Here is a 55,367-nt window from a genome sequence, read left to right on the forward strand (position 1 = left end):
GTCTAGACGACTGAACCATCCGCCGACTTTACTGCGAAACGGTTTGACTACCGTCCCCAAATGATCGGGACGCCTGTCCGGGTCACTACCTCGGATCACTTCAAAATCTACCGGATTGGCCGTATCGCCTGATGCCTGCATGATCACTTTGGCGTGCTGATCATCGACGACAACCTTCTTCTGCTCGAGCATGATGCCGTCTGTCCAGAGTGTCGGCGCAGAACTGCGAGAGTCGGAGCCGCAGCCACACAACCCCAAAAATAGAACCATCGTGACTATTGTCTTCACTGCGCTTCCTGCGTTGAACTGCCGATGACCTTCCAGGCAAGTAGAGTTTCCAGAGGGCGATAACAAAACGCCACTATCGCGCAGAAACATAACCAAAGGGAACTGCCGATACGCGGGAATTTCACCCACATTCATTGGAAACTCAAAAGCCGAGCACGCTTTTTACTCAGCGAAATAGAGCGCAGTCCCATGCTGGTCCCATATCGCCCTTTTTCCAGACGCCAAAAACCACAAACCCCCGACTTTCTCTAGGAAAATCAGGGGTTTGTGTTTACTGAATGTGGCGGTGAAGGAGAGATTCGAACTCTCGATACAGTTTCCTGTATACACACTTTCCAGGCGTGCTCCTTAAGCCACTCGGACACTTCACCGTATCTCTTCAAACATGTTCTGTCTGTCGAGGCGCGCTAATGTAGTCGAAAGCTTTTCTGATGGCAAACTTTTTTTCAGAATTTTCATGCGGTTAAGAGAAAAAGTCGTTTCTGCTATCGATGGGCCATGGCGATCCGGCCAATCTCGGGTGGGCGCGGCCCTTCTATATAGGCGTAGAGGCGTTTGCCGTGGGGCGCGTTGTGGTGCATCAGCCGGTCGAGGGTGACCGGCGGGTCAGTCACAGTGCTTTACCTGACCGGCGACGGTGGGTAACGTCTGCCCATCTTTCTTATAAGGAATTGCGCCATGAGCGACCTGATTGCCTACCACCTCGAAGACGGTATCGCGACTCTTACCCTGAGCAACGGCAAGGTCAATGCCATTTCCCCAGACGTGATCGCGGCCTTCAACGCGGCGCTGGATCAGGCGGTGGCGGATCGCGCCATTGTGATCATTACTGGCCAGCCGGGCATTCTCTCCGGCGGCTACGACTTGAAGGTGATGACCGCCGGCCCTAAAGAAGCCGTGTCGCTGGTGACCGCCGGTTCGACTCTGGCTCGTCGTCTGCTGTCGCACCCGTTCCCGGTGATCGTTGCCTGCCCGGGTCATGCCGTGGCCAAAGGCGCGTTCATTCTGTTGTCCGCCGATTACCGGATCGGCGTCGACGGTCCGTTCAGCATTGGTCTGAACGAAGTGCAGATCGGCATGACCATGCACCACGCCGGCATCGAGCTGGCCCGTGATCGCCTGCGCCGCTCGGCCTTCCATCGCTCGGTGATCAACGGCGAAATGTTCGATCCGCAAAGCGCTGTGGATGCCGGTTTCCTCGACAAGGTGGTTTCTGCCGAAGAGCTGCAAGGTGCCGCCCTCGCCGCTGCGCGTCAGTTGAAGAAGATCAACATGACCGCGCATAAGAACACCAAGTTGAAAGTGCGCAAAGCGCTGCTGGAAACCCTGGACAACGCGATCATTCAGGATCAGGAACACCTGGGCTGAACCCGCTTCGCTCCTTTATAGAAAAGCCCGACCGTCGTGTCGGGCTTTTTCTTGCACGCACGTTTCAAAACTCCGCAGCTGCTCTAGGACGCCTCTGACCGACAAGTCGGAAACATGCGCTTAAACATCGCCCATCTCCTGACTCTATAGCGGCAATTGCCGAAAACAGTGCACATCCGTACACTGCGCCACCTTTTGTCCCGGTGGGGCCTGAAAATGCTGTTTGTGTTTCGTATGTTATTGATGGGCCTGCACTTTATTCTGGCGGGTGTGCTCGGAGTGATCCTCGGGCTGTGCCGGCCATTCAATCCGGACAACAGTCGTCTGTGCGCCCGACTGTACGCACTGCCGGCCATGTGCATCCTGCGCCTGCGAGTGAAGGCCGACGTCGGTCAGCTGATGAACAAGCCTGACAGCTGCGTGATCATCGCCAACCATCAGTCCAACTACGACCTGTTCGTGTTCGGCAATGTGGTGCCGCGACGGACCGTGTGCATTGGCAAAAAGAGTCTGAAATGGGTGCCGTTGTTCGGGCAGTTGTTCTGGCTGGCGGGCAACGTGTTGATCGATCGTGGGAACGCGCACAAGGCGCGCCAGTCGATGCTGACGACCACCGACACCTTGCAGCACAAAGACACCTCGATCTGGGTCTTCCCGGAAGGCACGCGCAACCTGGGTGAAGAACTGCTGCCGTTCAAGAAAGGCGCGTTCCAGATGGCCATCGCCGCCGGTGTGCCGATCGTTCCAGTGTGTGTCAGCAGCTACATCAAGCACATGCGCTTGAACCGCTGGCGCAGCGGGAAAATTCTCATCCGTTCGCTGCCGGCAATTCCTACCGCCGGCCTGACCATGGACGACATGCCCATGCTCATCACCCAGTGCCGCGAGCAGATGCGCGAATGCATCGATGCAATGGATCGGCAACTTCAAGCTGCGTGAAAAAGAAACCCGCCCTGTGCGGGTTTTCTTTTGCCCGGTGAACTGTGCAGATTTCACTGACTCTCAAGCAGCGACACGGCTAAGCTGAAGCCATGTCTCCTCTGCCATCTGCCAATAAGAAGTGAACCACCACCATGGGTCGAGTTGTTGCTGCTGCGGTTTACAGCGCTGGTAAGAAAGTCACCAATATTTCCCTCGACGAAGGCGCCGCCTGGGCCGCCAAGACCGGGCACTTCGTCTGGATCGGCCTCGAAGAGCCGAATGCCCAGGAGCTGGCCAACCTGCAACGCCAGTTCAACCTGCACGAACTGGCCATCGAAGACGCCCTGGAAAAACACAGCCGCCCAAAACTGGAAACCTTCGGCGACGCCCTGTTCATCGTCACCTACTCCCCCGTGCGCGAGCACGGCATTCTGCAGTTCATCGAAACCCACATCTTCGCCGGCAAGGGCTACATCATTACTGCCCGCAACGGCCATTCGGCGTCCTACGCCCACGTCCGTCAACGCTGTGAGGCGCGGCCGCTGTTGCTGGAGCACGGGGAAGATTTCGTACTGTATGCGTTGCTGGATTTCGTGATCGAAAACTATCAGCCGGTGGGTGAAGCAATCCACGCCGAGATCGATGAACTGGAGCGCAACGTGTTGTGTAGCGCGCTGAACGAGCACGACATCCAGAAGCTTCATGGCCTGCGCCGCGATGTGCTGCGCTTGCGTCGTTACGCGGCGCCGATGGTGGAAATCGGCGAAGAGTTGCAGAAGCTGAGCTTCCCCTTCATCGACAAGAACATGCGTCCTTACTTCAGGGATGTGCAGATCCATGTCACGCGGCAGATGGAAGACCTGACCACCCTGGCCGACATTGCGAGCCAGACCATCGAGATCGGTGTGTTGCTGGAGGCGTCACGCCAAAGCGTGGTGCAGCGCAAGTTTGCGGCATGGGCAGCGATTCTGGCGTTCCCGACGGCGGTCGCCGGGATCTACGGGATGAACTTCCAGAACATGCCGGAGCTGAGCTGGCACTACGGCTATTTCGCCGTACTGAGCTTTATCACGGTGGGCTGCGTGGGACTGTGGGCGAGCTTCAAGAAATCGGGCTGGCTGTAGGTTAAAAAAACACCCCCGTGTACGGCACGGGGGCGTTTGGGTTCAAGCGGCGTTCGGTTTGTGCGCCACGAAACGCATCATCCATTCGGCCACCGTAGCGCCGTGGTGATCGTTTTCAAGGCTGGCCACACCCTTGCTGTAGATCTGCTCGCCCAACGCTTCCTGGCGAAGTTCCAGCAGTGCCCGCGAGTAATCGTGAATGAATTCCGGATGCCCCTGGAAGCACAGCACCTGATCGTTGATGTGGTACGCGGCGAACGGGCAGAAATCGCTGGAGGCGATCACCGTGGCGTTCTCTGGCAGCGCCGTGACCTGATCCTGATGGCTGATCAGCAGTGTCAGCTCTTCACGCACCGGGTTCATCCAAGGTGCCTTGGCCGCCAGTTTGTAGTTGTGAATGCCGACGCCCCAACCCTGGGTCGCGCGCTCGCTCTTGCCGCCCAGCAGCAGCGCCAGCAGTTGATGGCCGAAGCACACGCCGAGCAGTTTGTCGCCACGCTCATAGCGGGTCAGCAGGTACTGCTTGAGGGTCTGGATCCACGGGTCGGTGCCGAACGAGTCGGCCTTGCTGCCAGTGACCAGGTACGCATCGAACGTCAGGTCATCACTCGGATAGTCGCCCTGCATCACGTTGTATACCGTGAACTCGGCGGCGATCGGCTGTTGCGAGAACAGGCGCTGGAACATCTGCCCGTAACCCTGATATTGATCGACCAGTTCCGGACGCAGGATGTCGGTTTCCAGAATGCAGATGCGTAGCGACATAAAAAATACCTGACACGTGATGGGAATAATGCACACCCCAGAGCCTGCCTTGAAACCACCCGGCAAGGCAAGCCCCGAAATGCGTCCCCGCCCGTTAGAACAACTCGCCCTTCGCAGCCTTTTCCAGCAGCAGCGCTGGCGGCGCGAAACGTTCGCCGTATTGCTCAGCCAGGTACTGGGCCCGCGCGACAAAGTCCTTCACGCCATATTGATTGATGAACTGTAACGCGCCGCCCGTCCATGCCGCGAAACCGATGCCGAAGATCGAGCCGACGTTGGCGTCCGCCGTCGAGGTCAACACGCCCTCCTCAACACAGCGCACGGTTTCGATGGCCTGTACAAACAGCAACCGGTCACGCACATCCTTCGGCGAAATCTGCCCGTCGGCTGTCTCGAAACGGGATTTCAGCTCGGGCCACAGGTGTTTCTGGCCTCCCGCCGGGTACTCGTAAAAACCGCCTCCCGCCGCCTTGCCCGGCCGCTTGTATTCGTTGAGCAGCAAGTCAATCACGGCGAACGCGGGGTGCTCAATCAGCGGTTTCCCTTCCGCTTGCAGGTCTTTGGCCGTTTGCTGACGGATATGGCTCATCAGGCTGAGGGAAACTTCGTCAGAGATCGCCAGAGGCCCGATGGGCATGCCGGCCTTGCGTGCTTCGGTTTCGATCATCGGCGCACTGACGCCTTCGCCGAGCATGGCAATGCCTTCGTTGGTGAAGGTGCCAAACACCCGCGAGGTGAAGAAGCCGCGACTGTCGTTGACCACGATCGGCGTTTTCTTGATTTGCAGGACGAAATCGAACCCGCGGGCGAGGGTTTCATCGCTGGTTTGCGCGCCTTTGATGATTTCTACCAACGGCATTTTTTCCACCGGACTGAAGAAGTGCAGGCCGATGAACTTGCTCTGATCCGGCACCGCAGCCGCTAGGCCGGTGATGGGCAAGGTCGAAGTATTGGAGGCAATCACCGCGTCGGCACCGACCACCTGTTGCGCCGCTGCCGAGACTTTGGCCTTGAGCTGACGGTCCTCGAACACCGCTTCGATGATCAGATCGCAACCCGCCAGATCGGTATCGCTTTCAGTGGTCTGGATCCGCGCCAGCACCGCTTCACGCTGCTGCGCAGACATTTGCCCGCGAGCGACTTTCTTGTCCAGCAGCGCCGCCGAATGCGCCTTGCCCTTTTCGGCGGCAGCGAGGTTGATGTCCTTGAGCACCACCTCGATCCCGGCCGAGGCGCTGACATAGGCGATGCCGGCGCCCATCATGCCCGCCCCGAGGACGCCCACGCGTTTCGTCACGTAAGGTGCAAAGCCCTGCGGACGCGAACCGCCGGCATTGATTTCATTGAGCTGGAACCAGAAGGTGCCGATCAGGTTTTTCGAGATCTGGCCGGTGGTCAGTTCGGTGAAGTAGCGGGTCTCGATCAGGTGTGCGGTATCGAAATCCACCTGCGCGCCTTCCACCGCTGCGCAGAGAATCTTCTCCGGCGCCGGCAACGTGCCCTGGGTTTTGCTGCGCAGGATCGACGGCGCAATCGCCAGCATCTGCGCGACTTTCGGGTTCGACGGCGTGCCGCCGGGGATCTGATAGCCCTTCACATCCCAACGCTGCACGGCCGCAGGGTTGGCCAGAATCCAGGCCCGGGCCTTGGCCAGCAGCTCATCGCGATCCGCCGCCAGTTCATCGATCAAACCGGCCTGCAACGCCTGCTGCGGACGGACTTTCTTGCCTTCGAGCAGATACGGCAGGGCTTTTTCGATGCCGAGCATGCGCACCATGCGCACCACTCCGCCGCCGCCCGGCAACAGGCCGAGGGTCACTTCCGGCAGGCCGAGCTGCACCGAAGCATCGTCCAGCGCCACGCGGTGGTGGCAGGCCAGGCAGATTTCCCAGCCTCCGCCGAGCGCCGCGCCGTTGATCGCCGCGACCACCGGTTTGCCGAGGGTTTCCAGGGTGCGCAATTGGCCCTTGAGGGTCAGCACCATGTCGTAGAAAGCCTTGGCTTCAGGCTTGCCGACCTTGATCAGTTCATTCAGGTCGCCGCCGGCGAAGAAGGTCTTTTTGGCCGAAGTGATGATCACCCCGACGATGTCATCTTTTTCCGCGAGCAGTCGGGCGACGCTGTCGGCCATGGCCTCGCGGTACACCGCGTTCATGGTGTTGGCGCTCTGGCCCGGCATGTCGATGGTCAGGAGGACGATGCCGTCCTGGCCTTTTTCGTAACGAATGGCTTGGGTCATGACAAGATTCCTTGGGGTCAGAGGCGTTCGATGATGGTGGCGATGCCCATGCCGCCGCCGACGCACAGCGTCGCCAGGCCATAGCGCAGGCGCCGAGCTTCCAGTTCATCGAGCAAGGTGCCGAGAATCGCGCAACCGGTGGCGCCCAGCGGATGGCCCATCGCAATCGAGCCGCCATTGACGTTGACCTTGTCCGGGTCGACGGCCATGTCCTTGATGAATTTCAGCACCACCGAGGCGAACGCCTCGTTGACTTCAAACAGGTCGATGTCTTCCACCCGCAGCCCGGCCTTGGCCAGCGCCTTGCGTGTGGCCGGCGCCGGGCCGGTGAGCATGATGGTCGGGTCGGTGCTGGTGACCGCCGTGGCGACAATCCGCGCCCGAGGTTGCAGACCGAGCGCCCGGCCCTTGGCCTCGGAACCGATCAGCATCAGCGCCGCGCCGTCGACGATCCCCGAGCTGTTGCCCGGCGTGTGCACATGGTTGATGCGCTCGACATGGCTGTAGACCCGCAGCGCCGTGGCGTCGAAGCCCATCTGGCCGATCATTTCGAAACTCGGCTTAAGCTTACCCAAGCCTTCGAGGGTCGACTCGGCGCGAATGAACTCATCGTGATCGAGCAGAATGATGCCGTTCTGGTCCTGCACCGGCACCAACGACTTGTTGAACGAACCGTCGGCCCGAGCCCGGGCGGCTTTTTGTTGCGAGTGCAGCGCGTAAGCATCGACGTCCTGACGACTGAAGCCTTCAAGCGTGGCGATCAGGTCGGCGCCGACGCCTTGAGGGGTGAAATGGCTGTGCAGGTTGGTCTGCGGGTCCAGCGCCCAGGCACCGCCATCACTGCCCATCGGTACGCGGGACATGGATTCGACACCGCCAACCACCACCAGGTCTTCGAACCCGGAGCGCACTTTCATCGCCCCCAGGTTCACCGCTTCCAGGCCCGAGGCGCAGAACCGGTTGATCTGCACGCCGGCAACGCTGACGTCCCAATCGGCCACCTGCACGGCGGTTTTCGCGATGTCCGAGCCTTGATCGCCAATCGGCGTGACGCAACCGAGCACCACGTCATCGACCTGGCTGGTGTCCAGCGAAGTGCGCGCCTGCAAAGCGGTCAGCAGCCCGGCCACCAGGTTCACCGGTTTGACGCTGTGCAGCGAACCGTCGGCCTTGCCTCGGCCACGGGGCGTGCGTAACGCGTCGAAAATCAAAGCTTGGGTCATGGCGTTCTCGAACCTGTGCGGTGAGTGAAATTCGTGCCTCCACTCTTGGCCGGGACGGTCACGGATTCAATGACCACAGCGCTCAATGACGTTGACGCGCACGCTCAGACGGACGGTCATTCCCGACCAGGTTAACCGGTTCAGGTCAGCGAGCTGTCTAGCAAAAGGGCGGCAAAGAAGCTGGCAATGGGCCTCATGCCTTTTTAATCGCGTTCAGCAGCAAATACATATGAAATGGATCTAAGCCAAGCGTGACGCGGGCCCTAAGGTGAACATGTACGTCGTTGTCGTCGGGTTTTGCCGAGGCAGGCGTTCTTCAACAGGAAGTGCAGCGCTTGCCATCATGGATATGCAGGCAGGCATCAGGAAATAACAAAAAAGGCGGTCAAGCCATGTTCAAACAACCGAAAGTTCGTCAAGCAGGGCTCATTCTTTTCGCCACGACGCTGTTGTTGATTTTGCCGAATCTGACCAAGGTCATCGGCTGATTCAAGCGGCAGGTATTGCTCATCGCCACTGAAAATGTGACTGGCCCGCTACCCGGGCCAGCGTGGCTGTGCCAACCTTTGCGCACTTCCACGACATGGACGGCGATCAATTGAAAACGCTCATTCTGTTTGGGGCCATGCTGCTGAGCTTGCCCCTGTCTGCCGCACAGCTGAATCTGGAGCTGGGCGCGAACAGCCGCACCTGGCAGACCGAGGAATTGCTCAAGCATCCTCAGGTACAAACCCTCACGATCAAGAATGACGTGTCCTACAAGAAGGACATGACTTATCGCGCCGTGCCGGTGGCTGCATTGCTGACCGGAATCAAACCGGACGATCACCTGCAAGCCGTAGCACTGGATGGTTTTGCCGCCGAGCTGGCCGCTGCGCCGTTGCTGAACACCAAAGGTTCCCGCGCCTGGCTGGCCATCGAAGACCCGGCCCATCCTTGGCCGCCGCTGTCGGAAGGCAAGCACAGCGCCGGACCGTTCTATCTGGTGTGGACCGATCCGCAGGCCGGCCATATCAGCCCGGAACAATGGCCGTTCGAAGTGGCGAGCATCAAACGCATGGCGCCGGTGGCCGAGCGCTTCCCTGCCCTGTTGCCGGATCCTGCGTTGAAGGCCGATGACCCGGTGAATCAGGGTTTTGCGCTGTTCCAGAAGAACTGTCTGGCCTGCCATCGCCTGAATGGCGCGGGGGATGCGCAATTCGGACCGGACCTGAATATTCCCTACAGCCCGACCGAGTATTTCGGCGCGGACTTCCTCAAGCGCTACATCCGCGATCCGCAGAGTTTGCGCCAGTGGCCGCAAGCGAAGATGCCAGGGTTTTCCGCCGAGGTATTACCGGAGGCGGATCTGCAGAAACTGGTGGGATACTTACAGCACATGGCCGGGCGCAAGGTTGCGCCCGCCAAGTAACCCGACTACGTCGTTTACTGCTGTTGCACCGAGATGATTGGCGCTGGTGTCGGCGACACCAGCACTTTCGCGTGCATCTGCTCTGACCCACCGCCCCGACGCATGCCCCGCACCGGGCAGGCGTCGAGGTAATCCAGGCCCACCGCCAGTTTCAGGTGCCGCTCCGGCCGGGCCAGTTCATTGGTCACGTCAAAGCTGTACCAGGCGTCATCGATCCAGGCCTCGGCCCAGGCGTGACTGGCCAGATGCTCGCAATCCTCGCTGTACAGATAACCCGACACATACCGCGACGGCACACCGAGGCTGCGCGCGCAGGCCAGAAACGCGTGTGCGTGGTCCTGGCAAACACCCGCCCGCCCGGCAAACGCCTCGGCGGCGCTGGTGTCGACTTCGGTGGAGCCAGGCTTATAGGTCATGTGCTGATTCAGGCCATGCATCAGATCGATCAGTGCATTGCGGTCGCGTCGTTGCTTGCAGGACTTCTCGGCAAACGCCCGCAGCGCCTCGTCCGCCTCGGTGAGGCGGGTGAAGCGCAGGAATGGCAGCGCCGACTGGCTCTCGTGTTCCGCCTCGCGCAACTCGTCGATATCGACCTGCCCACGAGCACCGATGATGATCGCTTCGTGGGGTTCGTCCATCGTCAGCACGTGCAGAATGTTGCCGAACGGATCGAGCTGGGCGCGCACCGGGCGCGGCAGGTCGAGCTGCCAGCTCAGCACATGCTGACGCTCGCTGTCGTGAGGTGTCAGACGCAGGTACTGGATGCTCGCCCGCACCTGATCTTCGTAGTGATAGGTGGTCTCGTGGCTGATGGAAAGTCTCATGCGGCCTCCAGGTAGGAACTGTGAATGGCGTTGCCCAACTGGCGCACCAGCGGGATGAACTCGGTGAGCCAGGCGTGCAGCCCTTCCTCGAGGATTTCGTGGATGCCGGTGTAACGCAGGCGTGCGTCCATTTCCGCCGCCAGTCGTTGCGCAGGACGACCGTTGGCCCCCGGCAGTTGCGCGAGGATCTGGTCGATCTCCTCGGTGCAGGCCCGCAGCGAGCGCGGCACGTCGGCACGCAACAGCAGCAGCTCGGCGACATGCCGGGCGCCGGGCGCGTCGCGGTAGATTTCGGTGTAGGCCTCGAACGAGGACAAGGCCCGCAACAAGGCACTCCATTGGTAATAGGCGTGGGCGGTGCCATCGCTGACCGCTTCGGCCTGATCGCCGGCCATTTCATAGCGGGCGTCTAGCAGGCGCAAAGTGTTGTCGGCCCGCTCGATGAACGTGCCCAACCGGATGAAACGAAACGCATCGTTGCGCATGATGGTGCCGTAGGACGCCCCGCGGAACAGGTGCGAACGTTCCTTGATCCACTCACAGAAACGGCTCATGCCATAGCGGCTGAGGCCCTGGTTGGCGATCCCGCGGATCTCCAGCCAGGTGGCGTTGATGTTCTCCCACATGTCGGCGGTGATCCGACCGCGCACCGCGTGGGCACTGGCTCGCGCCGCGCCGAGGCAGCTATAGATGCTCGCCGGGTTGGCCGCGTCGAGCGCGAAGAAGTGCAGCAATCGCTCAGCATGCAACTCGCCGTGGCGTTCCAGGTAGTCGTCCAGCGTGCCGGTGATCAGCAGCGGCATCGCCAGTTCGTGCAGACCGTCGCCACGGCCGTCCTGCGGCATCAGCGACAGCGAATAGCTGACATCGAGCATGCGGGCGAGGTTTTCCGCCCGCTCCAGGTAACGCGACATCCAGTACAGATCCGAGGCAGTTCTACTTAACATGGCAGGCTTCCTTCAATCCTCGACCACCCAGGTGTCCTTGGTTCCGCCGCCCTGGGATGAATTCACCACCAGAGAGCCTTCACGCAGGGCGACACGGGTCAAACCGCCGGGCACAACCCGGGTTTCGCGGCCGGACAATACGAACGGGCGCAGGTCGATATGGCGCGGCGCAATGCCGTTTTCGACAAAGGTCGGACAGGTCGACAGCGACAGCGTCGGTTGCGCGATGTACGCGTGGGGCTTGGCCTTGATCCGCTCGCGGAACGCATCGATTTCCGCCGTTGTTGCCGCCGGCCCCACGAGCATTCCGTAGCCGCCGGAGCCCTGGGTTTCCTTGACCACCAGATCCGGAAGATTGGCCAGCACATGGGAAAGTTCAGACGGATTGCGGCATTGCCACGTCGGCACGTTCTTCAGGATCGGCTCTTCATCAAGGTAGAAACGGATCATCTCGGTGACGAACGGATACACCGACTTATCGTCCGCCACGCCGGTGCCGATCGCATTGGCCAGCACCACATTGCCGGAGCGATACGACGACAACAGTCCCGGCACGCCGAGCATCGAATCCGGGCGGAACGCCAACGGATCGAGGAAGGCGTCGTCGAGCCGGCGGTAGATCACGTCCACCGCTTTCGGGCCATCGGTGGTGCGCATGAAGACCTTGTCGTCGCGCACGAACAGATCGGCACCTTCGACCAGCTCGACGCCCATTTCCCGGGCCAGAAACGCATGCTCGAAAAACGCGCTGTTGAACCGCCCCGGTGTCAGCACCACCACACTCGGGTCGTCGATGGGGCTTGAGCTTTTCAGGGTGTCGAGCAGCAGGTTCGGGTAATGGTCGATCGGGGCGATGCGCTGGGCCGCGAACAGCTCGGGGAACAGGCGCATCATCATCTTGCGGTCTTCGAGCATGTAGCTCACGCCGCTGGGCGTGCGCAGGTTGTCCTCGAGCACGTAATACGTGCCGTCGCCGTCGCGCACCAGATCGACGCCAGAGATGTGCGAATAGATATCGCGGTGCAGATCCAGCCCCTGCATCGCCAACTGGTATTGCTCGTTGGCCAGCACCTGCTCGGCGGGAATGATCCCGGCCTTGATGATGCGCTGCTCGTGATAGAGGTCGGCGAGGAACATGTTCAACGCCTTGACGCGCTGGATGCAGCCGCGCTCGACGATCCGCCACTCGCTGGCGGGAATGCTGCGCGGAATGGTGTCGAAGGGAATCAGGCGTTCTGTCCCTTGCTCGTCCCCGTAGAGCGTGAAAGTGATCCCGGCACGATGGAACAGCAGATCGGCCTCGCGTCGCCGCTGGGCCAACAGCTCGTCAGGCGTATCGGCCAGCCAGCGGGCAAACTCCCGGTAATGCGGGCGGACCTGGCCGCCGGCATCGTACATTTCATCAAAATAGGTGCGGATCATGCCGTACTCCTTGTCACCCCGGACATACAGGCCTTCGCAAGGCCCGTGCCATCGGCATAAACGCTTTGATTTCAATCGGTTGGATATTCACGCCACAAACACCGCACCATTCCTGTGCGGCAAATGCCCCAACCTGATCGCCCCCGCCTCATTGCGACGCAGTGCAGTCGCCTATCACCAGCATAGTCAGAGTTGATTTCACTGCCCGGCGGCGCCTGCGGATAATCCGCACATCCGCTGCGAAACGTCCCTGACGAAGTGCGCAGCCCAACTGATCCGGCTTGCCCTGGCAGCCCTACCGGCCGTAACTCTGACCGGTTTCCTCTCCTTCCGGTCTTCCCTTTCAGCCACCTCTCCCGGTGGCTTTTTTTTGCGCCGGATTCTTGTTTCAGGGTTTTGCCGGGCGATGTTCAGGGTCCAGAAACGACAACGGCCGACCCGAAGGTCAGCCGTTGCTCGACGTGTTGCGAGGGTTATCAGTTCAAACGATGGCGGTTGCGCACCTCCTGCTTCACGCCCCAGCCTTCGATGATGCCGCCCAGTGGCTCGACCACCGCCGAAAAGCCCTGTTCGAAATCGCCAATGTCGTCGTAGGTTGCGTACATCACCTTGCTCAATTCCAGGGACCACGCGCCGTCGTCGCGCGCACTGACCTGGGCATTGATGGATTCACCGCGAAACTTGCCTGCCGCCCTGCGCGCCCGCTCCTCGTCCGGGAAAATGGCGTAGAACTCGATGGGATGGAACCGGGAAAAATCGAAACCGCCTTCTTTCATGCGGCGCAGCACGCTGCTGCTGATGTCTTCTTGATAGGCTGTGCTCATGAACGTCCCCCTCGCATAGATGGATAGACTTTCCGTATTCCCTGCACCTGGCCGAACGGCTCAAGCGCTACGACAACCGTGTTGCCGGCGGGAAACAAGCATGTAGCTGACAAGACCAGACCTTAGCGATCCGTTCGCTGATCTCGCTTGCAGAGTAGCCCCAAGATAGAGCCGCTGCCAAGGCCTGGTGCGTTACGGACAAGAAGATTTTCAGATGGGCGTGATGCTGCGGATTTCGATGCTGTTCTGGGTTTTCAGGCTTTTGGCGCCTGCATCGGAGGTGCGCCCTTCCAGATCGTTCAGATCCAGTGCGGCGACGACAGGAAGGAGTCGTTCCTTGATCAATCGAGCGGCCTCATCGTCGCTGGGGCATTCCGCGCGCTCGAAGATTTCATCGACAATTTCACCGTGATCATCCACGAAAGTGACTTTCCACTTTTGCATTGGTGCCTCCTCGAACAAACCCGCAAATGGGCTCATATCTATCTCGACTTTTGTCAGGATTGATCGTTCAAAAGCTTTACACCGATGAAACATGAAAAACATTTCATCTGCGGGAACGAAGCCGCTCGCTCCCGCAGTGATAACGGCTGAGTGATCAGTCGTTGCTTGGCTTGTTCACCGCTTGCAGCACGTATTGCGGCAGGGCGAAGGCGCCGATGTGGATTTCCGGGTTGTAGTAACGGGTGACGATGCCGCTGCCGATGAAGCGCTGTTGCAGGGTTTCACGGCTCAGTTTGCGGTAGGCCGGGTTGGTCGAGCCCCAGGCGAAGGTCATCGAACCGCCGATGTAGGTCGGCACGGCCGCCTGATAGAAGTGCCAGTCCGGGAACAGGCTGCGCAGGCGACCGGCGGTGGTTTTCACTTCTTCGATCTGCATGAACGGTGTGCCGTTCTGGGTCACGAGGATGCCGCCCTCGTTCAGGCAGCGGTGGCAGGCCTGGTAGAAGTTTTCCGAGAACAGCACTTCGCCCGGGCCGATCGGGTCGGTGGAGTCGGAAATGATCACGTCGAACTTTTCAGTGGTGGTTGCGACGAAGCGCATGCCGTCGTCGATCACCAGGTTCAGGCGTGGGTCGTCGTAGGCGCCCTTGGAGTGGTTCGGCAGGAATTCCTTGCACATGTCGACCACGGTGCCGTCGATTTCGACCATGGTGATGTGCTCGACGCTGGCGTGCTTGGTCACTTCGCGCAGCATGCCGCCGTCGCCGCCGCCGATGATCAGCACGCGCTTGGCGGTGCCGTGGGCGAGGATCGGCACGTGGGTGAGCATTTCGTGGTAGATGAATTCATCGGCTTCGGTGGTCTGGATCACGCCGTCCAGCGCCATCACCCGGCCCATGCGCGGGTTCTGGAAGATCACCAGGTGCTGGTGTTCGGTGCGCACTTCGTGCAGCAGTTTTTCCATGCGAAAACGCTGGCCGTAGCCTTCGTAGAGGGTTTCCAGGTATTCGCTGGTCTTGGTGACGGTCATGGTGAAGTGCTCCGATGAATGCGCGGGCGCCAATCGTCAGGTTCGATTGCCCGGGAAAGGCGCGCATTCTACGTTGCCGAAGATGACAGGTCGAACCTCACTTCATCGGCCCGGCACAATCCATTGGCGCGAACGGTCAGATCCGCACATTGCCCCGCGGCCCGGCAATCGCCCAGATGATCAGGCCCAGCACCGGCAGGAAGATGATCAACAGCACCCAGAGGATTTTCATCCCGGTCTCGGCACCGCTTTTCAGCACGTTGATGATCGCCCAGATGTCGAGGGCAAGAATGATCAGGCCGATCAGGCCGTTGAACGTGGAACCCATGGTGTCACTCCAGAATAGTGGCATGCACTTTTAGGATAGACGGTCGCGCGCAGGGTTCCCTTTTATTGCGCTCAGACGTGAACGGCGACCTTCAAGGCTTCCAGCGACGGCGCAGCGGCGATGCCGACTTCGGCACACAGTTCCAGCACGCGCGGCACGTCGTTGCCGTAGACCAGCACCACTTGCAGTTCGTCGTCGAGCAACTGGCTGAAGTTCATCAGCGTGTAGCCGCCGTTTTCCTTGTTCATGCTGCTCATCTGCACCTGGATGCGGTTGAGTGCGGTCAGCGCTTCGGTCTTGGCCAGTTGCTTGGGCTTGAGGTTGAACTCCACGCCCGGGCCGAACGAAGCCACGATCTGCGCGAACAGGTCAACGTAGGTGTCGGCCTGGAACAGAACGGTTTCCGGCAGACTGCCGACCACGACCCATTCGCCCAAAGGAATCGGGAAAGTGTCGTCGTAGTTGATGTCCGGATTGGCGGTCAGAAAAGCGTCGGCATCGGCGTAGGCCTGCGCCGCTTCATCAGCGACCTTCTGAATCTCGTCGTCGCCCATGCAGCCGGAGCTGATTTTGCTGATGAGTTCGGCGAGTGCGGCTTTCATGGGGGCGGATCCTGTGACGAAGAGAATTTTGAGGGCGCGAAGGATAGCGCATTCTCGCCTTCGCCACAGAGCGGGTTCCGGCCCGACGGTTCAGCCCAGCAGTTTTTCCAGCTGCGCGGTGGTGTCCACAGCGCCCATGGTGCGGGCCGCGTCCAGCGCGGTGATGCCGTTGGCGTCCTTGGCTTTCGGGTCCGCGCCCTGGTCGATCAGGAACTCGACAATTTCAACCCGGTTGAACATCGCCGCCATCATCAGCGCCGTGCGGCCGTCGAAGGAAGCGCCTTCAATCTGCGCCCCACCGGCCACCAATGCCTTGACCACGGCCAGGTCACCCTTGAACGCCGCGCCGGCAATCGGGCTCTGGCCGTTGCCGTTGCGTTGTTCCGGGTCGGCCTTGTGCTTGAGCAGCACTTGCACCGCATCTACGTGACCGTAGTAACTGGCGAGCATCAACAGGGTGTCGCCCTTGCTGTTGGTCAGGTTGACCGGCAGACCGGCAGTGATCAGGCGATCCAGCATCGCCGCATCGCCGTCGCGCGCCTTGTTGAATACCTGCTCGGTGAATTCGGCAGCTTCTTCGGGGGTCATCTGGCGGCTTTGGTCGGACATGGGGCAACTCCACTTTCGGTCAATCGGAAAGCCGATAGTTTCCCGAGCGCGGCGATAGCTGTCACCCCCTTTTTTCCAAGACAGTCGATAGCCAATATCAATAACGGAACTTGCCGGCGCGGATGTCCGCCAGGATTTCATCCGTGACCTGCACGTAGGTTTCAGTACCCGGCAGCCAGGCATAGATCGGGTCATCACCTGTCTGGCCGGGGTCGAAGCCTTCGTTTTTCAGGCGCGTCTTCTGGTATTTGAAGGTGCCGGTGGTTTCCATTTTCACTTTGACCCGCAGGAACAACGGCACCGCATAGGCCGGCATGCGCTGGCGGGCGAAGGCCAGCAGCTCGGTGAAGTCCAGCGTCGCCAGAGACTCGGCCGGCGTGATCGCCGCCATGCCGGCGCGACCGTTGGTGTTGGGAATTTCCACGCCATAGGCCACGGCTTCGGAAATGTGCGGATGCTGGAGCAACAGGTTCTCGACCTCGGTGGTCGAGACGTTTTCGCCCTTCCAGCGGTAGGTGTCGCCGAGGCGATCGACAAACTGCGCATGACCGAAACCGATGTTGCGCAGCAGATCGCCGGTGTTGAAGAAGCGGTCGCCCTTGGTGAATACGTCCTGCAGCACGACTTTCGCGGTTTTCTGCGGATCGGTGTAGCCATCCAGCGGCGCCTTGTCGTCGATCCGCGCCAGCAACAGGCCGCGCTCGCCCCGGTCGACCTTGCGCATGAACCCGTCAGCACCACGAATCGGTTCGCCGCTGTCCTGATCGTAGGCGACCAGTTCCCAGGCCATCAGCGAGAATCCGATGGTGTTGTCGAAGTTGAGGATATTGGTGAAGCCGATATTGCCGTCGCTCGCCGCGTACAGTTCGCAGATGTGATCCACCGCAAACCGGGTCTTGAATTCAGCCCAGGCACCGGGCCGCAAACCGTTGCCGATCATCTTGCGCACGTCATGGCGGCTGTCATCGCTGCTGACCGGCTGATCCACCAGATAACGGCACAATTCACCGACGTAGCCGATGGTGGTTGCGCGGTAGCGGCGTACGTCGCTCCAGAACTGCCGGGCGCTGAACTTGCGGCGAATCGCGAAACCCGAGGCGCCATTGACCGCCGATCCCCAGCACACGCAAAGCCCGGTGGCGTGATACAGCGGCAAGGTGCAATAGACGATGTCGTCCGGGCGCATGTCGAGGGCGATCATGCCGAAGCTCGCCGAGCTGCGCATCCAGCGTCCGTGCTTGAACACGCCGGCCTTGGGCAAACCGGTGGTGCCTGAGGTGTAGATGTAGAAGCACGGGTCATCGAAAAAAATCTGCCGGCTGCTGGCCGGGTTGTCGCTTGGCGCATCGGCGCTGGCGCTGATCAGATTGGTGTAACCCTCCGGGGCGATGCCCGGCTGGCTGAAGGTTTCCTGATCCGCCACGAACCAGGTGCGGGCCGGCGCAATCGTCACTTGCTCGCGCACCGCGGTGAAGGCTGGCAGCAATTCTTCACCGACGACAATCGCCACCGGCGCCACCAGATTGATGCTGTGAATCAGCGTGTCGCGGGTCTGCGAAGTGTTGAGCAGCGCGCTGACGGCGCCGACCTTGGCCAGCGCCAGAATCGTCACCAGCAGTTCCGGGCGGTTTTCGATGAACACCGCCACCACATCGCCCTTCCCGATGCCCTGCCCGATCAGGTAGTGGGCAATGCGGTTGGCCCACTGGTTGACCTGTGAATAACTCAGCACCACCTCACCCGACAGCAGCGCGGGGCCCTCGGGATTGCGCAGGGTCGCTTGCTCGAAGGTCCAGCCCAGGCCACAGGTTTGGGTCGGATCCTTGACGTTGGCCACCTTCATGCCTTTCACCACCCGAGGGATGGCTTTGGCAATCATCGGCAGTTTGCGGAGCATCATGCTCCAGGTAATCGTGTCGCTAGGCGCGTGGCTCATGGCAGCTCCCGTTCGACCTTGGCGTGCAGGCCGGATTTTTTATTGTCGGGCAATCGGGTAAGGCAACCGGCGCTTCTTGAGCGAGGGTCGAGGCCGAAAATACGTCAGGGCTTCTCGGGCTGTACACGCGGTTTTTGCAATGTTTTGTATCCGCCAACGCTACAAGGCGAAACGCGATTGCAGCCGGATGGAATGGTTCCATCGGATCGACAGCGATCCCGCAAAATGCAGGATGCACGATGGCCATTCATGCAGATTGCACGACGACTTGAATTTGCATAATTTCTAACTTGTTGATTTATAACGATTTTATAAAAACAGAATACTGGCACAATCACTGCAACTCCCTATGCATGCTTGCCATTCAAGTGCATACGGAGCTGAAAGACATGAGCCTGATCCAAGAAAAATTTACCTCCCTGTTCTCCAACTTCAACGTCACCACCCAACCGCGTCCCGATGGCGGGATCCTGCTGACGCTGAAGAGTGCCGACGGCAAAGTGTTCAAACGTGCGCTCACTTATCAGCAACTGCATGCCGGCGACCAATTGTCGTGGGCGATCAGCGCGATCCGTCGTGACCTGGCCGAACAAGCCAGCGAGCTGCCGCAAATCGGCATGCTGCAAAGCCAGCAGCGTTTTGCCCTGCCGACCTATCACTCGATGTAAACACCGCATAAACAAACAGGCCGTGGAGCTTTCGCTTCACGGCCTGTTTGTTTGCGCATCGATTGTGTGGAATCAGAACGCTTCCGGTTCGATCCCGGTAAAGCTGTCGACGGTCACATGGCCTTCCAGCTCTCCACCCTCACGGGCCAGGCCGCAGGTTTGCAGGCCGGCGGCCTGGGCGGCGTCGAGTTCCTGCACGATGTCGGACAGGAACAGGATTTCCTGCGGTTCGACCCCGATGGCCTGCTGAATAGTGCTGTAGGACTGCGCTTCGCGCTTCGGGCCCGACGTGGTGTCGAAATAGCCGCTGAACAGCGGTGTCAGATCCCCCGCCTCCGAGCAGCCGAAAATCAGCTTCTGCGCCTGAATCGAACCAGACGAATAAACAAACAGTTGATACCCGGCCTGATGCCAGCGCTGGAGCGCTTCGACGGCGTCCGGGTAAACATGACCCTTCAACTGCCCGGCCTGATAACCCTGCTCCCAGACCATGCCTTGTAATGCTTTCAGCGGCGTGGCTTTGCGGTCTTCGGCGATCCAGGCCAGCAGAATTTCTACCACTCGCTCAACGTCAGCCTGCAGCTCATTGCTGTCGCGGCGCACGGCGTCCAGTTGTTCGGCGACGTCGGTTCGCTGGGCGTTCTGGCGAACGAAGTCCGGCAGGTGTTTGGCGGCATACGGGAACAGCACGTCGAACACAAAACTCACCGCGCTGGTGGTGCCTTCGATGTCGGTGAGAATGACCTTGATCGACATCGGCTCAGTCCTCCAGGCGCGGGAAGCGGCCGGCGATGTCTTCGCCGGTGAAGTTGGCGACCCAGCCTTCAGGATTGTTGAACAGGCGGATCGCCACGAAATGCGGGTTCTCGCCCATGTCGAACCAGTGTTTGGTGCCGGCCGGTACCGAAATCAGGTCGTTCTTCTCGCACAGCACGGCGTAAACGTAATCGTCGATGTGCAGGGTAAACAGGCCACGGCCGGCGACGAAAAAGCGTACTTCGTCTTCGCCATGGCGATGTTCTTCGAGGAACTTGGCGCGGAATTCGGCTTTTTGCGGGTGATCGCTGTTGAGGCTGATCACATCGACGGTGATGTAACCACGCTCGGTCATCAGCTTGTCGATCTGCTCTTTGTAGGCGCCGATCACTTCTTCCTGGCTGGCACCGGGCTGAATCTTCGCGGCGGCTTGCCAGCGGTCGAAGCGCACGCCCTGCTCGGCCAGGGTCGAGGCAATGTCTTCGAAATGGGTCAGCACCTTGTTCGGAATTTCAGGGCTGGAAACGTGATAGACGGACAGGCTGCTCATGGGGGCAATTCCTCGGTATCGGCCTTGCCGTCCGGTTCTTCGAGACCGGTCGGGCACTGCATTCATCAGGCAAATGGGCTGGTTCTGGTGAAGTCAGCCTTGGCGGTTCATGACGCTGCGGGTCTTCAACTCGCATTCAAACAGAAATTCAAAGGCCTCGATCTGGCGCAACGCGTCGCTCATCTGCGCGCCCCAGGTATAGAGACCGTGACCGCGAATCAGATAACCGACGCAATCGGGATGGGCGTCGAGCCAAGGCTGCACCTTGGCGGCGAGGCGCGCAATGTCCTGATCGTTGTCGAAGATCGGCACCCGCACCCGGGATTCGTGGGTCGAAATACCGCTGAAGGCTTTTTGCAGTTCGTAGTCTTCGAACTCGATGAAATCTTCCGGCGTCAGGCGCGACAGCACCGTGGCGTTCACCGAGTGGGTGTGCAGCACCGCGCCGATTTCCGGGCGCCAGCTGTAGAGCTGGGTGTGCAGCAGGGTTTCGGCGGACGGTTTTTTGCCCGGTTCCAGGCTGTTGCCGGACAAGTCGGTGGCAAGCACGTCGTCCAGACCCAACTGGCCCTTGTGCTTGCCGGACACGGTCAGCAGCGCTTCGCTCGGCGACAGGCGCGTCGAGTAGTTGCTGCTGGTGGCCGGCGACCAGCCGCGACCGTAAAGAAAACGCCCGGCGTCGACGATTTGCTGGGCAAGCTGTTCACGCGTAAGGCTCATGGCCTGTCCTCTTGCATACGTGTGGCAATGATAACGGCAGCAGCGAGCGCCGCGAGACTGGCAATACTAAAGGTCAATGTCGCGCCGAGGGCATTCCAGCTGTAGCCGGAATACAACGCGCCCAGCGCACCGCCGGTGCCGGCCAGTGCGGCGTACAACGCCTGGCCCTGCCCTTGCTGACGCGCGCCGAAGCTACGTTGCACGAACTGGATGGCAGCGGCATGAAAGCTGCCGAACGTCGCGGCGTGCAGCACCTGGGCAAACAGCAGCACCCACAGGAATTCGGCGAACGAACCTAGCAGCAACCAGCGCAGCGCCGCCAGCTGAAAACTCGCCATCAGCACACGACGCAGGGAAAAACGCGCGAGGATCCGGCTCATGGCCATGAACATCAGCACTTCCGCCACCACGCCAACGGCCCAGAGCATGCCGATCACACCTCGGCTGTAACCCAGGCGTTCGAGGTGCAAGGTCAGAAACGTGTAATACGGCCCGTGGCTCATCTGCATCAGCGCCACGCAACCGTAGAACGCCAGGACCCCGGGATTGCGCAACTGCTTGAGAAAACCCTCGCCCGTCGGCCGGTTGCCCTGCGGCGGCTGCGCATTCGGCACCCACAGACTGCTGAGCACGATGCCGGCCATGATCAACACCAGCGCCGCCGGGTAGATGTCGAGGCTGAGCCATTCGAACAATCGCCCCAGTGCCACCACGGTGATGATGAAACCGATGGAACCCCACAACCGAATCTGGCTGTAGCGGGAGGTCTGGCCCTGCAGATGCGCGAGGGTAATGACTTCGAACTGCGGCAACACCGCGTGCCAGAAGAACGCATGCAACGCCATGACCATCGCCAGCCAGGCGTAGGTCTTGCTGACGAAAATCAACGAGAAGGTCACCAATGTGCACACCGCGCCAAAACGCACGATGGCCAGGCGTTTGCCGGTGTAGTCGCCGAGCCAGCCCCAGATGTTCGGCGCCACGCAGCGCATCAGCATCGGGATCGCCACCAACTCGCCGATGCGCGCCGCGCTGAATCCGAGGTGATCGAAGTACAGCGCCAGAAACGGCGCCGTCGAGCCGAGCAAGGCGAAATAGAACAGATAGAAACTGGACAGCCGCCAGTACGGGAGCGCCGCCACGGTCAGACCGCGGCGGCTGTGAGTTGACCCATCAGAGCTGACCCAGGACCGGCGTGCTGACACGCACGTCGGCGTTCTGACCACGGTGACGCAGCAGGTGATCCATCAGCACGATGGCCATCATCGCCTCGGCAATCGGCGTGGCGCGGATGCCGACGCATGGGTCGTGACGCCCCTTGGTGATCACTTCCGCTGGGTTGCCATGAATGTCGATCGAACGGCCCGGCGTGGTGATGCTCGACGTCGGCTTCAAGGCCAGGTGCGCGACGATCGGCTGACCGGACGAAATTCCGCCGAGGATGCCGCCGGCGTTGTTGCTGAGGAAACCTTCCGGGGTCATTTCATCGCGGTGCTCGGTGCCACGTTGGGCGACCGAGGCGAAACCGGCGCCGATTTCCACGCCTTTGACCGCGTTGATGCTCATCAGCGCGTGGGCCAGTTCGGCGTCGAGACGGTCGAAGATCGGCTCGCCCAGGCCCGGCATCACGCCTTCGGCGACCACGGTGATCTTGGCCCCGACCGAGTCCTGATCTCGGCGCAGCTGGTCCATGTAGGCTTCCAGTTCCGGCACCTTGTCCGGGTCCGGGCTGAAGAAGGCGTTCTGCTCGACCGATTCCCAGGTCTTGAACGGGATTTCGATCGGGCCGAGCTGGCTCATGTAGCCGCGAATGACGATGCCCTGCGTCGCCAGGTATTTCTTGGCAATCGCACCGGCCGCCACGCGCATCGCGGTTTCCCGCGCGGAGCTGCGACCGCCGCCGCGATAATCGCGCTCGCCGTATTTGTGGTGGTAGGTGTAGTCGGCGTGGGCCGGACGGAACAGATCCTTGATCGCCGAGTAGTCCTTGGACTTCTGGTCAGTGTTGCGGATCAGCAGGCCGATGGAGCAGCCGGTGGTGCGGCCCTCGAACACGCCGGAGAGGATTTCGACTTCGTCGGCCTCCTGACGCTGGGTGGTGTGGCGGCTGGTGCCCGGCTTGCGGCGATCGAGATCGCGTTGCAGGTCCTCAAGGGAAATCTCCAGGCCCGGCGGGCAGCCGTCGACAATGGCGACCAACGCCGGACCATGGCTTTCGCCCGCGGTGGTGACAGTGAACAGCTTGCCGTAGGTATTGCCGGACATGCAGGACGCTCCGTGAAATCAAACCCAAATTCATGATGCGCGCCAGTATACGCAGGCTAACCGAGTAGTTCATCCTCGAACCTTGGCGGTGTTGGTGAGTCCAACCGGCACCTTTGCAAATGATGGCGTGATGATGCTGCGAGTTTTGATCTTGAGCCTTACCCTGTTTACTGGTTTTGTCCAGGCGACCGTCCTGCAACGCCCGGTGACTTTGGACACCGGCAGCGGAGAACTTTTCGGCTCGCTGTTACTGCCAAAGTCTGACAATCCGGTGCCGGTTGTCCTCATTCTTTCTGGCTCGGGTCCTACGGATCGTGACGGAAACAACCCGGACGGCGGGCGCAACGACAGCCTCAAGCGACTGGCCTGGGTGCTGGCCAAGCACAACATCGCCAGCGTGCGTTTCGACAAACGCGGGGTGGCCACGAGCCTGGCCGCGACACCGGATGAGCGCAATCTGTCGGTGGATGCCTACGTCGCGGACGCCGTGGCCTGGGGCCAGAAGCTCAAGGCTGATCCGCGTTTCGGCCCGTTGATCCTGCTGGGTCACAGCGAGGGCGCACTGATTGCCAGCCTGGCTGCACCGAAATTCGACGCCGCTGCGGTCATTTCACTGTCCGGCACCGCCCGGCCGATCGATCAGGTTTTGCGCCGGCAACTGGCCCGCAGCCTACCGCCGCCACTGATGCAGCGCAGCAACGAGTTGCTCGACAGCCTCAAGGCCGGCCACACCGACGACAATGTCCCGGCGCCCTTGCAGCCAATATTTCGCCCTAGCGTGCAGCCGTATCTGATTTCGTTGTTCCGTCAGGATCCGTCCGCAGCCTTCGCCCATCTGAAAATGCCGGCCTTGATCGTTCAGGGCAGCAACGACATTCAGGTTCAAGTCGATGACGCCAACCTGCTCAAGGCGGCAAAACCCGACGCGACGCTGGCATTGATCGAAGGCATGAACCACGTGATGCGCATCGTGCCCAACGACGTGAAGCGGCAAATGGCCTCTTACAAGGACCCGAATTTGCCGCTGGCGGCGGAATTGGGGACACGCATCCTCGAATTTATTGACGGACTTCGCACCCGTTAAGCTCTTTTTGCCCTCTAGTCCTGTAGAAAACGGCCGATAAGCCTTTGTCGCCAGCGTACTGGCTGGCGGCAAGCAGCTTGGACAGGATCTCGCCGTTATGACTGATACCCAGACTTCACCCGACACCACCGCTGAAAAAGACGCACCGCCAGCGGTCGAGCTGCCATGGGCGGATGTCCACGTCGAGCACCACAAGATGCTCCGCCTGGCGCCGTTGCAGACCGATCGCAACACCGGCGGGCGGCCGTTGCGCTTTGTCGAATTCGGTTACGCCGAGCGCAACAGCAAAGAACACAGCCTGATGCGCATGTCGATCAAACTGCCCGCGCAGCGTGTGCGCAAAGAACAGAACCAGCTCGACGTGTGGGTCGACCACAAGACCAAACGCGTGCACTTCGGTCCGGACAGCGGTTTGCAGATCGAACCGCTGAACCGTGGCATCGGCCGCTTCATGGCCGCCCAGGGCATCAACTGGGCGAAAAAGCGCTGGCCTACCTACACCGTCGACGGCATGGACTTGAACAACAAGGACGCGCTGAACGAAGACACGCGCCTGCGCCGCGATCACTTTCTGCGCGTGCATGGCTTTGATGTGGTTTACGCCGACGCCCAGCATTTGAAGGGCAGCGTCAAGGAAGTGCAGGTCGGCGACTTGCTGGGCGACTGGAACAGCGAAAAGCTGCAGATCGTCGAGATTCTCGAGGCCGCGCAAATGTTGCAGCAGGCCGAGCAGAATCTGGCCGAGCAGGAAGTGAAGCTGAAAAAGCAGGAAGACAAGGTCAGCAAGTTCAAGCGTGAAGACGCGGGTTTGCGCTTCACCATTACGTGTCTGGTGGCGTTTGCGGTGTTCCAGGCCGGCTTGCTGATCTGGATTGCCACACACCGCTAAGCCAATGATCGTTCCCACCGAGGTGGGAACGATCGGTTCAGGTCAGACGCGGGAAGCGAACAGGGCCTGATGATCGCGGCACTGTTCGGCGGTCAGCATGAACACGCCATGCCCGCCGCGCTGGAATTCCAGCCAGGCGAAATCGACTTCCGGGTACAACGCTTCGACGTGTACCTGGCTGTTGCCCACCTCGACAATCAGCAAACCTTTCTCGGTCAGGTGATCCGCCGCTTCGGCGAGCATCCGGCGCACCAGGTTCAAACCGTCATCGCCACAGGCCAGACCCAGTTCCGGCTCGTGCTGGTATTCGTCCGGCATGTCGGCGAAATCTTCCGCGTCGACGTAGGGCGGGTTCGACACGATCAGGTCGAAACGTTGACCCGGCAAACCCTCAAAACCATCGCCCTGCACAGTGAACACTCGCTCATCGACGCCATGACGCTCGATGTTCTGGTTCGCCACTTCCAGCGCTTCGAACGACAGGTCCGCCAGCACCACTTCGGCGTTCTGGAATTCGTAGGCGCAAGCGATGCCGATGCAGCCGGAGCCGGTGCACAGGTCGAGAATCCGCGCCGGTTCGTCGCCGATCCACGGTGCAAAACGGTTTTCGATCAACTCGCCAATCGGCGAACGCGGGATCAGCACGCGCTCATCGACGATGAACGACATGCCGCAGAACCACGCCTCGCCCAGCAGGTAAGCGGTCGGAATGCGTTCTTCGATGCGGCGCTTGAGCAGGCGTTGCAGGTTGACCAGTTCGTCGTCTTCCAGCGCGCAGTCCAGATAGCTGTCGGCGATTTCCCATGGCAGGTGCAAAGCGCCGAGCACAAGTTGCCGGGCTTCGTCCCAGGCATTGTCGGTGCCATGGCCGAAAAACAGATCCTCCCCATGGAAGCGGCTGACGGCCCAACGGATGTGGTCGCGCAGGGTACGAAGTCGGGAAGTGATCACGGGGCAGAACTCCAGAAAAAACGACTGGCGATTCTACCAGCCAAAACGCGCCACGACGACGCAGGAAAAATCCCGGGGCGACGGTAGGAGTGTTCCGAATTCTTTATCAGCTATTGAACAGAACGTGTAACTTGACGAGGCTGCAGGCCAGTAACGACGGTGCCTACGATGGTAGCGATTCACAGAACCGCTCAGCCAGAGGACAATGTCGCAAAAGCCCCACCCCAAGGAGCCCCAGAATGTCCGTTCCAAAAACGATGTTTCAACTCAGCGGTCGCGGTTACGCAGCGGCCACGTTGAGCCATGCCACCGTGGTCATCATCGATGCCCAGAAAGAGTACCTCAGCGGCCCGCTGGCCCTGAGCGGCATGGACGCAGCTGTCGCGAACATCAAACAACTGGTTGCCGCCGCCCGCGCAGCCGGCCGTCCGATCGTGCACGTACGCCACCTCGGCACCGTCGGCGGTCTGTTCGACCCGCAAGGCGAACGCGGCGAATTCATCCCCGGCCTGGAACCCCTGGGCGATGAAACCATTATCGGCAAACTGCTGCCGAGCGCTTTCCACGGCACCGAACTCTACGATCGTCTGCAAACCATCGGTTCGCTGGACCTGATCGTCTGCGGTTTCATGAGCCACTCCAGCGTCAGCACCACCGTGCGCGCGGCGAAGAACCTGGGTTTCCGTTGCACCCTGGTCGAAGACGCCTGCGCCACCCGTGACCTGCCGTTCAAGGGTCGCGTGCTCAGTGCCGAACAGGTTCAGGAGGCGGAAATGGCGATCATGGCCGACAACTTCGCCACCCTCGCGCTGACCAAGGATCTGATCTGATCGAGCGTAAATGAGCGGCTCAGCCCGCCGCTCATCTGCAAAGACCTCGCATTTGCTTCAATTACCCTAGCCTCAGGAACAACCCGGTCAACTCCCGGTCGAAGGGCCGATACCCATTGAGGAAGGTCGGAATGAAGTTATCCGATGGATTTGACGCACGCCGCTTGCGGCCCAAAGGCCAAAGCAACTGGCGTTTTCGTTTCGGCGCAGCGATCGCCGCCATTCTGGCGACGTTCGGCGTGCTGCTGGCTCTGGCCGGGGCCGCCAGCCTGCTGGGGCACCCACCGGCACTCGGCGACTTGAACGCAACCCCGGTGGGCTCGGCGATCATTCTCGCCGTCGGCCTGTTGTTCCTGTATTTCGGCGTGGCCCTGTGGCGTCGTTGCCGGCGTCGCGCACGGCAATCGCGGGAACTGAACATGTCCCCGCACCTGATGAAAAAACACGACTGAATCGACGGCCTGGCTTTTTGCCGGGCCGTTTTGTGTCTGTTTGGGTAAACTGGCCGCCCTTCGCGGAGGCTGATATGCAAGACGACGATTTTTCCCTGTTCAAAAGTGCGATCCAAGGCGTCAAGCCGATCAAGCACGACCGCGCCGACACCGGCAAACCCAAGGCTGACCGTGCACAGATCGCCAAGCTGCGCCAGTCCGCGACCATCCGTACCGAAACCACCACTGTTGACGGTCTGTCCGATCAGTTCGTGATCGACGTCGGGCCGGAAGATGAGCTGATGTGGGCCCGCGACGGGGTGCAGGAAAGCCAGATGCGCAAGCTCAAGGTCGGGCAGATCCCGTTCGAAGGCAGCCTCGACCTGCACGGCATGAGCGTCGAAAAGGCCCGGGAAACCCTTTGGGCGTTTCTCGCCGAAGCGACCAAATTCGAAATTCGCTGCGTGCGCGTCACCCACGGCAAGGCTGTGCGGCTGGACGGCAAGCGGCCGATGATCAAGAGCCACGTCAACACCTGGCTGCGTCAGCATGCGCAAGTGCTCGGTTTCTGCTCGTGCCAGGCGAAACACGGCGGCGCCGGCGCGGTTTACGTGATGCTCAAACGCACCATGATGGAAGGCCGCGACGAATAATCCCGTCACACCGAACTTGCAGGGTCGTGTCCGCCACCGTACCCTTGCCCTTTGCGAAAATCCCCACAGGTAGTTTCATGTCCCTGGAACAGAATTACACCGCGATTCTCGGCCAACTGGGCGAGGACGTGTCCCGCGAGGGCCTGCTCGACACGCCAAAGCGTGCCGCCAAAGCCATGCAGTACCTCTGCCGCGGTTATGAACAGACGCTCGAAGAGGTCACCAATGGTGCCCTGTTCAGCTCCGACAACAGCGAAATGGTGCTGGTCAAGGACATCGAGCTCTACTCGTTGTGCGAACACCACCTGCTGCCGTTCATCGGCAAGGCCCACGTCGCGTATATCCCGAGCGGCAAAGTGCTGGGCCTGTCGAAGGTCGCGCGGATCGTCGATATGTACGCCCGCCGCCTGCAGATCCAGGAAAACCTCAGCCGCCAGATCGCCGATGCGGTCCAGCAGGTCACCGGCGCGCTGGGCGTGGCCGTGGTGATCGAGGCCAAGCACATGTGCATGATGATGCGCGGTGTGGAGAAACAGAATTCGTCGATGATCACTTCGGTGATGCTCGGTGAGTTCCGTGAAAACGCGGCGACCCGCAGCGAGTTTCTCAGCCTGATCAAGTAATGCGTGACAGAAAAAAACCGGCGTTGATCGCCGGTTTTTTTTCGTCCGTGAAAAATCGGGTAAGCTGCGCGCCTTCTTCAATGTCCCTGTGAGGCTTGTAACGTGTTCGTCAAAGCGCTTCGTGTCGGCCTCGGCCAACTGATCATCTTCGTTGATTTCCTGACCCGCCCGGGCAAGAAACAGCGCCCCGCCGCTGCCCAGGCTCAGGTGGATACCGCCGCGAAAGACCTGACCCTGTATCAGTTCCACGCCTGCCCGTTCTGCGTGAAGACCCGCCGCAGCCTGCGTCGCCTGAATGTGCCGGTGGCCCTGAAGGATGCGAAAAACAACGAGCAGGATCGCCAGACCCTGCTGGAACAGGGTGGCAAGATCAAGGTGCCGTGCCTGCGCATCGAAGAGAATGGCCAGACCACCTGGATGTATGAGTCCAACACGATCATCGAATACCTGAACAAGCGGTTCGCCGCCGTCTGAATAAAAAAACCGGCCTGATGGCCGGTTTTTTTATGCCGCCTGTGCGGCCTGCGCCTGGCGCACCACCGCTGCCAGACGTTTGAGGCCTTCGTCCAGCCGGGCGGGGTCGATGTGACTGAAGTTCAGGCGCAGATGACCGTGGTTGCGATCCGGGTCGGGGAAAAACGGCTCGCCCGGCATGAACGCCACATCGTTGGCCAGCGCGGTGTTCAGCAAGGTACGTGTGTCCAGTGGTTGCTTCAGCGTCAGCCAGAAAAACAGCCCGCCCTGGGGTGTATTCCAGTCAGCCAGATCGGCGAAGTGAGTTTCCAGCGCTGATTGAAAAGCATCGCGACGCTGACGGTAGAAGCCGCGCAATTCACTCAAGTGCTGTTGATATTTCTCGCTGCCGATCCACTGCAACGCCTGCCACTGACCGATGCGGTTGGTGTGCAGATCCGCCGATTGTTTGAGTTTGAGCAGGTGCGGAAACAGATCGGGGCTGGCGATCAGGTAGCCGACGCGCAGACCCGGCAACAGGGTTTTCGACACAGTGCCGGTGTAGATCCAGCTGGATTTCTTCAGGCGTCCGGCAATTGGCCTGGCGCTGCCACCGTCGAAAGTCAGTTCGCGGTAAGGCTCGTCTTCGATCAGGGTCACGTCGAATTCGTCGAGCAGTGCTGCGACTGCTTCGCGCTTGGCTTCGCTGTAGCGTACGGCGGACGGGTTCTGGAAGGTCGGAATCAAATAGATGAACGCTGGGCGATGCTGCTCCAGGCGCTGGCGCAGTTGTGCCAGATTTGGTCCATCGGCCTCCAGCGGCACGGTCAGGCAATCGGCGCCGAACAGCTGGAAGATCTGCAAGGCCGCCAGATAGGTCGGCGCTTCGAGCAGGATTTCGGTGCCCTTGTCGATGTACAGCTTGGCCGCCAGATCGAGGGTTTGCTGGGAACCGCTGACCACCAGCACCTGACTCGCCTCACACGGCAACCCCAGCGCCCTCGCCTCTGCCGCCAGCGCTTCACGCAACGCGGGCTCGCCTTCGCTCATGCCGTACTGGCCGAGAGACAGCGGCATGTCGGCCCATTCGACCTTCGGCAGCATCGCTTCAGCAGGCAAACCGCCCGCGAAGGACATGACTTCCGGGCGCTGAGCTGCGGCCAGGATTTCACGGATCAGAGAACTTTTGAGACGCGAGACACGTTCGGAAAAAGCCATGGAAGTCACCGCTAGCGAGGCATGAGAAAAATGAGTCAAACTTGTTGACTGAAATTACGACAACCTCAGCGGAAACGTCAATATGATTGACCTTAAAAACTGCGCCAGCCAACAGCAAGCCATGGAAGCGTTCTTCTTCGGTTACCAGGCGTTCACCGCCAAGGCTGACGAAATGCTTGAGCGTCGCGGCCTGTCCCGCGTGCATCAGCGCATCGTGTTTTTCATCGCCCGCTACCCGAACCTGAGCGTCAAGGAGTTGCTCGCGCTACTCGGTGTGAGCAAACAGGCGTTGAACATGCCGTTGCGGCAATTGCAGGAAATGCACCTGGTGGACAGCGTGGCGTCCGAAGAAGACAAACGGAAACGGCTTCTGACGTTGACCGTCGAAGGCGCGAGATTTGAACAGGCATTGCGCCGCGAGCAGGTGAAATTGCTGGAGCGGGTGTTTGCCGAAGCGGGCGAAACGGCGGTCAACGGCTGGCTGGCGGTGAATCTGGCGTTGGGAAAAAACCGCGCGGCCGAGTGATATAGCCCGATCCTCAAAACTTTCGTCGACAAAACCAAAAACATTATTTGCTTTATTTGTATACAAAAGCATAATCCACAGCGTGCGAGTTCCTGACCGCATGGTCAACAAATTCGCGTATGCCTCAAAGGGCCGCTGCCACCCCCTCATAGGGTCCGGCCCTGGAAATAACAATAAAACTCTTGAGGAGTACTCGCTGTGGAAAGCCGCAAATCCGAAGCATCGACGCTGGAACTCTCGCCGCCGTTACGCAATGGCCTGCTTGAGCGCCTCTTTAAACTCAGCTTGCATGGCACCACGGTGAAGACCGAGCTGATCGCCGGTCTGACAACCTTCATCACCATGGCCTACATCATTTTCGTCAACCCGAACATCATGGCCGATGCCGGGATCGATCACGGTGCGGCTTTCGTCGCCACCTGCATCGCCGCCGCGCTGGGCTGCCTGCTGATGGGTCTGTACGCCAACTGGCCGGTGGGCCTGGCGCCGGGCATGGGCCTCAACGCATTCTTCACCTACACCGTGGTCGGCACCATGGGCTACAACTGGGAAACCGCGCTGGGTGCGGTGTTCGTCTCGGGTGTGCTGTTCATGATCCTGACCTTTTCGCGGATTCGCGAATGGCTGCTCAACAGCATTCCGGTCAGCCTGCGCTTTGCGATGGGTGCCGGTGTGGGTCTGTTTCTCGGGCTGATCGGCCTGAAGACCGCCGGCATTGTCGTCGACAGCCCGGCCACGCTGATCAAGCTTGGCTCGCTGCGTGAACCCGGCCCGCTGCTCGCCGCCATCTGCTTCCTGATGATCGCGATCCTCAGCTACCACAAAGTGTTCGGCGCGATCCTCATCAGCATCATCACCGTGACCCTGGCTGGCTGGGGCATCGGTCTGGTGCACTACGAGGGCATCATGTCCGCCCCGCCAAGCCTGGCGCCGACGTTCATGGCCATGAACGTCGCCGGCGTGTTCAACGTCAGCATGATCAGCGTCGTGCTCGCCTTCCTTTTCGTGCACATGTTCGACACCGCCGGCACCCTGATGGGGGTTGCCCAGCGCGCCAATCTGGTAGGCGCTGACGGCCGCATCGAAAACCTCTCCCGCGCCATGAAAGCCGACTCCGCCTCCAGCGTATTCGGTGCAGTCGTCGGCGTTCCGCCGGTCACCAGCTATGTGGAAAGTGCCGCCGGTGTAGCGGCTGGTGGTCGGACTGGTCTTACCGCAGTCACCGTCGGTGTGCTATTTATAGCCGCGATGTTCTTTGCACCGCTGGCCGGCATGATTCCCGCCTACGCCACCGCTGGCGCGCTGATTTATGTAGCGATGCTGATGATGGGTGGCATGGCGCACATCGAATGGGACGAAGCGACCGACAGTATTCCGGCCATCGTCACCGCGATCATGATGCCGTTGACCTTCTCGGTCGCCGACGGTATCGCGCTGGGCTTCATTACCTATGTCGCGCTGAAGGCCGGCACCGGTAAATACAAAGAGATCTCCGTCAGCCTGTGGGTGCTCTGCGCGATCTTCATCGCCAAGTTCATCTTCTTGTAAGCGTCACGCGGTTCGAGCGTCAAAACAGCCTCACCCTTGCGGGTGGGGCTTTTGCACATTCTTGATAACGATAAAAAGGAGAAAGTGATGAGTCTGGAAACCTGGCTGCTGTTCAGCGGCGCTGCGCTGGTGGTGATCCTGATTCCGGGGCCGCTGTCATTGCTGATGATCAGCAACAGTCTGAATTACGGTTTGCGCCGTTCATACCCGGCATTTCTCGGTGGCGTATTCGCCTCGATCTGCCTGCTCAGTGCCTCGGCGCTGGGGCTGGGTGCCCTGCTGCTGGCGTCCGAAAAACTGTTCAGCGCCCTGAAAATCATCGGCGCGATCTACCTGTTCTACCTCGCCTGGCAGAGCTGGCAGCAATCACGTCAGCCATCGACCGGCGCCGAGGTTCCGCAAGCGGCACCGGTTCCGAAATTCCGCGCATTGTTCAGCCGGGCCTTCGTGCTGGGCGCGAGCAATCCGAAAGACATCTTGTTCTTTGCCGCGTTTCTGCCGCAATTCCTCAGTGCGCAACAACCGTTCCTCCCACAACTGCTGGTGATGATCGCCACCTGGACGGTGCTCGATCTGCTGTGCAAGTTGACCTACGGCCTCGGTGCCCATGGTGCGGCGCGCTACCTGCGCAGCGGCAAGGGTCAGAGCTGGTTCAACCGGATCAGCGCCGGTCTGTTTGGCGGCGCAGGTGCGGCATCGTTGCTGAGCGGTCACTGAAATATCGCGTCCTGACTGCCCAGATTTGCAACTGACTGCCGCCCTCGAATCGCCATGCGAGGGCGGCAAACGCTTCGCTACCCCCCCGCCTCTTCTGATGAACGATTGCCCGATCGGGTCCATCTGTCTTCGCTATACATATGTACCACCCGTCAAAACCCCGGCTTGACGATCATTTCTGTGCATCGTGCGCCTCATCTGGCGCACGGAGGCGGTGCCCTCCAGATAATCGATTGCCTGACAGAGCCAAACAATCAATGAGCCCCAAACGCCCCACCCGACCGAAAACAGATACGCCGGATACCACGCCTGTCGTACGGGACACCACGCCGGACACTCCAACACCACCGCGCCTGATGCCCGACACCTTGATCGATCCGACCTTGACCCACCCGGTCTGGCAGTTGCCTGCGCCACCTGTGACCCGCCGGGAGATGATCGAAATCTACGACCTCCCCGCCGAGACGCACATCCGGGACAGCACCGTACAAAGACCGATCGGCAGTTATTTTCTCGCACCTGGGCTGGTCAACCGACTGCCGCCTCCCGACCTGCTGAACGGCATTCGTTCAGCGGGCCGCCATGCCTATGTCGATCTTGTCGAGGGCGGAACGGTGCTGATCGGACCGGATGCACAGACACGGTGTTTATCGTGCGCGACGGACATGCACGGCTGTGATTGCAACCGACTAAACGAGGGACGAAAAAAAGCCCGCAGTGTGAGCGGGCGAAAGACCAAAGAAGCTATATGCGCAGTCGCTTCCCGGTGGGGGCAGCTGCTTGGGGGTCAGCTGCCCCGGTAGGTGGAATAGCTGTAAGGCGAGATCAGCAACGGTACGTGGTAATGATCCTGTTCGGCGGAAATGCCGAACCGCAGCACCACCACGTCCAGAAATGCCGGCTCCGGCAACTGGACGCCACGGGCGCGGTAGTAATCGCCGGCGTGGAACTGAACCTGATAGACACCGGTACGGTAGTCATCGCCTTGCAGCAGCGGCGCATCGACCCGGCCATCGCTGTTGGTAAGCGCACTGGCGACCAATTCCAGGTGCGAACCTTCAACGCGGTACAGCTCGACCTTGATCGAGCTGCCCGGGCAACCGTGTGCAGCGTCCAAAACGTGTGTTGTCAAACGTCCCATTGATTCTGCGCGCCTGCCTGCGTGGAGCAGTCAGACTTCGCGCCTCCCGAAGTCAGTTGAAAAGGAGACCGCACCGTTTCGGAGCACGAAAAGCTGCGGCGAGCGATTGATTAAGACACTTTTCAAAAAAATTGTACACAATAAAAACGACATTTTTCCTCTTACCCCCGCCATCCTCCGATTTCCCGGTGATATGCCCTTGCACCATGCATTCATTGAACCCCCAGTCCATTAGCTGACTGGTCAGGCAGGTTTCTTGCAGGCTCACGCCATTAGCAGTAAAAGATGACAGCCGGTGAAAAATGCGAAAATTCAGGCTTACAAATTGAGAATAAAGTTGTATACAATCAGCCCATCGCTGTGACGCCAGCCTGTGCAGGCCGTTACACAACCTGTCAACGAATAAGAAGGAAGACTGCAGTGAGCGCTGACTACCCACGCGACCTGATCGGTTACGGCAGTAACCCTCCTCACCCACACTGGCCGGGCAATGCCCGGATCGCCCTGTCGTTCGTACTCAATTACGAAGAAGGCGGCGAGCGCAACATTCTGCACGGCGACAAAGAATCGGAAGCCTTCCTCTCGGAAATGGTCGCGGCCCAGCCTCTGCAAGGCGCGCGCAACATGAGCATGGAATCGCTTTACGAGTATGGCAGCCGTGCCGGCGTCTGGCGGATCCTGAAACTGTTCAAGGAATTCGACATTCCGCTGACCATCTTCGCCGTGGCCATGGCCGCCCAGCGCCACCCGGACGTGATCCGCGCGATGGTCGAGGCCGGCCACGAGATCTGCAGCCACGGCTACCGCTGGATCGACTACCAGTACATGGACGAGGCACAGGAACGCGAGCACATGCTCGAAGCGATCCGCATCCTCACCGAACTCACCGGCGAGCGCCCGCTGGGCTGGTACACCGGTCGCACCGGCCCGAACACCCGTCGTCTGGTGATGGAAGAAGGCGGTTTCCTCTACGACTGCGACACCTACGACGACGACCTGCCCTACTGGGAACCGAACAACCCGACCGGCAAGCCGCACCTGGTGATCCCGTACACCCTGGACACCAACGACATGCGCTTCACCCAGGTCCAGGGTTTCAACAAGGGCGACGATTTCTTCGAATACCTCAAAGACGCGTTCGATGTGCTGTACGCCGAAGGCGCCGAAGCACCGAAGATGCTGTCGATCGGCCTGCACTGCCGCCTGGTGGGCCGTCCGGCGCGTCTGGCTTCGCTCAAGCGCTTTATCGAATACGCCAAAAGTCATGAACAGGTGTGGTTCAGCCGCCGCGTCGACATCGCGCGTCACTGGCACGAAACCCACCCGTACCAAGGGGCTGCCAAATGAGCACCTTTCAAAGCCTGAAACCGTCGACTCTGAGCCGCGACGCCTTCGTCAAAGCCTTCGCCGACATCTACGAACATTCGCCATGGGTGGCCGAAAAGGCCTTCGACCTGGGCCAGGACGCGCCGATCGACCAGATCGAAACCCTGCACCAGCGCATGAGCGACATCCTGTTGAGCGCCGATCACGCCAGTCAGCTGGCACTGATCAACGCTCACCCGGACCTGGCCGGCAAAGCTGCCGTCCAGGGCGAGTTGACCGAAGCCAGCACCAATGAACAGGCTGGCGCCGGTATTCACCAATGCACGGCCGAAGAGTTTTCTCGCTTCACCGAGCTGAACGACGCCTACAAGGCCAAGTTCAAGTTTCCCTTCATCATGGCGGTAAAAGGCAGCAACCGGCATCAGATCCTCGCGGCGTTCGAAACGCGCATTCACAACCCGGTCGACACCGAGTTCAAATGCGCGCTGGCGGAGATCAACAAGATTGCCCTGTTCCGTTTACTGACTCTTTAGCGAGCATGGCCCGAGCGTGTCAGACGCGGAGAACGCCCAGGGCCTCGCAAGCATCCCAAGCCACTTATTTAAAGGCAGACAAGAAGAATGAAAGCTTACGCCGTACCTTTCGAGAAGTTCGTCAACCTGGCCGATGCCCGCCTGGGCACCAAAATCATCTCGGTCACCGATGACTGGTTCGCAGACGCCAATCGTCTGTTTCAGCCGACCCCGGCCGTGTGGAAGGAGGGCGTGTTCGATGACAACGGCAAGTGGATGGACGGCTGGGAATCCCGCCGCAAGCGCTTCGAAGGCTACGACAGCGCGGTGATCCGCCTGGGCGTTCCGGGTTCGATCAAAGGCGTGGACATCGACACTTCATTCTTCACCGGCAACTTCCCGCCATCGGCCTCTCTGGAAGCGTGCTTCCTGGCCTCGGGCGAGCCGGACGAAAACACCCAGTGGACTGAAGTGCTGTCGGCCGTCGAGCTGCAGGGCAACAGCCACCACTACCACGAAATCAGCAACGACAAGGCGTTCAGCCACCTGCGCTTCAACATCTACCCGGACGGCGGTGTTGCCCGTCTGCGCGTGTACGGCATTCCGTTCCGCGACTGGTCGGCGGTTGGCGACAACGAGCAAGTGGACCTGGCAGCAGCCCTCAACGGTGGCCGCGCCCTCGCCTGCTCCGACGAACACTTCGGCCGCATGAGCAACATCCTCAACCCGGGCCGTGGCATCAACATGGGCGACGGCTGGGAAACCGCACGTCGTCGCACGCCAGGCAATGACTGGGTAATCGTCGCGCTGGGCCACCCGGGCGAGATCGAGAAAATCATCGTCGACACCCTGCACTTCAAGGGCAACTACCCGGACACCTGCTCGATCCAGGGCGCGTTCGTCAAGGGCGGCACCGACAGCCAGATCGAAACCCAGTCGCTGTTCTGGCGCGAACTGCTGCCGAGCCAGAAGCTGGAAATGCACGCCGAACACACTTTCGTCGAGCAGATCAAGGCACTGGGCCCGATCACCCACATCCGTCTGAACGTGTTCCCGGATGGTGGTGTGAGCCGCCTGCGCGTACTGGGCAAAGTCGCTAAATAAGCGCTGAACCCGATCGCCAGCAGACTGGCTCCCACAGGGAATGTATTCCACATGTGGGAGCTGGCCTGCCAGCGATAGCAACAGAACCAACAACACAGAATTCGGATAAGAAGAACAGCATGCGCACACTGACGATTGAACCGCTGACCAAAGAAGCCTTCGCCCCTTTCGGTGACGTGATCGAAACCGACGGCAGCGATCACTTCATGATCAACAACGGTTCGACCATGCGCTTCCACAAACTGGCGACGGTCGAAACCGCGACGCCTGAGGACAACGCGATCATCAGCATCTTCCGCGCCGACGCGCAGGACATGCCGCTGACCGTCAGCATGCTGGAACGCCATCCGCTGGGCAGCCAGGCTTTCATTCCGCTGCTCGGCAACCCCTTTCTGATCGTGGTCGCGCCACTTGGCGATGAACCTGTATCAGGCTTGGTCCGCGCCTTCGTCACCAACGGCAGGCAGGGCATCAATTACCATCGCGGCGTCTGGCACCACCCGGTGCTGACGATCGAAAAGCGGGATGACTTCCTGGTGGTTGATCGCAGTGGCACAGGCAATAACTGCGATGAGCATTTTTTCAAAGAGGATGAGCGTTTGATCCTCGCCCCCCACCAATAAGAGAAGGTCCGATCACTCGACAACAAGAGTGACGGGCGAGAGGTAAAGACTGTGGAAGCACATCTGTTGGAATGGCTGAACCTGAGCGTGCGCTGGGTTCACATGATCACTGGCGTGGCCTGGATCGGCGCGTCGTTCTACTTCGTCTGGCTGGAGAACAACCTCAACCGCGTCAACCCGAAAACCGGTCTTGCCGGTGATCTGTGGGCGATCCACGGCGGCGGTATCTATCACCTGGAAAAATACAAACTGGCCCCTCCGTCGATGCCGGAGAACCTGCACTGGTTCAAATGGGAAGCCTACTTCACCTGGATGTCGGGGATCGCGCTGCTGTGCGTGGTGTTCTACTCCAACCCCGTGCTCTACCTCGTGGCACCCGGCAGCGGCCTGACCGGCCCTGAAGGCGTGGCCATCGGCATCGGTTCGCTGATCGCCGGCTGGTTCATCTACGACTTCCTCTGCGATTCGCCACTCGGCAAGAAACCCGCCCTGCTCGGCTTCATCCTGTTCGTGCTGATCATCGGCGCGGCGTATGGCTTCAGCAAGGTGTTCAGCGGTCGTGGTGCGTACCTGCACGTCGGCGCGATCATCGGCACCATCATGGTCGGCAACGTGTTCCGCATCATCATGCCGGCGCAACGCGCACTGGTGGCTGCGATCGCCGAGAACCGCACGCCGGATCCGGCCCTGCCGGCCAAAGGCCTGCTGCGTTCGCGTCACAACAACTACTTCACCCTGCCGGTGCTGTTCATCATGATCAGCAACCACTTCCCGAGCACTTACGGCAGCCAGTACAACTGGTTGATCCTGGCCGGGATCGCAGTGTTGGCGGTGTTGGTACGTCACTACTTCAATACCCGTCACGACAGCCACAAGTTTGCCTGGACTCTGCCAGTGGCAGCGGTAGGCATGATCACCCTGGCTTACGTCACCGGCCCTGCGCCGATGCCGACCGCGCCGGAAGTGGCCAAGGCACCTGCGAAAATCGAGTACCAGCCGCTGCCGGAAACGGCCCTGGGTGGTGGCGCGAAACCGGCTGAAGCGGCACAACCGGCCGCACCTGCTGCGCCGGCCGCCGCTCCGGCTCAGGCGTCCAACGCCGGCCCTGCGTTCGACAAGGTGCACAACGTGATCCAGGAACGCTGCGCGGTCTGCCATTCGGCCAAACCGACCAGCCCGCTGTTCAGCGCGGCACCGGCCGGTGTGATGTTCGACACCCCCGAGCAGATCCGCCAGAACGCGGCGCGGATCCAGGCGCAAGCCATCACCACGCAGATCATGCCACTGGGCAACATCACGCAGATGACCCAGCAGGAACGTGACCTGATCGGTGCATGGATCGCGCAGGGAGCCCAGACCAACTAAGCAATAAAAGCATCGCGGGCAAGCCCGCTCACACAGGGATTCACACAATCCTGTGGGAGCTGGCTTGCCTGCGATTAGCCGCAACGCGGTTTACCTGATGCAAAAGGACAGCTGTGAGCAACCCGGCAGCTGTTCAATCACAAGAATAAAAAAGATCCGAGGTGTTGCATGTCCGAGCTGTCCAAAGCGCGCATCCCCGACGCACCCGCCATTCAGCGTTTGCCCCTTTTGCAACTGATCCTGGTCGGTTTGCAACATGTTCTGCTGATGTACGGCGGCGCCATCGCGGTACCGCTGATCATCGGACAGGCCGCTGGCCTGAGTCGTGAAGAAATCGCCTTCCTGATCAACGCTGACCTGCTGGTCGCCGGTATCGCCACCATCGTGCAATCCTTAGGGATCGGCCCGATGGGCATTCGCATGCCGGTGATGATGGGGGCCAGTTTCGCCGCTGTCGGCAGCATGGTCGCCATGGCCGGCATGCCCGGCATCGGTCTGCAGGGGATCTTCGGCGCTACCATCGCCGCCGGGTTCTTCGGCATGATCATCGCGCCGTTCATGTCCAAGGTCGTGCGCTTCTTCCCTCCTCTCGTGACCGGCACGGTCATCACCTCGATCGGTTTATCGTTGTTCCCCGTGGCCGTGAACTGGGCCGGTGGCGGCGCTGGCGCCGCACAATTCGGTTCACCGATTTATCTGGCCATTGCCGCCTTGGTGCTGGCCACCATTCTGTTGATCCACCGCTTCATGCGCGGTTTCTGGGTCAACATTTCCGTGCTGATCGGCATGTGCCTGGGCTACGTGCTCTGCGGCGCCATCGGCATGGTCGATCTGAGCGGCATGGCCAATGCGCCGTGGGTTCAGTTCGTCACCCCGCTGCATTTCGGCATGCCGAAGTTCGAACTGGCACCGATCCTGTCGATGTGTCTGGTAGTGGTGATCATCTTCGTCGAGTCCACCGGGATGTTCCTGGCGCTGGGCAAGATCACCGGCCAGGAAGTCTGCCCACGCATGCTGCGTCGCGGCTTGCTGTGTGATGCCGGCGCATCGTTCGTTGCCGGTTTCTTCAACACCTTCACCCACTCCTCCTTCGCGCAGAACATCGGCCTGGTGCAGATGACCGGCGTGCGCTGCCGCTCGGTGACCATCGTCGCTGGCGGCTTGCTGATCGTCCTCAGCCTTCTGCCGAAAGCCGCGTTCCTGGTGGCGTCGATTCCACCGGCGGTACTCGGTGGCGCAGCGATTGCGATGTTCGGCATGGTGGCAGCTACCGGTATCAAGATCCTGCAAGAGGCCGACATCGGCGACCGGCGCAATCAGTTGCTGGTAGCGGTAAGCATCGGCATGGGCCTGATCCCGGTGGTGCGCCCGGAATTCTTCGCCCACTTGCCATTGTGGATGAGCCCGATTACCCACAGCGGGATCGCCATGGCCACCCTCAGCGCGCTGACGCTGAACCTGTTGTTCAACATCCTGGGCGGCGCCGAACGCGCGGCCATCAACGACTGTCACGCACACCCGCACTGATCCGAAGAGTAAAAGAGGGGCTCGCCAACGCCAGCCCCCTCGCGACAGCTTTGCCTCAAACAATAAAAACAAGAGGGAGCAACAGATGATCCGGACTCAAACCAACGTGTTGTTGAGCGGCGGCCTGCTGGCCGCATCACAGGCCATGGCCGGCGATTTATTGCTGTGGCAGACCAACAGCCTGAGCTATCTGTACGGCAAGAACTTCGCGATCAACCCGTCGATCCAGCAGACGGTGACGTTCGAGCACGCCGACAAGTGGAAGTACGGCGACAACTTCCTGTTCGTCGACAAGATCTTCTACAACGGCCAGGAAGACCGCAACAAAGGCCCGCACACCTTCTACGGCGAATTCACCCCGCGCTTCTCGTTCGGCAAGATCTTCGACCGCAAGCTCGAGTTCGGGCCGATCAAGGACGTGCTGCTGGCGATGACCTACGAGTATGGCGAAGGCGAGAGCGAGGCCTATCTGATCGGCCCGGGTTTCGACCTGAAAGTACCGGGCTTCAACTACGTCACCCTGAACATCTTCCGCCGCCAGACCGAAGGCCCGCGCCCCGGTGATGGCGTCTGGCAGATCACCCCGGGCTGGTCCTACAGCATTCCAGTGGGCAATTCCGATGTGCTGATCGATGGCTACCTCGACTGGGTCGTCGACAACGACGAAAACTCGCGCGGCACCTATCACGCCAACCTGCACATCAATCCGCAGATCAAATACGACCTGGGCAAAGCCCTCGGCTGGAGCCAGAAGCAGTTGTATGTCGGCACCGAGTACAGCTACTGGAAGAACAAATACGGGGTCGAAAGCAGCCACAACCTCGACACCAATCAGAACACCGCCAGCCTGCTGGTGAAGGTGCACTTCTAAGATGACCCGCAACCGTGCCCCCTACCTGTCGTCGGTGCTCTGTTGCGGGGCACTTGAGACCTGGCCGTTGAGTCAGTATTCTCCGCGGCCTTCTGAATTCGGTCTAAAAAAAAGCCCGGATTTAATTCCTGACCAACGGGCCAACTTATCCCGGCCCCGGTCAGTACCGAGGCGTCCCGAAAACACGCTCAGTCGACTGTTTTTCAGCAGCCGACGGGCGTTTTTTTGCTTTTCGAAAAGCCTTGGCTCAGCTCTTGCTAACAGCATGAAAGCTGACCGGATGGATGATTTTTGCAGCAACGAAAAAAGGCGCCACACCAGAGCGCCGACTCAAAAAAATAAACGTGGAACACCTACTTTGGGAGCAACCGAATGAAACGTATGAGCACCAGCCTGATGCTTGCGGGAACCATGCTGGCCGGGGGTCAGGCCATGGCCGACGGTCTGCTGCAATGGCAGAACAACAGCCTGACCTACCTTTACGGCAAGGATTTCAAGGTCAACCCGGCCATCCAGCAGACGGTCACCTTCGAGCACGCCGATGCATGGAAGTATGGGGACAACTTCCTGTTCATCGACAAGATCTTCTACAACGGCAAGCCAGACGGCGGCGTCGGCAACAACACCTATTACGGTGAATTCAGCCCACGCCTGTCGCTCGGCAAGATCCTCGACCAGAAGATCGAATTCGGCCCGATCAAAGACGTGCTGCTGGCGATGACTTACGAGTTCGGTGAGGGTGACGTCGAGTCCTACCTGATCGGCCCGGGCTTCGACCTGGCGATTCCGGGCTTCGATTACTTCCAGCTGAACTTCTACCAGCGTCACACCGAAGGCTCGCGTCCGGGTGACAACGTCTGGCAGATCACCCCAGTCTGGTCCTACACCATTCCGGTCGGCAATTCGAACGTGCTGATCGACGGCTACATGGACTGGGTGGTCGACAACGATGTCAACAGCAAAGGCGAATACCACGCCAACCTGCACTTCAACCCACAGGTCAAATACGACCTGGGCAAGGCGCTGAATTTCGGCGAGAAGCAGTTGTACGTCGGTGTTGAATACGACTACTGGAAAGACAAGTACGGGATCGATGACACCCGTGCCTTCACCACCAATCAGAACGTGACCAGCTTCCTGGTGAAGTTCCACTTCTGATAGTGCTGCGGATGGCGCCCGCCAGGGCGCCATCTGTTTCAGGCCGGGATCACCGCCTCGCCAATCCCGAGAAACCGGCACAGTTCATCGCGCTTGGCCAGTGCATCGCGCCGCCCCAGGTCGATCAGTTCACTGCAATACCCCGCCTCGAACAACAAGTAACTCAACACCCCTGCCCCGCTCGTTTTGGTCGCCCCCGGACCACGTAAAAACAGCCGCAACGCCGCCGGCAGTTCCTGACGATGCCGCGCCGCGATTTCATCGATCGGCTGACTCGGCGAGATCACCAGCACTTCCACTGGCGCCACACCCAAGGCACGCGTTGGCGTTCCGTCGGGCATCAGATGGCTGAACTGGTTCAGACGCTGAAGCAGCTCGATATCGCTTTCCAGGCTGTCAATGAACGTACTGTTGAGCATGTGCCCGCCGATCTGCGCCAGTGTCGGCTGTTGACCGGTATAAGTGCGCTCCAGCGGTTGTGCCGGGTCGAACCCGCGCGGGTTGCCGCTGACGCCCACCACCAGCACCCGGCTCGCCCCCAGGTGCAAGGCCGGACTGATCGGTGCCGACTGCCGCACCGCGCCATCGCCGAAAAATTCCTCGCCGATTTTCACCGGCGCGAACAACAGCGGAATTGCTGAACTCGCGAGCAGGTGCTCCACGGTCAATTGCGTCGGTACGCCAATGCGTCGATGGCGCAGCCAGGCATCGATGCTACCGCCGCCCTGATAGAAGGTCACCGCTTGCCCCGACTCGTAGCCGAATGCAGTCACCGCCACCGCATGCAACTGCTTGCGGGCGATGGATTCGGCGATGCCGGGCATGTGCAGTTTTTCATTGAGCAGATGGCGCAACGGCGAGCTGTTGAGCAGCGCCACCGGCAATTGCCGGCCCATGCCCAACAGGCTGTGGCTGACGAAACGGCTGGCCTGGCGGATCACCCCTGGCCAGTCGCTGCGCAACACGCGATGGCTGCGAAAGCCTTGCCAGAACAGGGTCAGGCGTTCGATGGCGGCGCGAAAGTCCGTGGCGCCGCTGGCGAGGCTGACCGCGTTGATCGCCCCGGCCGAGGTGCCGACGATCACCGGAAACGGATTGTCCGCGCCCAGCGGCAGCAGTTCGGCAATCGCCGCCAGCACCCCCACCTGATACGCCGCCCGAGCCCCGCCGCCGGAAAGAATCAAACCTGTGACCGGTTCAGCTGGGCTCATCGCAACGCTCCGTGGTGCTTATGGGATTGGGTGGATCAACGACGTTTGGCGTACAGCTTCGGCTCGCCCGGCGGACGGCTCTTGAAGCGACGATGCGCCCACAGGTATTGCTCGGGGCAATCGCGCAACACGCCTTCTACCCACTGGTTGATGCGGATGCAGTCGGCTTCTTCGGTCTCGCCCGGGAAACCTTCCAGCGGCGGATGGATCACCAGACGATAGCCGCTGCCGTCGGCCAGACGCTCCTGAGTGAACGGCACCACCAGTGCCTTGCCCAGTCGGGCGAACTTGCTGGTGGCGGTGACCGTCGCGGCCTGAATGCCGAACAACGGCACGAAGATGCTTTGCTTGGCGCCGTAATCCTGATCCGGTGCGTACCAGATCGCGCGCCCGGAACGCAGCAGCTTGAGCATCCCGCGCACGTCGTCACGCTCCACTGCCAGCGAATCAAGATTGTGCCGCTCGCGGCCCTGACGCTGGATAAAGTCGAACAACGGGTTCTTGTGCTCGCGGTACATGCCGTCGATGGTGTGCTGCTGGCCGAGCAGCGCTGCGCCGATTTCCAGGGTGGTGAAATGCACCGCCATCAGAATCACGCCCTTGCCTTCGCGCTGGGCCTGTTGCAGGTGCTCCAGGCCTTCGACGTGGGCCAGTTTCGCCAGTCGCTGACGCGACCACCACCAGCTCATCGCCATTTCAAAGAAGGCGATGCCGGTGGAGGCAAAGTTTTCCTTGAGCAGGCGTTTGCGCTCGGCAGCAGATTTTTCCGGGAAACACAGTTCCAGATTGCGCTTGGCGATGCGCCGCCGGTCGCCGGCGAAGCGATACATCAAGGCACCGAGAAAGCGACCGATGGCCAGCAATGCCGGATACGGCAGTTGCACGATCAGCCACAACAGCCCCAGGCCGCACCAGAGCGGCCAGAAGCGTGGAGCAAGAAATGCTTTTCGAAAACGCGGGCGATCCATTAAAGCTTCCGTAAATACAGTGGCCGCGCATTCTACATCGTTCGACCCGGCTTGCGGCTGGCGGGCGTTCTCGTTATAAGTCTCGGCACTTTTAGTGACAAGCCGTTGTATGCCGACATGAGCCAAACCGAATCGCCAGACCAAGATCCCGTGTTCCAGCTGAAGGGCAGCATGCTCGCCATTACGGTGCTGGAACTGTCCCGCAACGACCTGGACAGCCTTGATCGGCAATTGGCCGCCAAAGTCGCCCAGGCACCGAATTTCTTCAGCAACGCGCCGCTGGTTCTGGCGCTGGACAAGTTGCCGCCGAGCGAAGGCGCCGTCGACCTGCCGGGCCTGATGCGCGTGTGCCGCCAGCACGGTCTGCGCACCCTGGCGATCCGCGCCAGCCGCATCGAAGACATCGCCGCCGCCATCGCCATCGACATTCCGGTGCTGCCGCCGTCCGGTGCCCGCGAGCGACCGCTGGAAACCGCTGAACCCGTCGCACCGAAGAAGCCGGAAAAACCGCCTGAGCCGACCGTCAAACAGACCCGCGTCATCACCACGCCAGTACGTGGTGGCCAACAGATCTATGCCCAGGGTGGCGATCTGGTGGTGGTTTCCTCGGTCAGTCCGGGGGCGGAACTTCTCGCCGATGGCAACATCCATGTATACGGCCCGATGCGCGGTCGTGCGCTGGCCGGGGTCAAGGGCGACACCAAGGCGCGGATTTTCTGTCAGCAATTGAGCGCTGAACTGATCTCCATCGCAGGCCATTACAAGGTTTCCGAAGACCTGCGTCGCGATCCGATGTGGGGTTCGGGTGTACAGGTCAGCCTATCGGGCGACGTGTTGAACATCATTCGGCTTTAACGGATACTGCCGCATTTTCCAAGCATCTCTAAAACGTAGCGAAAACGGCTCAAACGAAGTAGGAAAAAGGCCAAAAGCCAAATTCCAGCCAAGGCTGTCCGACTGCAGTAGTTTTCAAGAGATGTTTTTCAGGGGCTGAACAGTCCTTCTTCCTTAGGGGTGAAACACCTTGGCCAAGATTCTCGTGGTTACATCCGGCAAGGGTGGTGTGGGTAAGACCACCACCAGCGCCGCTATCGGTACCGGCCTCGCTCTGCGCGGCCACAAAACAGTGATCGTCGACTTCGACGTGGGCTTGCGTAACCTTGACCTGATCATGGGTTGCGAGCGCCGCGTGGTGTATGACTTCGTCAACGTCGTGAACGGCGAAGCCAACCTGCAACAGGCCCTGATCAAAGACAAGCGCCTGGAAAACCTCTATGTACTGGCCGCCAGCCAGACCCGCGACAAAGACGCGCTGACCGTCGAAGGCGTGGAAAAAGTCCTGATGGAGCTCAAGGAACAATTCGAGTTCGTGGTCTGCGACTCCCCGGCGGGCATCGAGAAAGGCGCCCACCTGGCCATGTACTTCGCTGACGAAGCGATCGTCGTGACCAACCCGGAAGTCTCCTCGGTACGTGACTCGGACCGCATGCTCGGCCTGCTGGCCAGCAAGTCCCGTCGCGCCGAACGTGGCGAAGACCCGATCAAGGAACACCTGCTGATCACCCGCTACCACCCGGAGCGCGTTGAAAAGGGCGAAATGCTCGGCGTCGAAGACGTCAAGGAAATCCTCTCGGTGACCCTGCTGGGCGTGATCCCGGAATCCCAGGCGGTGCTCAAGGCTTCCAACCAGGGCGTCCCGGTCATCCTCGACGACCAGAGCGATGCCGGCCAGGCCTACAGCGACACCGTCGACCGCCTGCTGGGCAAAGACAAAGCACACCGGTTCCTCGATGTCGAGAAGAAGGGATTCTTCGAGCGCCTGTTTGGAGGTAGGTAATGAACCTTTTTGACTTCTTTCGTGCCAACAAAAAGCCAAGCACTGCCTCGGTAGCGAAAGAGCGTCTACAGATCATCGTGGCGCATGAGCGCGGCCAGCGCAGCACGCCGGATTACCTGCCAGCCTTGCAGAAGGAACTGGTGGACGTGATCCGCAAGTACGTCAATATCGGCAACGACGACGTACATGTTGCATTGGAGAGCCAGGGCAGTTGCTCGATTCTGGAACTCAACATCACCCTGCCAGATCGCTGAGTCGATCCGGCAGGAACGACGGCGGCTCAGGGCCCTTCCGACACCGGAGGGGCCCTGAGCCGCCGTTGGCATTTGTTACGAGGCTGTTTTAATGCCGCTGTCCAACATCCACATCATCCATCAGGACGCCGCCGTTCTGGTGGTGAACAAACCGACCCTGTTGCTCTCGGTGCCCGGCCGGGCCGACGACAACAAGGACTGCCTGATCACTCGCCTGCAGGAAAACGGCTACCCGGAAGCGCGTATCGTCCATCGTCTGGACTGGGAAACCTCCGGCATCATTCTGCTGGCTCGCGACGCGGACACCCACCGCGAACTGTCGCGCCAATTTCATGACCGCGAAACCGAAAAAGCCTACACCGCCCTGTGCTGGGGTCAGCCGGAACTGGACAGCGGCAGCATCGACCTGCCCCTGCGCTATGACCCGCCAACCAAGCCACGCCACGTGGTCGACCACGAATTCGGCAAACACGCCCTGACCTTCTGGCGTGTGCTGGAACGTTGCGGCGACTGGTGCCGCGTCGAGCTGACGCCGATCACTGGCCGCTCGCACCAGTTGCGCGTGCACATGCTGTCCATCGGTCACCCGCTGCTCGGTGACGGGCTCTATGCTCATGAGCAAGCCCTCGCCGCCTGGCCGCGCCTGTGCCTGCACGCGAGCATGCTCAGCTTTACCCACCCACAGTCCGGCGAGCGCTTGCGCTTCGAATGCCCGGCTCCGTTTTAAGCACTGCCTGACCGGCAGCCGCCTGTTTTAAAGGATTTTGTTCCGGATGAGTTGTACTGATTCCCTGGCAACACCCGTCAAGAAGACCCGTCATCAACTGCTCTACCTGATTTACGGCAACCAGGATGTTTACCGGCGCGAAGCCAAGTTCAGCATCCTGACCGCCCTGTCTCAGGCCAGGACCGGCAAACGTCCGGCGATCAGGATTCTCACCGACCGGCCGCAGGACTACGAAGGCTGGCCGGTCGACACCGTGCTGCTCGACGAGCCGACCCTGACCCGCTGGCAAGGCGAAAACGGCTATCACCACCGACGCAAGGCTTGCGCGATTGCCGCCGGCTTGCAACTGGCCGAAAAAACCTTGTTCGTCGACACCGACACCCTGTTCACCAGTGACCCGAATCGGCTGTTCCAGCACATCACCCCCGGGCAATCAGTGATGGATCGTTTCGAATACGACTGGAAAGACGTCTTCGAGCGCGACGACTACCTGAAGCTCGGTCGCGACCTCAGCGCCCACGGCGTAACCCCGGACAACGGCTTCAAGCTCTACAACAGCGGGCTGTGCGGCGTAACCGACAGCGACGGGAAATTGTTCGAAGAGTCGATCCGTCTGATCGACGAATGGACGGCCGACGGTTTCGAGATCCATACCATCGAACAGATCGCTCTGTCGTTCGCCCTGCGCAAGCGGCCGGTGGTCGAGGCGCGCAAGTACATCTATCACTACTTCGCGGAAAAGCGTTTCTTCCATGCGATGCAGGCGTTCTTCTTCTCCCAGCACGGCGAGAAGTTCAGCCAGCGCCTGGTGGATCTGTGCAAGGACGTGCCGAGGGTCAAGCCGTTTCCGTCCGCCTGGCAACGCCTGAAAATCAAATGGAAGCTGCGCAACCAGAGCGGCACGATGCGCAAGGTCGGCCGTGACCTGTTGTACGGCAGCGCCGCGCCGGATCATCCGTACTACAGCGCCTGTCGCCATGAATGGTGGGAATGTGCCTCGCGGGAGATTCTTCGTTGGGACGAGAGCCGTCAGAAAAAGCTCCTGAGCCAGAGCCGATGGCCGCAACAACTGCCGCGCCCGGAGCGGCCTGAAGATGAAAAAATCATCATGAACTACCTGAAAAAACGCGTGACCGCCGCCCGCTGACCCACACTGTCCACTGCGGGAGCCTGCCCCCGCAGTGGATCTCCTTTTACATTCGATTTCGATTGTGGCCTGCGCACCGGCATGCGTTAAACTCCCGCCCATTGCTGTCTGGAGCTTCTTATGCGCGAAGAGTTGAACCAAGGCCTGATCGACTTCCTCAAGGCCTCCCCTACCCCGTTTCACGCCACCGCCAGCCTTGTTCAACGCCTGGAGGCCGCCGGTTATGTGCGCCTCGACGAGCGCGAGACCTGGCACACCGAAGCCAATGGCCGTTACTACGTCACCCGTAACGACTCCTCGATCGTCGCGATCAAGATGGGCCGCAACTCTCCGCTGCACGACGGCATCCGCCTGGTCGGCGCCCATACCGACAGCCCGTGCCTGCGAGTCAAGCCGCAACCTGAATTGCAGCGCCAGGGTTTCTGGCAGCTGGGCGTCGAAGTCTACGGCGGCGCGCTACTGGCACCGTGGTTCGACCGTGATCTGTCGCTGGCCGGCCGCGTTACCTTCCGCCGCGACGGCAAGGTCGAAAGCCAGCTGATCGACTTCAAGGCACCGATCGCGATCATTCCCAACCTGGCCATCCACCTCAACCGTGAAGCCAATCAGGGCTGGGCGATCAATGCCCAGACCGAACTGCCGCCAATTCTCGCGCAGTTCGCCGGTGACGAGCGTGTGGACTTCCGCGCAGTCCTCACCGATCAACTGGCCCGCGAGCACGGCCTCAATGCCGACGTGGTGCTCGATTACGAGCTGAGCTTCTACGACACCCAAAGCGCCGCCGTCATCGGCCTGAACGGTGACTTCATCGCCGGCGCCCGCCTCGACAACTTGCTGTCGTGCTACGCCGGCCTGCAAGCCCTGCTGACCGCCGACACCGATGAAACCTGCGTGCTGGTGTGCAACGACCACGAAGAAGTCGGCTCATGCTCGGCGTGCGGCGCCGACGGCCCGATGCTGGAACAGACCCTGCGTCGCCTGTTGCCCGAGGGTGATGAGTTCGTACGCACCATTCAGAAATCCCTGCTGGTTTCGGCCGACAACGCCCACGGCGTGCACCCGAACTACGCCGAGAAGCACGACGCCAACCACGGCCCGAAACTCAACGCCGGCCCGGTGATCAAGGTCAACAGCAACCAGCGCTACGCCACCAACAGTGAAACCGCCGGGTTCTTCCGTCATCTGTGCATGGCCGAAGAAGTCCCGGTGCAAAGCTTCGTGGTACGCAGCGACATGGGTTGCGGTTCGACCATCGGCCCGATCACCGCCAGCCACCTGGGCGTGCGCACGGTCGACATCGGCCTGCCGACGTTCGCCATGCACTCGATCCGCGAACTGTGCGGCAGCCATGACCTGGCCCACCTGGTCAAAGTGCTGAGCGCGTTCTACGCCAGCCGCGAATTGCCGTAACCGGTTCTGTGGCGAGGGTGCTTGCTCCCTCGCCACGTCGACTGCGCAGTGACTGTGATACACATCACCACCGGTCGGCAAAATTCCACCTAGACTTAAATCATCCCCTACGACAAGGCTGTCGCCATGATCTCGATGTCTGCGTTCCACGCCATGCTCATTCCGATACTGTGCGGAATGATTCTGCTGGCGATCGGCTTCAACTTCCGCGACAAGAACGCCGGAGTGTTCGCCATGTGGATCGGCATGCTGTTGATCCTGGCCACCGTGGTCTACAAGATCCTCGCCAAACTCAACGAATAAATCCGCGCTCGGCTCGCATTGATTTTGACGGGCTCGTACACTCGCCCGATCCGCCCCTTGCGAGGTTGACCGCCTAGTGTTCGCTCGTCTTTCTGCCCTGCCCTGCCTGTTCCTCATCTGCCTGATGACGCTGCTGCCGTTGGCGCCTGCCCAAGCGGTGAGCCTGCCCGGCCTGCTCAGTGGATCGAACAAGGCGCAACCCGAAGCCCAGGAACCCCTCGGCCAGTCCCTCGACGAAGTCATCAAGTCGCTGGAAAACGACAAGCAACGCGCCCAGTTGCTGAGCGATCTGAAAAAACTGCGCGACGCTACGAAAAAAGCCCAGGCCACCCCGGAAGAAGGCGTGCTGGGCCTGATTGGCGGCACCCTCGCCACTTTTGAAAAACAATTCACCGGCAGCGACAGCCCGCTCAATCGCTGGTCCGCCGAATTCGATCTGGCCAAAGACGAACTGTCTGACCTGATGCTGCCGGCCAGCGAATGGCTGCCGATCATCTTCGCCTTCGCCGTAATTCTCGCCGTCTGGAGCCTGCTGGCCGCCGCACTGATCTGGCTTGGCCACCGGGTGCGCATGCGCTTCGGCCTGACCGAAGAGCTGCCGCAAAACCCCCGGGCCCTCGACATGCTGCGCTTCGCCCTGCGCAAGCTCGGGCCATGGATGATTGCCCTGGCCATCACGGTTTACATGAGCTACGCGCTGCCGTCGTCCCTGGGCAAAAGCCTGGCGATGGTTCTGGCCTACGCGCTGGTGGTCGGCACCTGTTTCTCGGCGATCTGCGTGATTGCCTTCTCCGTACTCGACGGCCCGCACCGCCATCGCGCGTTGTACATCCTGCGCCATCAGGCCTTTCGCCCTCTGTGGCTGATCGGCAGCTTCGCCGCGTTCGGCGAAGCACTGAACGACCCGCGACTGGTGGCCGGCCTCGGCGTGCACCTGGCGCACACCGCCGCCACCGTCGCCAATGTGCTAGCGGCCCTGTCGACCGGCCTGTTCATCCTGCGCTTCCGCCGCCCGATCGCTCACCTGATCCGCAACCAGCCGCTGTCCCGCCGCCTGACCCGCCGCGCTCTCAGCGACACCATCGAAATTCTCGGCACCTTCTGGTACGTGCCGGCGCTGGTGCTGGTGGGAATTTCCCTGTTCGCCACCTTCGTCTCCGCCGGCGACACCAGCACCGCCTTGCGCCAGTCACTGATCTGCACCGTGCTGCTGGTGTTGTGCATGGTGATCAACGGCCTCGTCCGCCGCCACGCCCTCAAACCCCAACGCGGTCCGAAACGCCACGCCTTCTATTCCGAACGCCTGAAAAGCTTCTTCTACACCCTCGCTCATTTGCTGGTGTGGCTGGCGTTCATCGAACTCGGCCTGCGGGTCTGGGGCATGTCACTGATCGGTTTCACCGAAGGCGAAGGCCACGACGTCAGCGTCAAACTGTTCAGCCTGATCGGCACGTTGATCTTCGCCTGGCTGATCTGGATCCTCAGCGACACCGCCGTCCACCACGCCCTCACCCGCTCACGCAAAGGCCTGGCCAACGCCCGCGCACAAACCATGATGCCGTTGATCCGCAACGTGCTGTTCGTGGCGATCTTCATCATCGCCCTGATCGTCGCCCTGGCGAACATGGGCATGAACGTCACGCCACTGCTGGCCGGTGCCGGCGTGATCGGCCTGGCGATCGGCTTCGGCGCCCAGTCACTGGTAGCCGACCTGATCACCGGCCTGTTCATCATCATCGAAGACTCCCTGGCCATCGACGACTACGTCGATGTCGGCGGCCACCTCGGCACCGTCGAAGGCCTGACCATCCGCACCGTACGCCTGCGGGACATCGACGGCATCGTCCACACCATCCCGTTCAGCGAAATCAAAAGCATCAAGAACTACTCCCGGGAATTCGGCTACGCGATCTTCCGCGTGGCGGTGCCGTTCAACATGAACATCGACGAAGCCATCAAACTGATGCGCGAAGTCGGCCAGAAAATGCGCACCGACCCGCTGCAGCGCCGCAACATCTGGTCGCCACTGGAGATACAAGGGGTGGAAAGCTTCGAGTCCGGCAACGCGATATTGCGCGCCCGGTTCAAGACCGCACCGATCAAACAGTGGGAAGTTTCACGGGCGTTCAACCTGTCGCTGAAACGGCATCTGGATGAGGCCGGGCTGGACCTGGCGACGCCGAGGATGAATGTGCAGGTGATTACCGCGGGCGGTGGTGGCCAAACTCAGGAATAGTCCAACTTCCTTACCACTCAACACGACGAGCGTTAGCTCGAGTACCGCTTTTGACGTGCCGGCCCCATCGGCAGGCTGAGTGGAGGGATTTATCCGGGGGTGGGAGCGCAGCGACCGTGCGGCGAAGCCGCATGCATCGAGAGGAGGTGCAGCGAAGCAAACCGGAGGCGATGCCCCCGGATGAATCCCGTAACGAAGGAACACCGAGCCAAAGCGAGGTGCCGAACGCCGGGGCCCAGCGTTTTGCTTACTTTTTGGCGTCTGCAAAAGTGAGTCGCTGTAAGAGCGAAACCGTCAGCGGCAGCACCCGAAGCAACGGATATTCACCCAAAACAACCCAGAGCATGGCCGGCCCAAAGGCCGCCAAGGTCAAACAACATCAACCCCAACGTGAATCGCATCATGCCGCCAAAACTCCAGATCACAATCAATCAACCGCCCAGCCTGATCATAATTGACCCGAGCAATCCGTAACCCTGGACTCCCCACCGACACCCTCAACGCCGCCGCCGCATCCACCGACAACGACGTAGGCACAATCTCGAACCGCACCCGCCCATAGTGCAAATCGTAATGCCGCGCATAAAGCTCGGTAATCGACTGATTCAAATCAAACTCCAGAATCCCCGGAAAAAACTGCGGATTCAGATAATGCTCCACATACAACACCAACCGCCCATCGATCCGCCGCGACCGGCAAATCTGAATCACGCTCGACAACGCCGGCAACTGCAACCACGCACACACCGCCGCTGACGCCGGTTGCAGCCGCGCCGAAATCACCTCGGTCGACGGCACCCGCCCCTGCGCACTGACCATCGCGTGAAAGTGACTGCGCTGCATCAGGTTATAGGCCAGGCGCGGTGGCGACACGAACCAGCCCCGACGCTCCTCGCGATAAATCTGCCCTTGCGCCTCCAGCTGCAACAAGGCTTCCCGTACCGTAATCCGGGTCGTGCCGAACAACTCGCTGAGCTTGCGCTCGGCCGGCAACTTGCTCCCCGCCGCGAGCAAGCCATGGTCGAGCTGCTCCTGGAGGATCTGGCCAATGGCTGTCACCGCTTTTGTTGCCTCATCGCGCATCAACGTTACCTATCTGGACTAGACCAGCACTGTTTCGGGGCAAAACCGCACGACTATTGCGCCGTTCGGTCGTGCTGCAAGCCTAGGCAGTGCAGATGACCGATAGATGACAAAACTACCGAACGGTCGTCCTGACAACTTGCAATACATCGGCCAAGTCCCTTGCCCACCGGGACTTTGAGGGTGGTCTACGCTTATCGGGCAGCCGTCGATACCGGAGAAATAAAACGCGGGTCGGGTATTCGCCGACATCAAAGTGTCATCCAGCCCCCCTACATTGGCTCAGGTATTGCTGACCTAGACCAACACAAACCGCAATCGCAGCGTTGAACACGACCAAGGAGCTTCGGAATGAAACAGCTTTTCCTGGCAACACTGTTAGGCTCGACCATTGCCATGTGCACCGCCGCCATGGCGGCTGATGATCTGAAAACCCTCGAAGCCGCTGCGAAAGCGGAAGGCGCCGTCAACAGCGTCGGCATGCCCGATGACTGGGCGAACTGGAAAGGCACCTGGGAAGACCTGGCCAAGACCTACGGCCTGAAACACATCGACACCGACATGAGCTCGGCCCAGGAAATCGCCAAGTTCGCCGCCGAGAAAGACAACGCCACCGCCGACATCGGCGACGTCGGCGCGGCCTTCGGTCCGATCGCGGTCAAACAAGGTGTGGTGCAACCCTACAAGCCGACCACCTGGGATCAAGTGCCTGCATGGGCCAAGGACAAGGACGGCAACTGGGCACTGGCCTACACCGGCACCATCGCCTTCATCGTCAACAAGAAGCTGCTGCACGGCTCCGACGTACCGACCAAATGGGCTGACCTCAAGGGCGGCAAATACAAGGTTTCCATCGGTGACGTGAGCACCGCCGCACAAGCTGCCAACGGCGTACTCGCTGCTGCGCTGGCCAACGGCGGCGACGAGAAAAACATCCAGCCTGCCCTGCTGCTGTTCGCAGACATCGCCAAGCAGGGTCGCCTGTCGATGGCCAACCCGACCATCGCCACCATGGAAAAAGGCGAGATCGAAGTCGGCGTGGTCTGGGACTTCAACGGCCTGAGCTACAAGGCCAAGATGGCCAACCCGGATGACTACGTGGTGCTGATCCCGTCCGATGGTTCGGTGATTTCCGGCTACACCACCATCATCAACAAATACGCGAAGAACCCGAACGCCGCCAAGCTGACCCGCGAATACATCTTCAGCGACGCCGGCCAGACCAACCTCGCCCGCGGCAACGCCCGTCCGATCCGCGCCGAGCACCTGACCCTTCCGGAAGACGTGAAAGCCAAACTGCTGCCGAACGAGCAGTACAAGAAGGTCACGCCGATCAAGGACGCCGATGCGTGGGAGAAAACCTCCAAGGCTCTGCCG

The 55,367-nt window shown here is 60.4% G+C and carries 59 protein-coding genes and 1 tRNA gene (2 of these 60 running past the window's edge); 33 read left to right on the forward strand and 27 right to left on the reverse strand.

The features are described from left to right. The 3 genes from AC1RME_RS15465 to AC1RME_RS15475 form a co-directional block, all read right to left on the reverse strand. Positions 1-423, reverse strand: the 5' portion of a protein-coding gene (locus AC1RME_RS15465; protein WP_493091536.1) for a hypothetical protein. Its footprint begins 396 nt before the window's first position; 423 of the gene's 819 nt are visible here — the first part of the coding sequence; the start codon lies at positions 421-423; the stop codon falls past the left edge of the window. Between the two features lie 146 nt (positions 424-569). Continuing rightward, positions 570-659 (reverse strand) — tRNA-Ser (locus AC1RME_RS15470). A gap of 114 nt (positions 660-773) precedes the next feature. Next, positions 774-902: a hypothetical protein gene (locus tag AC1RME_RS15475; RefSeq protein ID WP_493091537.1), complete on the reverse strand. Its 129-nt coding sequence runs from the start codon at positions 900-902 to the stop codon at positions 774-776. A 64-nt stretch (positions 903-966) separates the two neighbouring features. Here AC1RME_RS15475 and AC1RME_RS15480 point away from each other — a divergent pair, with 64 nt between their 5' ends. The 3 genes from AC1RME_RS15480 (at position 967) to AC1RME_RS15490 (ending at position 3,701) form a co-directional block, all read left to right on the forward strand. Further along, positions 967-1,656, forward strand: a complete 690-nt coding sequence (locus tag AC1RME_RS15480) for a crotonase/enoyl-CoA hydratase family protein (RefSeq protein WP_085732367.1) — start codon at positions 967-969, stop codon at positions 1,654-1,656. 216 nt (positions 1,657-1,872) lie between these two features. Further along, positions 1,873-2,595 carry a 1-acylglycerol-3-phosphate O-acyltransferase gene (locus AC1RME_RS15485; RefSeq protein ID WP_493066320.1) on the forward strand — a complete coding sequence of 241 codons (723 nt, stop codon included), beginning with the start codon at positions 1,873-1,875 and terminating at the stop codon, positions 2,593-2,595. Positions 2,596-2,729: 134 nt separating this feature from the next. Then, positions 2,730-3,701, forward strand: a complete 972-nt coding sequence (locus AC1RME_RS15490; RefSeq protein ID WP_096822963.1) for a magnesium and cobalt transport protein CorA — start codon at positions 2,730-2,732, stop codon at positions 3,699-3,701. A 42-nt stretch (positions 3,702-3,743) separates the two neighbouring features. On the opposite strand, the gene AC1RME_RS15495 is transcribed toward AC1RME_RS15490, so the two are convergent. The 3 genes from AC1RME_RS15495 to AC1RME_RS15505 all read right to left on the reverse strand — a co-directional run bounded on the left by AC1RME_RS15495 (position 3,744) and on the right by AC1RME_RS15505 (position 7,928). Next, a complete protein-coding gene (locus tag AC1RME_RS15495) occupies positions 3,744-4,466 on the reverse strand; it encodes an amidotransferase (protein ID WP_096822962.1) in 723 nt (240 codons plus the stop codon). Positions 4,467-4,560: 94 nt separating this feature from the next. Then, positions 4,561-6,705: a 3-hydroxyacyl-CoA dehydrogenase NAD-binding domain-containing protein gene (locus tag AC1RME_RS15500; RefSeq protein ID WP_493091538.1), complete on the reverse strand. Its 2,145-nt coding sequence runs from the start codon at positions 6,703-6,705 to the stop codon at positions 4,561-4,563. A gap of 17 nt (positions 6,706-6,722) precedes the next feature. Beyond that, positions 6,723-7,928: an acetyl-CoA C-acetyltransferase gene (locus AC1RME_RS15505; RefSeq protein WP_102622499.1), complete on the reverse strand. Its 1,206-nt coding sequence runs from the start codon at positions 7,926-7,928 to the stop codon at positions 6,723-6,725. 583 nt (positions 7,929-8,511) lie between these two features. On the opposite strand from AC1RME_RS15505, the gene AC1RME_RS15510 reads away from it, so the two are divergent. Further along, positions 8,512-9,339: a c-type cytochrome gene (locus AC1RME_RS15510; protein WP_493073851.1), complete on the forward strand. Its 828-nt coding sequence runs from the start codon at positions 8,512-8,514 to the stop codon at positions 9,337-9,339. Between the two features lie 14 nt (positions 9,340-9,353). On the opposite strand, the gene AC1RME_RS15515 is transcribed toward AC1RME_RS15510, so the two are convergent. The 10 genes from AC1RME_RS15515 to AC1RME_RS15560 form a co-directional block, all read right to left on the reverse strand. Continuing rightward, positions 9,354-10,163: a transglutaminase family protein gene (locus AC1RME_RS15515; protein ID WP_085710657.1), complete on the reverse strand. Its 810-nt coding sequence runs from the start codon at positions 10,161-10,163 to the stop codon at positions 9,354-9,356. Next, positions 10,160-11,110 carry an alpha-E domain-containing protein gene (locus tag AC1RME_RS15520; protein WP_096822958.1) on the reverse strand — a complete coding sequence of 317 codons (951 nt, stop codon included), beginning with the start codon at positions 11,108-11,110 and terminating at the stop codon, positions 10,160-10,162. Before AC1RME_RS15520 ends, AC1RME_RS15515 begins: the two co-directional genes overlap by 4 nt. A 12-nt stretch (positions 11,111-11,122) precedes the next feature. Continuing rightward, positions 11,123-12,532, reverse strand: coding sequence for a circularly permuted type 2 ATP-grasp protein (locus AC1RME_RS15525; RefSeq protein ID WP_025113343.1), 1,410 nt, complete (start codon positions 12,530-12,532; stop codon positions 11,123-11,125). Positions 12,533-13,008: 476 nt separating this feature from the next. After that, positions 13,009-13,356 (reverse strand): ribonuclease E inhibitor RraB, encoded by a 348-nt coding sequence (locus AC1RME_RS15530; RefSeq protein ID WP_096822957.1) that lies wholly within the window; start codon positions 13,354-13,356, stop codon positions 13,009-13,011. A gap of 210 nt (positions 13,357-13,566) precedes the next feature. Then, positions 13,567-13,800 (reverse strand): hypothetical protein, encoded by a 234-nt coding sequence (locus AC1RME_RS15535; RefSeq protein ID WP_493073834.1) that lies wholly within the window; start codon positions 13,798-13,800, stop codon positions 13,567-13,569. A 154-nt stretch (positions 13,801-13,954) separates the two neighbouring features. Further along, a complete protein-coding gene (gene speE, locus AC1RME_RS15540; RefSeq protein WP_085690505.1) occupies positions 13,955-14,830 on the reverse strand; it encodes a polyamine aminopropyltransferase in 876 nt (291 codons plus the stop codon). Positions 14,831-14,966: 136 nt separating this feature from the next. After that, positions 14,967-15,158, reverse strand: coding sequence for a PLDc N-terminal domain-containing protein (locus tag AC1RME_RS15545; protein ID WP_102622501.1), 192 nt, complete (start codon positions 15,156-15,158; stop codon positions 14,967-14,969). Between the two features lie 71 nt (positions 15,159-15,229). Further along, positions 15,230-15,760, reverse strand: a complete 531-nt coding sequence (locus tag AC1RME_RS15550) for a hypothetical protein (protein ID WP_096822954.1) — start codon at positions 15,758-15,760, stop codon at positions 15,230-15,232. A 90-nt stretch (positions 15,761-15,850) separates the two neighbouring features. Continuing rightward, positions 15,851-16,369, reverse strand: coding sequence for an ankyrin repeat domain-containing protein (locus AC1RME_RS15555; protein ID WP_096822953.1), 519 nt, complete (start codon positions 16,367-16,369; stop codon positions 15,851-15,853). A 97-nt stretch (positions 16,370-16,466) separates the two neighbouring features. Beyond that, a complete protein-coding gene (locus AC1RME_RS15560; RefSeq protein WP_493091539.1) occupies positions 16,467-18,305 on the reverse strand; it encodes a long-chain-acyl-CoA synthetase in 1,839 nt (612 codons plus the stop codon). 389 nt (positions 18,306-18,694) lie between these two features. Between AC1RME_RS15560 and AC1RME_RS15565 the strand changes: the two genes are divergently transcribed. Continuing rightward, positions 18,695-18,973 carry a DUF3509 domain-containing protein gene (locus AC1RME_RS15565; RefSeq protein WP_096822971.1) on the forward strand — a complete coding sequence of 93 codons (279 nt, stop codon included), beginning with the start codon at positions 18,695-18,697 and terminating at the stop codon, positions 18,971-18,973. 72 nt (positions 18,974-19,045) lie between these two features. Here the strand turns inward: AC1RME_RS15565 and mtnC are convergent, their stop codons facing one another. The 5 genes from mtnC to aroC all read right to left on the reverse strand — a co-directional run bounded on the left by mtnC (position 19,046) and on the right by aroC (position 23,264). Further along, positions 19,046-19,729, reverse strand: coding sequence for an acireductone synthase (gene mtnC, locus AC1RME_RS15570; RefSeq protein WP_493091540.1), 684 nt, complete (start codon positions 19,727-19,729; stop codon positions 19,046-19,048). 4 nt (positions 19,730-19,733) lie between these two features. Next, the gene (locus AC1RME_RS15575) at positions 19,734-20,279 is read right to left on the reverse strand and encodes a 1,2-dihydroxy-3-keto-5-methylthiopentene dioxygenase (protein WP_007959995.1); all 546 of its coding nucleotides are present in this window, start codon (positions 20,277-20,279) and stop codon (positions 19,734-19,736) included. Between the two features lie 93 nt (positions 20,280-20,372). Further along, positions 20,373-20,999: a methylthioribulose 1-phosphate dehydratase gene (locus AC1RME_RS15580; RefSeq protein ID WP_085710648.1), complete on the reverse strand. Its 627-nt coding sequence runs from the start codon at positions 20,997-20,999 to the stop codon at positions 20,373-20,375. Continuing rightward, entirely contained in the window at positions 20,996-22,141 is a 1,146-nt protein-coding gene (locus tag AC1RME_RS15585) for an MFS transporter (protein WP_493091541.1), read from the reverse strand. The genes AC1RME_RS15580 and AC1RME_RS15585 overlap by 4 nt, the downstream gene beginning before the upstream one ends. Positions 22,142-22,172: 31 nt before the next feature. Further along, positions 22,173-23,264, reverse strand: a complete 1,092-nt coding sequence (gene aroC / locus AC1RME_RS15590) for a chorismate synthase (RefSeq protein ID WP_096822949.1) — start codon at positions 23,262-23,264, stop codon at positions 22,173-22,175. 130 nt (positions 23,265-23,394) lie between these two features. Between aroC and AC1RME_RS15595 the strand changes: the two genes are divergently transcribed. Then, on the forward strand, positions 23,395-24,348 hold the full coding sequence (locus AC1RME_RS15595; protein WP_493091542.1) for an alpha/beta hydrolase: 954 nt from the start codon (positions 23,395-23,397) through the stop codon (positions 24,346-24,348). A 97-nt stretch (positions 24,349-24,445) separates the two neighbouring features. Further along, entirely contained in the window at positions 24,446-25,237 is a 792-nt protein-coding gene (locus tag AC1RME_RS15600; RefSeq protein ID WP_096822947.1) for a hypothetical protein, read from the forward strand. Positions 25,238-25,279: 42 nt separating this feature from the next. Here the strand turns inward: AC1RME_RS15600 and prmB are convergent, their stop codons facing one another. Continuing rightward, on the reverse strand, positions 25,280-26,188 hold the full coding sequence (gene prmB / locus AC1RME_RS15605) for a 50S ribosomal protein L3 N(5)-glutamine methyltransferase (protein WP_096822946.1): 909 nt from the start codon (positions 26,186-26,188) through the stop codon (positions 25,280-25,282). Between the two features lie 239 nt (positions 26,189-26,427). Here prmB and AC1RME_RS15610 point away from each other — a divergent pair, with 239 nt between their 5' ends. The 5 genes from AC1RME_RS15610 to AC1RME_RS15630 all read left to right on the forward strand — a co-directional run bounded on the left by AC1RME_RS15610 (position 26,428) and on the right by AC1RME_RS15630 (position 29,199). Continuing rightward, positions 26,428-27,018 carry a cysteine hydrolase family protein gene (locus AC1RME_RS15610; RefSeq protein WP_493091543.1) on the forward strand — a complete coding sequence of 197 codons (591 nt, stop codon included), beginning with the start codon at positions 26,428-26,430 and terminating at the stop codon, positions 27,016-27,018. A 131-nt stretch (positions 27,019-27,149) separates the two neighbouring features. Continuing rightward, on the forward strand, positions 27,150-27,470 hold the full coding sequence (locus AC1RME_RS15615; protein ID WP_273539020.1) for a hypothetical protein: 321 nt from the start codon (positions 27,150-27,152) through the stop codon (positions 27,468-27,470). A 74-nt stretch (positions 27,471-27,544) separates the two neighbouring features. Beyond that, a complete protein-coding gene (locus AC1RME_RS15620) occupies positions 27,545-28,102 on the forward strand; it encodes a Smr/MutS family protein (RefSeq protein ID WP_085732349.1) in 558 nt (185 codons plus the stop codon). Positions 28,103-28,179: 77 nt separating this feature from the next. Beyond that, entirely contained in the window at positions 28,180-28,725 is a 546-nt protein-coding gene (gene folE / locus AC1RME_RS15625; RefSeq protein WP_003204506.1) for a GTP cyclohydrolase I FolE, read from the forward strand. 102 nt (positions 28,726-28,827) lie between these two features. Further along, positions 28,828-29,199 (forward strand): glutathione S-transferase N-terminal domain-containing protein, encoded by a 372-nt coding sequence (locus AC1RME_RS15630; protein WP_096822943.1) that lies wholly within the window; start codon positions 28,828-28,830, stop codon positions 29,197-29,199. A gap of 30 nt (positions 29,200-29,229) precedes the next feature. On the opposite strand, the gene AC1RME_RS15635 is transcribed toward AC1RME_RS15630, so the two are convergent. Further along, on the reverse strand, positions 29,230-30,396 hold the full coding sequence (locus tag AC1RME_RS15635) for an aminotransferase-like domain-containing protein (protein WP_493091544.1): 1,167 nt from the start codon (positions 30,394-30,396) through the stop codon (positions 29,230-29,232). Between the two features lie 82 nt (positions 30,397-30,478). Here AC1RME_RS15635 and AC1RME_RS15640 point away from each other — a divergent pair, with 82 nt between their 5' ends. The 4 genes from AC1RME_RS15640 to AC1RME_RS15655 all read left to right on the forward strand — a co-directional run bounded on the left by AC1RME_RS15640 (position 30,479) and on the right by AC1RME_RS15655 (position 33,990). After that, the gene (locus tag AC1RME_RS15640) at positions 30,479-30,922 is read left to right on the forward strand and encodes a MarR family winged helix-turn-helix transcriptional regulator (protein ID WP_493091545.1); all 444 of its coding nucleotides are present in this window, start codon (positions 30,479-30,481) and stop codon (positions 30,920-30,922) included. A gap of 198 nt (positions 30,923-31,120) precedes the next feature. After that, the gene (locus tag AC1RME_RS15645) at positions 31,121-32,470 is read left to right on the forward strand and encodes an NCS2 family permease (RefSeq protein WP_085710637.1); all 1,350 of its coding nucleotides are present in this window, start codon (positions 31,121-31,123) and stop codon (positions 32,468-32,470) included. Between the two features lie 87 nt (positions 32,471-32,557). Beyond that, positions 32,558-33,187 carry a LysE family translocator gene (locus AC1RME_RS15650; RefSeq protein ID WP_096822940.1) on the forward strand — a complete coding sequence of 210 codons (630 nt, stop codon included), beginning with the start codon at positions 32,558-32,560 and terminating at the stop codon, positions 33,185-33,187. Between the two features lie 257 nt (positions 33,188-33,444). Further along, a complete protein-coding gene (locus AC1RME_RS15655; protein WP_493091546.1) occupies positions 33,445-33,990 on the forward strand; it encodes a hypothetical protein in 546 nt (181 codons plus the stop codon). On the opposite strand, the gene uraH is transcribed toward AC1RME_RS15655, so the two are convergent. Next, complete coding sequence (uraH, locus tag AC1RME_RS15660) at positions 33,975-34,328, reverse strand: hydroxyisourate hydrolase (protein WP_011333195.1); 354 nt, start codon at positions 34,326-34,328, stop codon at positions 33,975-33,977. The genes AC1RME_RS15655 and uraH overlap by 16 nt on opposite strands. A gap of 420 nt (positions 34,329-34,748) precedes the next feature. Between uraH and puuE the strand changes: the two genes are divergently transcribed. The 8 genes from puuE to AC1RME_RS15700 all read left to right on the forward strand — a co-directional run bounded on the left by puuE (position 34,749) and on the right by AC1RME_RS15700 (position 42,814). Then, positions 34,749-35,675, forward strand: coding sequence for an allantoinase PuuE (gene puuE / locus AC1RME_RS15665; protein ID WP_007960032.1), 927 nt, complete (start codon positions 34,749-34,751; stop codon positions 35,673-35,675). Beyond that, a complete protein-coding gene (uraD, locus tag AC1RME_RS15670) occupies positions 35,672-36,187 on the forward strand; it encodes a 2-oxo-4-hydroxy-4-carboxy-5-ureidoimidazoline decarboxylase (RefSeq protein ID WP_493091547.1) in 516 nt (171 codons plus the stop codon). Before puuE ends, uraD begins: the two co-directional genes overlap by 4 nt. An 87-nt stretch (positions 36,188-36,274) precedes the next feature. Continuing rightward, positions 36,275-37,270 carry an allantoicase gene (gene alc / locus AC1RME_RS15675; protein WP_007960036.1) on the forward strand — a complete coding sequence of 332 codons (996 nt, stop codon included), beginning with the start codon at positions 36,275-36,277 and terminating at the stop codon, positions 37,268-37,270. A 119-nt stretch (positions 37,271-37,389) separates the two neighbouring features. Beyond that, positions 37,390-37,893 (forward strand): ureidoglycolate lyase, encoded by a 504-nt coding sequence (locus AC1RME_RS15680; protein WP_007960046.1) that lies wholly within the window; start codon positions 37,390-37,392, stop codon positions 37,891-37,893. Positions 37,894-37,944: 51 nt separating this feature from the next. Then, positions 37,945-39,258, forward strand: a complete 1,314-nt coding sequence (locus AC1RME_RS15685; RefSeq protein ID WP_134825964.1) for a urate hydroxylase PuuD — start codon at positions 37,945-37,947, stop codon at positions 39,256-39,258. Positions 39,259-39,426: 168 nt separating this feature from the next. Continuing rightward, on the forward strand, positions 39,427-40,785 hold the full coding sequence (locus AC1RME_RS15690; RefSeq protein WP_085608811.1) for a nucleobase:cation symporter-2 family protein: 1,359 nt from the start codon (positions 39,427-39,429) through the stop codon (positions 40,783-40,785). An 85-nt stretch (positions 40,786-40,870) separates the two neighbouring features. Next, positions 40,871-41,656, forward strand: a complete 786-nt coding sequence (locus AC1RME_RS15695) for an outer membrane protein OmpK (protein WP_096822935.1) — start codon at positions 40,871-40,873, stop codon at positions 41,654-41,656. A 372-nt stretch (positions 41,657-42,028) separates the two neighbouring features. After that, complete coding sequence (locus AC1RME_RS15700) at positions 42,029-42,814, forward strand: outer membrane protein OmpK (RefSeq protein WP_096822934.1); 786 nt, start codon at positions 42,029-42,031, stop codon at positions 42,812-42,814. A gap of 38 nt (positions 42,815-42,852) precedes the next feature. Here AC1RME_RS15700 and AC1RME_RS15705 read toward each other — a convergent pair whose 3' ends face one another. Together AC1RME_RS15705 and AC1RME_RS15710 are read right to left on the reverse strand one after the other, a co-directional pair. Next, on the reverse strand, positions 42,853-44,025 hold the full coding sequence (locus tag AC1RME_RS15705) for a patatin-like phospholipase family protein (protein ID WP_096822933.1): 1,173 nt from the start codon (positions 44,023-44,025) through the stop codon (positions 42,853-42,855). 35 nt (positions 44,026-44,060) lie between these two features. Next, entirely contained in the window at positions 44,061-44,993 is a 933-nt protein-coding gene (locus tag AC1RME_RS15710) for a lipid A biosynthesis lauroyl acyltransferase (protein WP_096822932.1), read from the reverse strand. 117 nt (positions 44,994-45,110) lie between these two features. Between AC1RME_RS15710 and minC the strand changes: the two genes are divergently transcribed. From minC to AC1RME_RS15750, 8 genes are all read left to right on the forward strand, one after another. Further along, positions 45,111-45,848, forward strand: coding sequence for a septum site-determining protein MinC (minC, locus tag AC1RME_RS15715; protein WP_096822970.1), 738 nt, complete (start codon positions 45,111-45,113; stop codon positions 45,846-45,848). A 169-nt stretch (positions 45,849-46,017) separates the two neighbouring features. Then, positions 46,018-46,830 (forward strand): septum site-determining protein MinD, encoded by an 813-nt coding sequence (gene minD, locus AC1RME_RS15720; RefSeq protein WP_096822931.1) that lies wholly within the window; start codon positions 46,018-46,020, stop codon positions 46,828-46,830. Further along, the gene (gene minE / locus AC1RME_RS15725) at positions 46,830-47,084 is read left to right on the forward strand and encodes a cell division topological specificity factor MinE (protein ID WP_003223146.1); all 255 of its coding nucleotides are present in this window, start codon (positions 46,830-46,832) and stop codon (positions 47,082-47,084) included. The genes minD and minE overlap by 1 nt, the downstream gene beginning before the upstream one ends. A 91-nt stretch (positions 47,085-47,175) precedes the next feature. Continuing rightward, positions 47,176-47,811 carry an RluA family pseudouridine synthase gene (locus tag AC1RME_RS15730; RefSeq protein WP_085732336.1) on the forward strand — a complete coding sequence of 212 codons (636 nt, stop codon included), beginning with the start codon at positions 47,176-47,178 and terminating at the stop codon, positions 47,809-47,811. A gap of 46 nt (positions 47,812-47,857) precedes the next feature. Next, positions 47,858-48,958: a hypothetical protein gene (locus AC1RME_RS15735; protein WP_096822930.1), complete on the forward strand. Its 1,101-nt coding sequence runs from the start codon at positions 47,858-47,860 to the stop codon at positions 48,956-48,958. 120 nt (positions 48,959-49,078) lie between these two features. Further along, complete coding sequence (locus AC1RME_RS15740; RefSeq protein WP_096822929.1) at positions 49,079-50,368, forward strand: M18 family aminopeptidase; 1,290 nt, start codon at positions 49,079-49,081, stop codon at positions 50,366-50,368. A gap of 126 nt (positions 50,369-50,494) precedes the next feature. Continuing rightward, positions 50,495-50,671, forward strand: a complete 177-nt coding sequence (locus AC1RME_RS15745) for a hypothetical protein (protein ID WP_173861399.1) — start codon at positions 50,495-50,497, stop codon at positions 50,669-50,671. Between the two features lie 76 nt (positions 50,672-50,747). Further along, positions 50,748-52,907, forward strand: coding sequence for a mechanosensitive ion channel family protein (locus AC1RME_RS15750; RefSeq protein WP_096822928.1), 2,160 nt, complete (start codon positions 50,748-50,750; stop codon positions 52,905-52,907). Between the two features lie 369 nt (positions 52,908-53,276). On the opposite strand, the gene AC1RME_RS15755 is transcribed toward AC1RME_RS15750, so the two are convergent. Continuing rightward, a complete protein-coding gene (locus AC1RME_RS15755) occupies positions 53,277-53,990 on the reverse strand; it encodes a UTRA domain-containing protein (protein WP_085701120.1) in 714 nt (237 codons plus the stop codon). 351 nt (positions 53,991-54,341) lie between these two features. Here AC1RME_RS15755 and AC1RME_RS15760 point away from each other — a divergent pair, with 351 nt between their 5' ends. Further along, positions 54,342-55,367 carry the 5' portion of an ABC transporter substrate-binding protein gene (locus AC1RME_RS15760; RefSeq protein ID WP_096822927.1) on the forward strand. 39 nt of this gene lie beyond the right edge of the window, so 1,026 of the gene's 1,065 nt are visible here — the first part of the coding sequence; its start codon is at positions 54,342-54,344; the stop codon falls past the right edge of the window.

The sequence above is a fragment of the Pseudomonas sp. GW822-FHT03F08 genome (genome assembly GCF_058801265.1).

What these genes read in the sequence shown, in the direction of transcription:
- AC1RME_RS15480 (WP_085732367.1), top strand. Translation starts at nt 967, where the DNA reads ATGAGCGACCTGATTGCCTACCACCTCGAAGACGGTATCGCGACTCTT.
- AC1RME_RS15485 (WP_493066320.1), top strand. Translation starts at nt 1,873, where the DNA reads ATGCTGTTTGTGTTTCGTATGTTATTGATGGGCCTGCACTTTATTCTG.
- AC1RME_RS15490 (WP_096822963.1), top strand. Translation starts at nt 2,730, where the DNA reads ATGGGTCGAGTTGTTGCTGCTGCGGTTTACAGCGCTGGTAAGAAAGTC.
- AC1RME_RS15495 (WP_096822962.1), bottom strand. Translation starts at nt 4,466, where the DNA reads ATGTCGCTACGCATCTGCATTCTGGAAACCGACATCCTGCGTCCGGAA.
- AC1RME_RS15500 (WP_493091538.1), bottom strand. Translation starts at nt 6,705, where the DNA reads ATGACCCAAGCCATTCGTTACGAAAAAGGCCAGGACGGCATCGTCCTC.
- AC1RME_RS15505 (WP_102622499.1), bottom strand. Translation starts at nt 7,928, where the DNA reads ATGACCCAAGCTTTGATTTTCGACGCGTTACGCACGCCCCGTGGCCGA.
- AC1RME_RS15510 (WP_493073851.1), top strand. Translation starts at nt 8,512, where the DNA reads ATGGACGGCGATCAATTGAAAACGCTCATTCTGTTTGGGGCCATGCTG.
- AC1RME_RS15515 (WP_085710657.1), bottom strand. Translation starts at nt 10,163, where the DNA reads ATGAGACTTTCCATCAGCCACGAGACCACCTATCACTACGAAGATCAG.
- AC1RME_RS15520 (WP_096822958.1), bottom strand. Translation starts at nt 11,110, where the DNA reads ATGTTAAGTAGAACTGCCTCGGATCTGTACTGGATGTCGCGTTACCTG.
- AC1RME_RS15525 (WP_025113343.1), bottom strand. Translation starts at nt 12,532, where the DNA reads ATGATCCGCACCTATTTTGATGAAATGTACGATGCCGGCGGCCAGGTC.
- AC1RME_RS15530 (WP_096822957.1), bottom strand. Translation starts at nt 13,356, where the DNA reads ATGAGCACAGCCTATCAAGAAGACATCAGCAGCAGCGTGCTGCGCCGC.
- AC1RME_RS15535 (WP_493073834.1), bottom strand. Translation starts at nt 13,800, where the DNA reads ATGCAAAAGTGGAAAGTCACTTTCGTGGATGATCACGGTGAAATTGTC.
- speE (WP_085690505.1), bottom strand. Translation starts at nt 14,830, where the DNA reads ATGACCGTCACCAAGACCAGCGAATACCTGGAAACCCTCTACGAAGGC.
- AC1RME_RS15545 (WP_102622501.1), bottom strand. Translation starts at nt 15,158, where the DNA reads ATGGGTTCCACGTTCAACGGCCTGATCGGCCTGATCATTCTTGCCCTC.
- AC1RME_RS15550 (WP_096822954.1), bottom strand. Translation starts at nt 15,760, where the DNA reads ATGAAAGCCGCACTCGCCGAACTCATCAGCAAAATCAGCTCCGGCTGC.
- AC1RME_RS15555 (WP_096822953.1), bottom strand. Translation starts at nt 16,369, where the DNA reads ATGTCCGACCAAAGCCGCCAGATGACCCCCGAAGAAGCTGCCGAATTC.
- AC1RME_RS15560 (WP_493091539.1), bottom strand. Translation starts at nt 18,305, where the DNA reads ATGAGCCACGCGCCTAGCGACACGATTACCTGGAGCATGATGCTCCGC.
- AC1RME_RS15565 (WP_096822971.1), top strand. Translation starts at nt 18,695, where the DNA reads ATGAGCCTGATCCAAGAAAAATTTACCTCCCTGTTCTCCAACTTCAAC.
- mtnC (WP_493091540.1), bottom strand. Translation starts at nt 19,729, where the DNA reads ATGTCGATCAAGGTCATTCTCACCGACATCGAAGGCACCACCAGCGCG.
- AC1RME_RS15575 (WP_007959995.1), bottom strand. Translation starts at nt 20,279, where the DNA reads ATGAGCAGCCTGTCCGTCTATCACGTTTCCAGCCCTGAAATTCCGAAC.
- AC1RME_RS15580 (WP_085710648.1), bottom strand. Translation starts at nt 20,999, where the DNA reads ATGAGCCTTACGCGTGAACAGCTTGCCCAGCAAATCGTCGACGCCGGG.
- aroC (WP_096822949.1), bottom strand. Translation starts at nt 23,264, where the DNA reads ATGTCCGGCAATACCTACGGCAAGCTGTTCACTGTCACCACCGCGGGC.
- AC1RME_RS15595 (WP_493091542.1), top strand. Translation starts at nt 23,395, where the DNA reads ATGATGCTGCGAGTTTTGATCTTGAGCCTTACCCTGTTTACTGGTTTT.
- AC1RME_RS15600 (WP_096822947.1), top strand. Translation starts at nt 24,446, where the DNA reads ATGACTGATACCCAGACTTCACCCGACACCACCGCTGAAAAAGACGCA.
- AC1RME_RS15610 (WP_493091543.1), top strand. Translation starts at nt 26,428, where the DNA reads ATGTCCGTTCCAAAAACGATGTTTCAACTCAGCGGTCGCGGTTACGCA.
- AC1RME_RS15615 (WP_273539020.1), top strand. Translation starts at nt 27,150, where the DNA reads ATGAAGTTATCCGATGGATTTGACGCACGCCGCTTGCGGCCCAAAGGC.
- AC1RME_RS15620 (WP_085732349.1), top strand. Translation starts at nt 27,545, where the DNA reads ATGCAAGACGACGATTTTTCCCTGTTCAAAAGTGCGATCCAAGGCGTC.
- folE (WP_003204506.1), top strand. Translation starts at nt 28,180, where the DNA reads ATGTCCCTGGAACAGAATTACACCGCGATTCTCGGCCAACTGGGCGAG.
- AC1RME_RS15635 (WP_493091544.1), bottom strand. Translation starts at nt 30,396, where the DNA reads ATGGCTTTTTCCGAACGTGTCTCGCGTCTCAAAAGTTCTCTGATCCGT.
- AC1RME_RS15640 (WP_493091545.1), top strand. Translation starts at nt 30,479, where the DNA reads ATGATTGACCTTAAAAACTGCGCCAGCCAACAGCAAGCCATGGAAGCG.
- AC1RME_RS15650 (WP_096822940.1), top strand. Translation starts at nt 32,558, where the DNA reads ATGAGTCTGGAAACCTGGCTGCTGTTCAGCGGCGCTGCGCTGGTGGTG.
- AC1RME_RS15655 (WP_493091546.1), top strand. Translation starts at nt 33,445, where the DNA reads ATGAGCCCCAAACGCCCCACCCGACCGAAAACAGATACGCCGGATACC.
- uraH (WP_011333195.1), bottom strand. Translation starts at nt 34,328, where the DNA reads ATGGGACGTTTGACAACACACGTTTTGGACGCTGCACACGGTTGCCCG.
- uraD (WP_493091547.1), top strand. Translation starts at nt 35,672, where the DNA reads ATGAGCACCTTTCAAAGCCTGAAACCGTCGACTCTGAGCCGCGACGCC.
- alc (WP_007960036.1), top strand. Translation starts at nt 36,275, where the DNA reads ATGAAAGCTTACGCCGTACCTTTCGAGAAGTTCGTCAACCTGGCCGAT.
- AC1RME_RS15680 (WP_007960046.1), top strand. Translation starts at nt 37,390, where the DNA reads ATGCGCACACTGACGATTGAACCGCTGACCAAAGAAGCCTTCGCCCCT.
- AC1RME_RS15690 (WP_085608811.1), top strand. Translation starts at nt 39,427, where the DNA reads ATGTCCGAGCTGTCCAAAGCGCGCATCCCCGACGCACCCGCCATTCAG.
- AC1RME_RS15695 (WP_096822935.1), top strand. Translation starts at nt 40,871, where the DNA reads ATGATCCGGACTCAAACCAACGTGTTGTTGAGCGGCGGCCTGCTGGCC.
- AC1RME_RS15700 (WP_096822934.1), top strand. Translation starts at nt 42,029, where the DNA reads ATGAAACGTATGAGCACCAGCCTGATGCTTGCGGGAACCATGCTGGCC.
- AC1RME_RS15705 (WP_096822933.1), bottom strand. Translation starts at nt 44,025, where the DNA reads ATGAGCCCAGCTGAACCGGTCACAGGTTTGATTCTTTCCGGCGGCGGG.
- AC1RME_RS15710 (WP_096822932.1), bottom strand. Translation starts at nt 44,993, where the DNA reads ATGGATCGCCCGCGTTTTCGAAAAGCATTTCTTGCTCCACGCTTCTGG.
- minC (WP_096822970.1), top strand. Translation starts at nt 45,111, where the DNA reads ATGAGCCAAACCGAATCGCCAGACCAAGATCCCGTGTTCCAGCTGAAG.
- minE (WP_003223146.1), top strand. Translation starts at nt 46,830, where the DNA reads ATGAACCTTTTTGACTTCTTTCGTGCCAACAAAAAGCCAAGCACTGCC.
- AC1RME_RS15730 (WP_085732336.1), top strand. Translation starts at nt 47,176, where the DNA reads ATGCCGCTGTCCAACATCCACATCATCCATCAGGACGCCGCCGTTCTG.
- AC1RME_RS15735 (WP_096822930.1), top strand. Translation starts at nt 47,858, where the DNA reads ATGAGTTGTACTGATTCCCTGGCAACACCCGTCAAGAAGACCCGTCAT.
- AC1RME_RS15740 (WP_096822929.1), top strand. Translation starts at nt 49,079, where the DNA reads ATGCGCGAAGAGTTGAACCAAGGCCTGATCGACTTCCTCAAGGCCTCC.
- AC1RME_RS15745 (WP_173861399.1), top strand. Translation starts at nt 50,495, where the DNA reads ATGATCTCGATGTCTGCGTTCCACGCCATGCTCATTCCGATACTGTGC.
- AC1RME_RS15755 (WP_085701120.1), bottom strand. Translation starts at nt 53,990, where the DNA reads ATGCGCGATGAGGCAACAAAAGCGGTGACAGCCATTGGCCAGATCCTC.